This window comes from Exiguobacterium sp. s39, assembly GCF_018618925.1.
Taxonomy (GTDB): Bacteria; Bacillota; Bacilli; order Exiguobacteriales; family Exiguobacteriaceae; genus Exiguobacterium_A; species Exiguobacterium_A abrahamii.
Genome location: NZ_JACSNA010000003.1, coordinates 113,912 through 157,337, shown reverse-complemented (window position 1 = coordinate 157,337; position 43,426 = coordinate 113,912). Strand labels below are relative to the sequence as shown.

The following is a 43,426-nucleotide window of genomic DNA, read 5'->3' as shown; positions in this document are numbered from 1 at the left end:
ACGAAGACCCATCCACACCTGAGACACCTCCAACTGAGAACGAAGACCCATCCACACCTGAGACACCTCCAACTGAGAACGAAGACCCATCCACACCTGAGACACCTCCAACTGAGAACGAAGACCCACCAACATCTGAGACAGTACCAGCCGAGAGCGAAGATCCACCAACACCCGAGATACCTCCAACTGAGAATGAAGATCCATCAACACCAGAGATACCCCCAACTGAAAGTGAAGACCCATCAACACCAGAGACATCTCCAACCGAGAATGACGATCCACTGACACCTGAGACAGCACCTACTGATGAAGAGGAAAACAAAATTCCCGACCAACCTGATTCTGGTAAAGCAGAATCACCGAACGAAATCGAAACTCCTGTCCTAACGTCACCTAAACCAAGACAAGAGAAGCAACAAGCGGTTGTACCGATGCTTGCTGGAGTAGCACTGCTCGGAACATCAAGCTTAGATGCTTCTTATAATGGAACGACTAAAACGATCACATTAGAAAATACTGTTTCTGGATTGTTGGGCTTAAATTTATCAAGTGGATATATTATTTTTCGATTACCACCAGAAGTGATGCAAAGTATTGAAACGAGTTCCGTCAAACTTCAATATCGCTATAATGGATTACTTGGGATTGGATCGCAAACGAGAGATGCGACAGCAATAATCGATCGAACGAATAACCAAATTTATGCTGATGTTAGCTCTTTATTAAAGCTATCTCTTCTAAGTAGCGATCGATTCACCTTATCTTTCAAAGTCGGAAAATTACCAGTCGGAGTCGATAAAGTCTATACATTCCGGAGTGTTTTAGCAGATGGGTTAGTTGATTTGAATGTTTTAAGTAGTGGTACGGCTACAGCAACACTTGGAATCGGACCTACATTCAACTTAAGTGTTCCGGATACGCTAGATTTCGGAAGTCATGAGTTGACAGGACGTGAGAAAATAATCCCTCGCTTGTCCCCAATGACGATTTCTATTTCGCACGAAAATGCAACAGGTTACAGCTGGAAGTTACAAGCAAGTCTCAGTCGTCCTTTGACGAGTACAGACAATGACGTGTTGAGCGATGTTCTTTATTTTAAGACCACTTCGAAAACCCAATTGTTACAAACGACTGCTATTGAAATCGCAACAGGGACGATGTCGGCAAGCTCGAATCAGACACCGTTAACCTACGCAGAAAACGAAGGGATCATTCTCGACTTAACTGGCAAATATCCAAAACCTTCATCGTATAGCGCAGACATTCAATGGAGTTTAATCAATGCACCATGAAAAGGAGAGAACAGAAATGAAGAAACGTTTCGCTGTTTCGACGGTATTGATGAGCACAGCTTTGGTTTTAGGAACAACCACTGCATGGGCGGCGACTTCTACGGGCGAGTCGACGGCAAAAATTACGTTCACGACGAATGAAGCACCGGTCATCGTGGATCCAGATGATCGGGACCCGAACAATCCATATGAACCAGACAAAAACGGCGGAAATACACCTACAGGAAATACAGGAGCATTGACACTCGACTATGCGCCTAACTTTGATTTTGGATCAAACGAATTGCTTTCCAATAAAGCTGAGTTTAAGGCGACTGATCAAAAACCATTTCTCCAAGTAACGGATCGACGGGTTAATCGGACAGAATGGGAAGTAACTGTGAAGTTGGGAGACTTTATAGATGAAGGTGGAAAGCCCTCGTTAATAGGTTCGACGTTATCCATTGATGCCGGTACTGTTCAAACATTAGTGAATGTATCAGGATTCGCGGCACCTACGACAGGAGATATAACATTGACACCAGGAAATGCAGGAGATGCGCAAACGATATTAACATCCCCAGAAGGAACGTTCTCAACTTGGCAAATTTACTGGAAGGGTAATGGAACCGATAACGATTACATCAAACTCAATGTACCAATCAATTCTCAAGTGCAAGGCACACACACCGCAACACTCGACTGGACGCTTACGGATGTCGTGAATTGATTGGAAAGCAGGTGAAGACAAAGATGAAACGATGGGGAGCCAGTTGTCTTGCTATACTACTTTATGTATTGTTATTCTGCGTCATACCTTCGACTAGTTTTGCAGAAGATCGCGTCAATTTTTCGATTGAAGCCGTTCCGAATGCCTACCAAGTGGATTCTGGTGTCTCGTACTTTGACTTACGTATGACGGCAAAACAAAAGACAAACATTCAAGTTCGGATTTTCAATCACGGACCTGATGATCATACGTTTTTGACATCAATCCGGAATGCAACGACGAACGATAATGGTTTGATCGTTTACGATCAAAAGAAACCGGTCCCGTTAGCTCCGACTTCGTTGACGGATCTCATTCAACCGAACGCGACATCGACGTTCATCAAGGGAGGCGAATCAAAAGTCGTTTCTTTACCACTTGAGATCGTGAACGATTTAGACGGTACCTTGTTAGCTGGTGTTCGGGTCGAGAAGAAACCAGAAAAAGAAACAGCTGAAAAAAATACAATCGGTATTCAAAATCGTCACTCTTACATCATCGGTTTGAAAGTCCGATCTTCGATTAAAGACCTGGCGCCCGAGATTACGTACGAAGGGGTAGAGGCAAAGTCGTCTTTTTCTAGACCGACTGTCTTTGTTAAGCTAGCCAATCAGGTACCGACGATCAGTCAGCCTATGAAGTTCGAAGCCGTCGTCACGCAAGGCAAAAAAGTCGTCGTTCGGAAAGCGACGGAAGTTCGATTTGCTCCGTCGATTTATATGAGAACACCGATTGAAACGACAGGAATCTTAGAACCAGGTACGTATCAAATTAATATCCGTGTTGAAGGAAAAGAAAAGACGTGGAAGTGGAAAGACAGCTTTAAAATCACGAAGCGCCAAGCAGACCAGATGAAAGAACAGATGCCTGAGCGAGAGATTGAGGAAAATTCCAACTCCTTCGTCGGTGAATGGTCGAAGGAACTCATGATTGCCTCGACGTTGATTATCTTTTTGCTGATTGGTTACATCTATCGTTTGAAAAAACAACAACGCCAGACATGAAAAAAAGCAGATTCTCAGCGCTGAGAATCTGCTTTTGATTAGCGCGAAGCTTGTTCAAATCCTTGAGCGATGGCAATGATCACTTGTGTTGCTTTGACCATATTATTGACCGAAATGAATTCAAACTTGCCATGGTAGTTCTCGCCACCGGTAAAGATGTTCGGTGTTGGAAGACCCATGTATGAAAGTTGTGATCCATCCGTCCCACCACGAATTGGTTTAATGATCGGTGTGATGTCAAGCGACTCCATCGCTGCATGAGCGATATCGACGATGTGCATATGGGGTTCGATTTTTTCGCGCATGTTGTAGTACTGATCGTGTAAATCGATTTCGACACTGCCGGCGCCATACTTTTTGTTCCACTCATCGACAAGGGCAGATAAGAAGTGTTTCCGTCCTTCGAACGCCTCACGATCAAAATCACGAATGATATAGTCGAGCGTCGTTTTTTCGACAGAACCATCAAACGAAATCAGGTGAAAGAAGCCTTCGAAACCATCCGTGAATTCAGGAGACTCTTCTCCAGGAAGACGATCGTGGAATGCCATCGCATGTTTCTGCGAATTGACCATCTTATCTTTTGCTGTTCCCGGATGGACATTTGTTCCGTGGAAGACGATTTTGGCTGCAGCCGCATTAAAGCTTTCGTATTCGAGTTCACCCAGCGGACCGCCGTCAACCGTATAAGCATACGTGGCATCGAATGCTTCGACATTGAAGTGATGTGGTCCACGACCGATTTCTTCGTCTGGCGTAAAGGCAACACGAATGCGACCATGCTTGATTTCTGGATGTGAAATCAGATGATGCATGGCTGTCATGATTTCTGCGATTCCGGCTTTATTATCGGCACCGAGTAATGTCGTACCATCCGTTGTCATTAAGGTATGACCAACATAGTTGTGTAGTGCCGGAAAATCAGTTGGCGACAGGATGACGGACGGTACTTCACTTAACGTGATCGGATTTCCATCATAGGCTTCCACGAGTTGCGGACGAACATTCGTACCTGTAAAGTCCGTTGCTGTATCCAGGTGAGCAAGAAAACCAATTGTCGGAATGTCTGCATCTGTATTAGCGGGTAACGTCGCCATGACATAACCATTGTCATCGACCGTGACCTCTTCCATGCCAATGGTCTTTAATTCTTCTACGAGCAAACGAGCTAGTGTCCATTGCCCTTCAGTTGTTGGAACAGTCGTACTCTCATAGTTCGACTGTGTATCGACTTTCACGTATGTAGTTAGACGATCAATCAATTCTTGTTTCAAATCAAAAACGTCCCTTCTCGTCATAAGATACCTTCATCATAGCATGAACGCATAATGTGAGAGAATTCTGAATCATGATAGACTAATAATGAAAAAGGGGGAATTTTTCATGAGAGCATTCGTAGTCGATCAGTATGGAAAAGACGCATCACTTACAGAAAAAGACGTCACACCTGAAAAAGCGGGGAAACACGAATTACGGGTTCAAATCGAGGGGTCGAGCATCAATCCACTTGATACGAAGATGTTCTTCGGACATGTGGCGGCGGCTTCGACGACTGGAATTCTCCAGGGGGATGTAACGGGGAAAGTCATTGGGATTGGGGATAGTGTGACGTCTTTTTCTATCGGCGATCGCATCGTCGCATTTGGCGGTGGACTTGGAACACGTGCCGGTGCGCTAGCGGAAGAAATGCTTGTGCCTGAACAGATGGCAGTCTTCCGACCGGAAGGGGTCTCGGCTGAGGTTGCTGGTTGCTTACCGGTGATTGGGTTGACCGCGATGGAAATATTAAAAGAGCGAATCGCGATTACTCCAGGCATTCGTGTATATGTAGCAGGTGGAACGGGTGGAGTAGGACATCTTACCGTGCAACTTGCTCGTCATTATGGATGCGACGTCACAGCGAGCGCCTCTTCTGACGAGAAGGCAGCTTGGCTAGAAGCGAAAGGGATTCGCGTTCATCGGTACAAGAAAGAATCAGCTGAAGCGTTATTAAACCGACTGGATCTGGACGGATTCGACGTCATCATTGATACAGTCGGTGGTGACCATTTACAAGAATCGTTCATACTCGCAAAAGAGCGGGGACGCATCATTTCGATCGCGACACGGACGACACAAGATTTAACGATGATGCATAGTAAAGCCTTGTCCCTTGAAGCTGTGTTCGTCGCGCTTCCGTTACTGAAAGGAAAAGTAGAGGAGATGAAACAACAGCAACGTCACTTATCAGAACTCGTTCATTTAGTGGAAGAGGGTGTCATCGAGATTCGGATTGAAGAGCAGATTCCTTATGAACGCGATGCGTTAAACGATCTCTATCAACGATTTGATCAAACATCACATTTTGGTAAGGTGAGTGTATATCCAACCCCTAAAAAATGATTCTCCATTCATTTTACATTTCCTGTTAAAAGTATAAAAAATCCGCTACTGAAAAATTCGGTAGCGGATTTTTTATATAACAGATCATTTACGGCGAACAAGAATGCTTTTTGGAGCGAGTTGTGGCATGGAAGGAGGAGTCGGGAAATCTTTCTGCTCCGGTTGCTCCCATACGACTTCGAATTTTTGACGCAACTTGTTGAATGCCTGCTCGACAGCTTTTTTCAATTGTGAGGCATCAAGAGCAGGACTATCTGTCGTAATCGCAAGCAGTCCTCCGCGATTCGTCAGATGAATGACTTTTTGGATCCAAAGAGCGAGATCCTGTTCCGTCCGAAACTGACGCGTCCGTGTATTGACTTGTACGGGCGGATGGAACAAGACGACGTCAAAACGAGTCTTCTTATCCGCTTGTTCGATGTAGTCGAACGCATCCTGAACTATAATCTTCTGTTTTTCGGGAGTAAAACTGTTCAACATCAGATTATCTTTTGTCTTATTTCGACTACGTGTCGAGAAATCAACGCTTGTCGTTCGGGCAGCTTCACCATAAAGGGCAGCTACCGTTAACGTTCCTGTATCGGAAAAGAGGTTAAGTACGGTCTTTCGTTCGACGGAATCGAGAAGGATTCGGCGAAGTTCACGTTGGGCAATGTCAAAACCAGTCCGCATGCCAGCATCCAAATCATATTCATACAACACACCATATTCTTGTGCGACTTCAGGAAAATCGCCTCGTTCCCCCTTCAAAAAGTCGTCGCCTTTGACCGGTTGAAGATCGACGAGGAAATCTCGTTTTTCATAAATGCTTCTATAATTCAGTAGTGATTCAAGAGCCTCAAGAATCAGTGGGCGGAATGTATAGATGCCTTCATTTTCGAATGTAATGAGGTAATGATGATCATAACAGTCGATCGTCAAACCACCAATACCATCCCCAGCACCGTTAAAGATACGGAAGGCTTCTGAATACTCTTCAAAAAATTCATTTCGTTTGTCTAACGCTTTTTCAAAAAGTTGTTTGAAGAAGGCGACATCAATCGCTTCTTGCTCGTCCATTGAGAGAGTCCAACCGACACCTTTTTCCTGCTTGCCAAAATAACCGGTCGCGAGGTATTCTTTATGTTCTGTCATCAGATGAAGCAGTCCGCCTGCCTCTTTGACATGGTGCAAAGCTTCGAACATTTCCTTGCGTAACGCGGGATACCCGCTTTGAATCGATTCAATCCATTCTGGTTTGACGACGATCGGATAAAGTTCACGAGACATGTTAGTTTCCTCATTTCTACTTGTGGATAAGTGCCATAATTATACCATAAATGGGGTTATCCACATGTGGATAACTGGTATATAAAAAAGACGATGTCTTTAAAATCAATTATTCTACGATTTAATCAGAACGCTGGCCTTTTAACGGATGCTCGCTTATAATAAAGGTAAGAGGATGTTGCCAGGAGGTAAACCTATGAAATTAAACGAGAGAGGACGAGCAAAATACCGTCCCTTGACTGAATATGAAGAGAACGATGTAAAAAATGTACTATTCGAAAAAATCCAGGAAGAAACAAACCGTATTTTTGAAACAGACGATACCGCTTTTTTTTCTGATATCAAACGCTCAACAAAAGCACATAGTGTAATTAGTCTGTTTTCTGGAGCGGGAGGATTAGATTTAGGATTAGAACTAGCTGGTCTTGTTAGTCTGTACGGAGAAGATGTCATTGAACGAGTCTTTCAATCAAAAGAAGCTTTTGAGAAGTTAATATCAAAAGGAAACGTAACAGAGACGATTTTTTCGAATGACATGTTTCGAGAATCTGCCGTCACATATAAGATGAACTTTTCGACAGAGGTCTTTCAAGACGGTCGAGATATACGGAAAATCAAACACTTTCCTGAATGTGATGTCATACTTGGTGGATTTCCTTGTCCTGGATTCAGTTCAGCGGGTCCACGCTTGATTGATGACGAGCGAAACTTTTTATATATCCATTTCATTCGAGCGATCATGCAAGCACGACCTAAAGTATTCGTCGCTGAAAACGTAAAAGGATTATTAACCTTAGGAAAAGGGGAAGTAGCGCGTCAAATCATTGAAGACTTTGCTGCAGCGGGATATGAAGTGAATTACCAACTGGTCAATGCTCGAGACTATGGGGTGCCACAACTTCGGGAACGTGTCTTTATCATCGGTGTACGAAAAGATGTTTCATTCAGATATACATTTCCAGATCCTACTCATGGTCCTTTAGGAAAATATCCTTACGTGACTTTAGAAGAGACGATTGCAGATTTACCGAAGGAACCAACTGATGTGTATAGTGGTGGTTTTTCTCCGATGTATTTATCTCGTAATCGTAAAAAGAAATGGACGGAGCAAGCCTTTACGATTCAAGCATCTGGTAGACAAGCACAATTGTGGCCAGGTGGAGAGGCAATGCAAAAAATAGGAAAAGATGAATGGAGCTTAGTGGGTTCCAATCGTCGTATGAGTGTTCGGGAATCGGCCCGTATCCAGACGTTTCCGGATTGGTTCGAATTTTACGATGGTGGCAATACGAAAACGCAGCTAAACAACCGGTTAGATAAACAGTATAAGCAAATTGGAAATGCTGTACCTGTACTCTTAGCGTTGCGTATTCTGCAACCCATCATAGACTGGTTGAAATCAGAGGAGTTAGTTGCAGAGCAATCAGAACAACAATTGAAGCTTTTTTAAACGTGAAACGGATCTGCTCTTTGATGAGTAGATCCGTTTTTTTATTATGAGACGGAACGTTCACATGACAATTTTAGGGACGACCATCCATGAGAAACACCAGCACTGAACTTAACTCGAAAGTTCAAGTATTCGTTACCGTTGGACCAAGTCAAGCGTGTCGTAGTCGATGAATGTTGAGATACATGAATATGCCCTCCGACTTCAATCGGTGGATGAATGGAGCACGTTAAACTTTGATAAAAAGAGACAATCGATAAGTTCGTTCCAATCATTTTTTTCAATCCAGAAACAAGAGACGTTTGTGAAGCGATGGAAAGGTGTCTTGTGATTTCGTTCGATACCTCAGAGAGGACTTCCTGACGTGAGATCAATCCGACCAAATACTTTTCTTTTATCCTTGCAATGAACTCCTGCATTTCGTCGAAAACATCAAAATATTGATAAGAAAGAATCGTACCAGCACCTGGATTTTTAATCGTCATGACAGAATTATGAGCTTTTAGTGCTTTTAAGGACAGGGGAAGCTCAATCAAGGTTTGTTCATGTCGAAGAGTTAGTAAGATGTCTGCTGTTTCTAATTTATTCGCGACATAGCTATCTGATACGAGTTGAACTTGTTCAATCTGAGACTTACCATATACATCTTTTAGGTATTGAAGTAATACGGAAGTTGTAACGTGAGCACTATCAATCAGTTGTTGCATTACGTTTGGTTCAAGATACGAATAGTAAGCTGTTAATGTCTGATGGACTTGAGTAGGATCGACTAAATGAATCGTTGGATCGTGTTTGATGAATTGATATAACGTAAGGACTTCATGACAGCGACCGATTGCATTACTTTTATTCGAATGAGTAAGTAATGTATGAGTATGTAGAGAATCTTCAAAAGCATTTAACCACTTTGTATTGAGTTGCTTCGTTTTTTGTTGAAATTGATTCGTTAGTTCACGAGTATGCGATAGTTTTGTCGCTAATTTAATGGAAGACGTCAAAGAAGACTCGAATTTGAATCGAAGTTCGAGCTCATAGTCATCCACTAAGATATGAATCGATGAATTGTTCTTTTTCAATAGATGTACGGATTCGAATGATTGCATTGTCTGTTGTTCTAGTTTGATCTCAGAGGTTTCTTCGATGAATATAATTTTATATTCTTCAATCATCGATAGATGCTTGAAACCTTTGAAAAAATCAAATTGATGCTCATTTAGACTCTTAAGAAGGAGCGAATAACAATGATCCCGAATACCTTCTAAGAATCGTCTACGATAGGCTTTAAGTATGGTCTCATCTAACTGCAATGCATGAATTGATTTTTTTAACGTTGCCTCTGATACATATAAATCGGTGATCCCATGGTGAAACGCAATATCTTGAAAAAGTTTAGAACGCGCCTGATCCAGTAATGCATTAAAGGTGTGTTGGGATTCCGTTAAACCAAAGTACTTATGTAAGAAAGATTTAGCACCAGGATTTTTAGGTTGAATCGTTGTATTTTTCTTAAGGAAAAATAAATGAATCGGATAAATGTGTTCGTCTTGATAAATATATAAATCAGCATGATGATCAGCACGTTTAAAATCGAATTTAGTTTTGACTTCACTCGTTTTTGGAAACTGGGTGAATAGAAATTGAGCAACGATTGTTGCGGGATGTTGTTCTTGTGAAAGAGATGATTGCTCTTGAATCAATTGTTCTAAATACATCGCAACATCTTTAGTATGTTGGTCTCCTGATTTTTTCTGTTTTTTGATCATACATGCAATCCTCCAAATGAAACGAGAGTAGGGATAGATCTTGCAAAAAGATATTGTAGGTGTAATGAAAAAGTTAACAAAAGAGTGGTTAAAATCGTTGTCTGATCAATATAATGTATCATTTAAATCAGAAAAGAATAAGCAAATTTTAGATGGAAAACGTATCGGAATAAGAGGAGCAACGGGTGGAATGTATGGCATCCGAGATACGAAAGTAACCGAATATGATTACCTTATTTTTTGTATTACCAATGAGGAAGAATTAGTCAGAATAAACGATATACAATTTGTATGGCTGAATCAAAATGAAGTAATAAACTTAAAAAAAGATCTTAACGGATCAGATAAATCATTTAAACTGGAAAAATTTCATCCCTTTATGACCTTTGATACTTTCGAAAGTAAATTTAAAGAATACTTTGCTTTTCCAACAGAGTACTATACAGACGAAAGTGAAGTACTTAACTCGCACATTGCTGAAAGTCTATTGGAGGATGAGCGTTATACAGAAGGTGAAAAGCGACTCGCCACGCATTACGTAACAGAACGAAATGCAAAAGTAGTTAAAAAAGCAAAAGAACAGTTTGCAACTAAACACGCCGGACAATTATTCTGTGATATTTGTGAGATGAATTATGAGGAAGTTTATGGAGTTATCGGGAAAGGTTACATTGAAGCGCATCATAAAAATCAATTAAGTATAAGTGGCATAACAGATACTCAGATTGAAGACTTAGCTTTGTTATGTGCAAGTTGCCATCGAATAATTCATAAATTAATGAGACAAGATGAGAATGCCTCTTACGAAATGTTAAAAAGTAAGATACAAGGTTCTTTGAACACGCCTTATCGTTATGGAGTTCAGTAAAAAATACTCCTTTAACTGTGTTTTAGAAAATACATAGTTAAAGGAGTATTTGATTTCTAATTGAAAATTAATTTACACGCGCTCCACAACAGCCTCAAGCGATACTTTAACATTACCAGCTAGCGCCCGCGTAATCATACACGAACCTTCCGCTTTTTCAGCAAGACGTTGCGCCTTCTCCAGATCACGATCCGACAGATCAGATGGTAATAAAAGTTTCGGACGATGAATGATCGCGTCGTACGTAAAGACACCGTTCGTGACATCCACGATGCCTTCAGATTCCATCGTTAACGAAACTTTTGGAATGTGACTACGCTCAAGCATCGCGGCAAGCGTGATGATATAGCACGTAGCAGCAGCCCCAAGTAACATCTCATCTGGATTCGTACCAACCCCTGGACCATCCATGGCGTCCGGAATTGAGATTTTTGTTTTTAGTTCACCCGTCTCGATCTGACCGACATCATTGCGATTGCCCGGCCAGTCTGCAGTTAAATGAAAATGGTGCTTCATGATCAATCGCCTCCATGCCTCCATCATACGAAGTTTAGTATGATTTTTCGCCTATTCTGCTCATGTGCATAGGAAGAGATCGATTAGCTAAAAATTTGGTCGATTTTTTTGATATCCTCTTGCGACAACTGAACGTCTAACGTACGCAACGTATCCGTCACCTGATCTGGTCGTTTGGCACCAGGAATGATGGCATTGATGCCGTCCTGTGCCAAATACCACGCGAGTACGACGTGTGCGACTTCCGCATCGTGTGCTTCTGCGATCGGACGTAGTTGATCGACTTTTGCGAGATTTTGTTCGAAGACATCTTTTTGGAACAAGGGATCATTTTTTCGTAGATCATCAAACGTCGTCTCTTTCGTATATTTCCCTGCCAATAATCCAGCAGCGAGTGGGAAGTACGGGACGAAGGACATACCGTTTTCAACGATATACGGGAGTAATTCTTTTTCCGCATCCCGTTTGAATAGGTTGTATTCCCCTTGATAGACGTCGACATGTCCGTCTTTGTTCGCTTCCTTCAGTTGTTCGAGTGAGAAATTCGAGACACCGATTGCGCGAATCTTTCCTTCTTTTTTCAGTTCAGCGAGTGCTGCGACCGCTTCATCCTTTGGTGTCGATTCATCCGGAAAATGAATGTAATACAAATCGATATAGTCTGTCTGAAGACGTTTTAAACTCTCTTCGACCGATTGACGGAGAAAGTCTGGTGAATTGTTCATGACGACGTTTCCGTCAACGAACTGATGCGCACCTTTCGTCGCGAGGACGACATCTTCTCGAGCGACCGTATCGTTCCAGACCTCACCGACGAGTTCCTCCGAACGTTCTGGTCCGTAGATAAAAGCTGTGTCGAGGAAATTGATTCCTTGCTTCAAAGCGACACGAACGAGATCGCGTCCGGCTTGCTCATCGAGATTCGGATACAAGTTGTGTCCACCGACAGCATTCGTACCGAGACCGATTGGGTGAACGAATAAGTTAGATTGACCGAGTTGAACATGTTTTGTCATGAAAATGACCTCCTTAAACGATATCGAGTGGTTCTTTTTTTGTTGGTGCTGGGAACGCTTGATCAAGTGCAGCGAACTCTTCCTCTGTTAAATTCAGAAGCGCAGCGCGACCATTGGCTTCGACATGATGTGCTTGTCCGGCTTTAGGAATAGCGATGACGTCACCTTCACGAATCGCCCATGCGAGTAGAATTTGTGCCGGATCCACACCGTGTGTCTCAGCGAGTTCTTCGACAGTCGGATGATTCAGAAGTTGATCGCGTAATGAACCACCTTCTGCTAGTGGGCAATACGCCATCACTGGAATACCATGCTCACGTAGTAACGGTAATAGTTCATACTCGATTCCGCGTGATCCAAGGTGATAGAGTACCTGATTGACAGCGCATTGATCACCATTTGGCAGTGCCAACAGTTCTTTCATGTCTGATACGTCAAAGTTAGACACACCCCAACGGCGAATCTTTCCTTCTTGTTTTAAAGCTTCCAGTCCTTCGACGGTTTGTTTCAGTGGAATGTCGCCACGCCAGTGCAGAAGGTACAAATCAAGGTAATCGGTACCAAGACGTTCAAGTGTGTTGGAACAAGCCTGCTTCAATGCTTCCCCACCAGCATGATGCGGATAGACTTTCGAAACGAGAAAGACTTCCTCTCGTCGATCTGCGATCGCGTCGCGAATCAATTCTTCAGAAGCACCTTCTCCGTACATCTCTGCCGTATCGATGAGTTCCATTCCGCTATCAAGACCGACACGGAGTGCTTCGATTTCTGCTTCGTGCTTCTCCGACTCTTCTCCCATCCGCCACGTACCTTGTCCGAGTGCCCGAACATGCGTCTGATCGGGAAACGTCACCGTTTTTTGCTTTAATGCAGCAAGTATCAACGTCTTTTCTGTTGCGTTCATCGTTCTTCCTCCTTTAGTAGAGAGACAATAGTAGGGTTTACCACGCGAACTCCGAACAAAAACGTCTTCTTCAATAGAAGGAGACGTCACCAATGCTCAAACAAGGGACCGTGATCACCGAATACAGGATCTTGAGTTGGGCGCATCACCTGACGAATACGTTGAAGATTTTCCGGGCGTTCACTTGTTTGACCTGTCAGCGTATCGTAATCTTGACCATCCGGATAGGCACCGATTACTCGAAAGTGTCGACTTGTATCAAGTGCTTTATGTCCCGTACCTGCAGGAAGTAAAAGAATATCTCCACTCGTCAAAGTGAAGGTCTTACCGAGCGGACCACCCAGCTGAACGGTTGCATGCCCTTCAAGAATCCCGATCACTTCATGAGCGATACTATGATAATGATGAAAGTCAAAAATCCCATCCACCCAGCTGTTACGCCAGTCATGTGCATGGAAGGTCTGTTCGATGTGTGATGGCTCTGCAAATGCGTGCCGATAAATCAACACCGGGAATGTCGGGTTGTTCGGAATGTGCCCGTCATCCTCAAAATAAAATACCTCAACGCGCATCTTCGTTGCTCCTTTCTCTGGTGTGGCACAAAGTAATAATTACATCTGTAATTACCCGTAATTAAATATCATCAATCGTCCAAGCATCTTTATGGCGTAACGAATTCGGAGGTGCTAAGATGCTTAAGTTAACGAAATTACAAAGGAGGCTTTCCGATGATCGCCATCGAAGCAAAATTAGAAGTACAACCCGCAAAACGAGAAGAGTTTTTAGCAGCAACTAAAACACTAGTTGCAGGATCACGTGCTGAAGCAGGAAACATCAGCTATGACTTATTCCAAAGCACAGAAGACGAAAATGTCTTCATGATGATTGAAAAATGGGAAGACCAAGCTGCAATCGAAGCACACAACACGAGTGCTCATTTCGGACAATTCGTTGCGTTTGCACAAACGGCTCTTGCTAAACCATTAGACGTTCAATCGTTCCAAGCATAAGTGTAAGAGAGTAACGAAATAAAAAAGGAGGATATCCTCGGTTTTATGACCGAGAATATCCTCCTTTTTTCGTTCAATGTGACCGTTTAGAACGTTCATTTTCAATTCAGATTTCATATAAGAGTGTTTCACTTTTCTTTTACAATCATATGACATTTCACTGAAACTGTTAGTTTTTCCCTGATTAGGGCATTATTCTTATAAAGACACAAAAAGGAGGCTTTTATCATGAATGAACGAACGAATGCAGCAGAGTCGAAGCGATCATTCTTCAAGATGCCTCATACATATGCCATCATCATGGCAATTCTCATCATCTCAGTCATCTTGACGTATACACTTCCAGCAGGACAATTCGATCGTGAAAAGCAAGACGGACAGACTGTCGTCATCGATGGTACATATCGCGCGGTAGAGTCTGCGCCTGTCAATCTCTTTGGTTTATTTGAAGCAATTCCGCAAGGCATGGAAGCGGGTGCTGCGATCATTTTTTACATTTTCTTAGTTGGTGGTGTCTTCGGTATCATTCGTCAAACCGGTGCTATTGAAGCGGGAATCAATCAATTAATCCGTCGATTTGGTCAAAAAGGGCACATCATGATTCCGATGACGATGTTCGTCTTTTCAATTGCCGGAGCAACGATTGGTATGGCAGAAGAAACAATCATCTTCGTGCCAATTGGGATCATGTTAGCACGTGCCCTTGGATATGATGCGATGACAGGAGCCGCGATCGTCAGTCTAGGGGCAGCGGTTGGTTTTGCCGGCGGGATGTTGAATCCGTTTACGGTAGGTGTCGCTCAATCAATTGCGGAAGTACCGCTCTTTAGTGGTCTCGGGTATCGAACGGCTGTGTATATCGTATTTTTAGCGGTGACGATTCTTTATGTGATGAACTACGCACGGAAAGTTAAACATGATCCGGCGCGCAGTCTTGTTTATGATCTCGAACAACGTCGTTCGGAAGAAGCAGCGACGACGATTTCAAGCTTTTCGAAACGTCATGCCTTTGTTTTACTGGTTTTAATCGGTGGCATTACGCTCAATGTGATCGGAATCTTTGAGTGGGGCTGGTATTTGACGGAATTAACCGCATCCTTCTTGATCATCGGGATGATTGCGGGAATCGTTACGCTTGGTGTGAACGGTACGTTCGAGAGTTTGATTGACGGCGCAAAAGCCGTGACGTTCGGCGCCTTGATTGTTGGATTTGCTCGAGCAATCGTCGTCATTCTTGAAGAAGGACGTGTTATCGATACGGTCATTTACGGCTTATCGAATGCCGTAGGACATTTGCCAACGTTCTTCGCCGTCATCGGGATGTACGCCGTGCAATTGATTACGAACTTCTTCATTCCATCGGGGAGTGGACAAGCGGCGACGACGATGCCCATCATGGCACCATTGTCGGATTTACTTGGGATCGAGCGTCAAGTGGCTGTCCTAGCATTCCAATATGGAGATGGACTGACGAACATGATTTTCCCGACGAGCGCGCATTTGATGGCATTTCTCGCAATCGCAGGCATTCCGTATGAGCAATGGTTACGCTTCGTCTGGAAACTCTTCGCGATTTGGATTGCCTTGGCATGTGCTGCCTTATTACTTGCCGTAACGCTTGGTATTCAATGAAGTCGACCTTTCGGACATCTGTCCGGAAGGTTTTTCAGTTGCAGGAATCGGGAAGCGTTATCACGAACGGAATAGGTAATGACTAAAGGGGGAACTGAAGTGACATATTCAATCGTTGGGTATTGTGAAAAAGAACAAGCATGGGGCGTTGCCGTTCAGTCGAAGTTTTTAGCGGTCGGGAGTGCTGTACCATTTGCGAAGGCGGGAGTAGGTGCGGTAGCGACACAATCGTTTGCAAACACGACGTATGGCCCTGAAGGATTACGAATGATCGAACAAGGTGCTTCAGCGGACGAAGTGTTGCGTCGATTGACGGAAGCAGATGAAGGACGAGCGGATCGTCAAGTGGGAATCATTGATGCGAATGGCAAGAGTGCGACATTCACGGGAGAGGGATGTAACGACTGGGCAGGCGGTATTGCCGGGAAACACTTTGCAGCGCAAGGGAATATTCTTGTAGACGGTAACACGGTAAAAGAGATGGCACGTGTCTTTGAATCAACACAAGGTCCGCTCGCAGAACGTTTGTTGCGTGCGTTAGCAGCTGGTCAAGCAGCAGGCGGGGATTCACGCGGAATGCAATCAGCGGCACTCCTCGTCGTCAAGGAGGGTGGCGGATACGGTGGATTCAACGACCGATATATTGATTTACGCGTTGACGATCATCCGAGTCCGATTGAAGAGCTCGAACGCATCTATCAACTGCATACACTTTATTTGCAACCGAGTAAGCCAGAAGAAATCAAGCCAATCGATGATGCCTTAGAGTCAGAGTTGATGGATAAATTATTAGCGCTTGGCTACCGCGGTGATTTCGAAGACGCGTTCCGGACGTATCTGCATACGGAAAACTTCGAGATGCGCGAACAAGCGGAGCGTGCGATTGATACACGTGTTCTCGCGTATATTCGAGCACAATGAAAAAATGACAGGATGGACCGCGGTCCATCCTGTCATTTTGTTCATACTTGTGTCGACTGGGCGCGAATCGGTACTTTGAATCCGGTCGCGATGAATCGTTCCATTTCCGGTTCCGATTTAGCGTTTAAGCCAACTGTTCCGTCTCCTTTTAATGCCACGTTCGTTAGCTTGACACGCGTGATGTCTGGACCGATCGTAATCCCGTGTTTGGCAGAATCCTCAATGCGGATATCACGAAGGCGTACGTCTTCAGCCCCATTTTCTCCCCCAAAGATTTGGATGTCCGTTTTCGCTTGTCGGAATCCGCTCATCTTCAACTGACTGATCGTGACGTTCCGTGCCTTATATTGAATCCCGATCATCGGTTGTTCTTGATAGTCATAATAAGGATCACCGAGCACCGTAAAATCATGTATGACGACATTACGATAAGCGGAAACGACGAGCGCACGCGGTTTTGAATTCGCATAGAGTTCTGTATATTTAGGAGTCTGAGCAATCAAACGCGTTGCGATGATATTATAAGCCGTCTGAGACGTCGGATCAGTCGCTTGATGGTGACCGATGTGTCGGAAGTTAAACGCGCGATGATCATCAATCGATAGGTGTCCGACGATTTTGACGGTCGAGGCAGCAGAAGAGGTTGCATGTGCCTTAATCTCAAGTCCACCGAAACAACGACTTGTTGCGTTATTGAACAACCAGACGTCGCGTGATCCATCATCGACTTCGATTCCATTTGAATTGGAAAAGCCTTCTGCATGGGCACGTCCACTTGGATCATGCATGAAACAGTTCGAGATGAAGAGATGATCACTATGATGCGTCGTAATCCCGTCATCGCCGAATCCATAACCGGTCAATCCATCGAACCAGATGAATGAACTACTTAAATTTGCTCGAGCTCCATCTCCGTTGTAATTGTAATATGGTGTCGAGATATCAAAACAGTGAAGTCCCGGGTTGACGGCCTCAACATCAAAGACCCAGCCATAGGTGACATGCGCATACGTAAGACAACTGGAGTGGTTGCCCCATGTGCTACTTTTTTTCGCGTCACCGATGCGTTTAATGTTCCAATCAAGCGTCATTTTTTCGACGAGTAGATGATGATTGCCGAGAAGATAATTTTGGTTCGTCACGAGACGTCGTCCTTTTGGTGCATCATCGTGCATCTTTAAAATTGTCTTCCCTTTACCGGCTCCTGTTAAAATCGTATAACTTGGCAAACGAATTCCCCAAACGACGTACGTACCGGCTGGGACATGGACTTGTCGATGTCCATCACCGAGCGCTTCAATGAATGCTTGTGTATCATCCGTCTGTCCATCACCGACTGCGCCAAAATCAGTGATATCGACAGTTTCGACATCGCTGATCAAACGTTCGAACTCATGATTGAGACGACCGAACCAACTTGGTCGAATCTCATCGCGTGGTGTCACGAAAGCGGGTGTCAGCGGTAGAATATGTTTATCACGGTTCGTCAAAAATAATGGCGAGATCATCGAACGAAGCGTTCGACTGAGGTTAGGATTGCGTCGTGGTGCGACGAATGGACTATCGTGTAGCAGTTGTTCCGCTTGTCGAACTGCTTGTTCGTTGGTTGACGTTTCAACGTATTCCTGAATCAACGCCGCATTTTGATACGGATCATGCGTGTGATCGAGTTTTAACATGAAATGGTTCCCCTCTCTGAATAGGTCTGTCTACCTTTTCCCCTCTCTTTACACAATCATTCCTTGTTTCAAGACATCCATAAAAATACACAAAAATTTTTAATATGGATTATAATGGTATTTAAAAGAGGGGGTCTTCTGATGTCACTTCGAAAACGACTCGTAATTGGTATCGGACTGATTTTGCTAATCTTAGGAATCGGTAAGCCACTGACAGAAGCGGCTGTTCAAGCAATGAAGCCAAAAGCGGTTCAGCCGTCTGGAATCGAAACAAATAGATCGTGTAAACCGAACTGCAAGAAAAAAGGCGAATTGTTAAACATTCGATTTTTTTCATGGTTACCTAAAAAGAAAATGAAGAATGATGAAGATTTACGTGCTTGGGATACCAAGGAAAAGCCGAAGAAGCAGAAAGACCTCAAACCGAAAAAGAAAAAGAATAAGATCTTCACTATAGGAGTTGAAAATGCTAAACGAGGTACGAATGAAAAAGGAGGATCGTCCTCATCGATGTTACTGATGAGTCTGCTTGTTCTCCCGCTAGTCATCATAAGCTATATCGTTTGGCGGAAACGTCGAAAGACCAAGAAACAAGATGAAGACTTGATAAGAACGGATATCCCGTTGCAGCCTATACACAACGATTATGTTTCGATCGAGAAACAAATTGATTTACCAGATGCCTGGATTCGCAAACAGCTCATCCAGTTCAATCAGATCCTACCGGTCCGTTTACAGCGGCATGATACAGAGACGTTTCAGGAGTGGTTCCTGCGGATCGGATTTCAACCTTCCCATCTCTTAATAAAAACCTATCTCTTAGAACGGTACACAGAAAAAGCTACTACGTTATCGGAGAGGGATAAACAAACGATCCAGGGAGAATTCGGAGCCTTCGTCCACCAGTTCAATTGAAACTTTTTGAATTAGGTGACGTAAATGGAACAGGAAAGGGGAGATGATGATGTACCTAGCAGATGCTGTGAAATTAAAGAGTATCCTGAGGAAACAGCTTGATCAGTTGATTGAAGAGATGGAGCGCGTTGCGTTCATTGATTTAGAAAAGGGAGAAGCACTCCCCGCGCAACAAGGTCGAACCTTAACCGATGTCGAAGCCGCCATGGACATCGTACGTCATGACATGCGGGTCTTGGATCGTCTCGTTTATGCAGCGAATTTAAACACCGTAATTGAGACGGATGAAGGAGACATACCACTCGTCGAAGCGATCGAGTGGGCTACCCAATTACGGGCAAAGGCACAAAACTATCAGATGCTCGCAAGTCGACCAAAACGCGAGTTCCAATATGGATTCGAAGGGACGACGATCATTCGTCATGCCTTGTTTGATCCAGATGCCTATCGTTTAAAAGCGGAGGAAGTGGAACGACGAGCACACAAAGTATCGAATGCAATCAATGCGGCAAACTATCAGACGACGATTGACTTTGATGGTGGACGTTATATGTAACTTCCTTGGCGCGGTGAGACTCCCCGTCAAGGATAGGGGACGGACCTCAATTTTCCTTTGTGGAGAAGAAATGGCGATGGCAAACCGATGACCACGAACCGTTGACAGATTGACCTGTTACCTTTGACCACCTATGGAATCCTGATGTTTTTTTCCGTCCCCGCTCCCTGTCGCTTCTTTGAGAAACGGCAGGGATTTTTAGTGTGTCGATGGAAACAACAGGGTATAGAGAAGCACAAGCGAAAGGAGAGAGATCATGGAACACACTTTTTCAGCATTCGTCGTTCGCGAAGTCGATGGATCATACGAGGGGAATATCGAGACAAAGCACGTCGATGATTTACCAGAAGGAGATATCCTGATTCGTGTCACACACTCATGCGTCAACTATAAGGATGCTTTATCGATGTCGGGTAATCGTGGGGTGACGAAATCCTATCCGCATACCCCGGGCGTTGACGCAGCAGGATTCATCGAACAAACGACTGATGAACGATTTCACATCGGTCAAGCCGTCGTCGTCAATGGCTTTGATTTCGGGATGAACACTTCGGGCGGATTTCAAGAATACATACGTGTACCAGCCGATTGGGTGACGCTACTTCCAGAATCCATTCGTCCATTAGAAGCGATGCAATATGGAACGGCCGGATTGACGGCAGCGCAATCGGTTGATGAATTGTTGCGAATCGTCTCGAAGGATGCAGGACCGATCCTCGTGACGGGAGCGACAGGTGGGGTTGGTACGATTGCGATTTCTTTACTGATTCGATTAGGATACACGGTACATGCCGTGACCGGAAAACGAGTAGAACAAGAACGATTGCTCAAAAAGGGAGTGGCTGAGGTACTAGACCGCACGACATTCCTAGAAGAAACCGATCGTCCTCTAAAAAAAGGGCTTTATGCCGGTGTCATTGATACGGTCGGGGGACCATTGCTCGCGTCCGTCATTCGCTTCGTGCAATATGGTGGTGTCGTCACGACGTGTGGGAACGTCGGTGGGGCAGAAATGACGTTGACAGTCTATCCCTTCATCTTACGTGGTGTCCGCTTGATTGGAATCGATGCGGTGCAAACACCGATTGCTTATCGTCAAACGTTATGGCAACGTTTAGCGAGTGACTGGCAGGTCAATCTTTCGTCAGAAGTCGATATCAAAACACTAAACGATTTACCTGAAATCGCAGAAGCCTTGCTGACTTCACGTCATCGTGGTCGAACTGTCATCGAAATTTAAATATTTCGAGTAAACATTGGTGGTATAGTGGGGAAAAACTGTGTCGACTTTTTCAGGAGGAACCATACATGAGTGAACACCAACAAGAACAAGAACGACAGTCTCGACAAGAAAGACGGAAACAAAAACGAAATCGTCGAGGGATTGCCTTTGGTGGTATTCTCGCGACATTATTCATCGTCGGTGGTTGGTTGTATATGTTGACGAACAACGATGCTTCTCAAGCGACATCTACACTTGAAAAACCGAAAACGACCAATCAAGCAACACAAAACGAGGAGTCGAAGAAGGAAACAGCAGCAACGGATGATAAAAAAGAAGCGAAAAAAGAAAAGAAGAAATCAAAGAAAAAAGCAGCAGAGTATGCGCAAGCGGCTTGGGTGACGCGTCCGTTCGCGAACGTTTACGGTGATACGAATCGTAGTAGTGTCATCTACAAAGCAGATTTAGGTGATGTTTATGAGGTACTGGATGCGAAGGACGGCATGGTCCATCTCAAACTCAATGACAGCATCGAAGGATACTTACCGGAAAGTGATGTTCGTTTGGAAGCACCAAAAGGGACGTCAGACGAAGCCGTTCTTGCGGCGCTCTCGCAAGCAGTCGCTAATCAACCGATTGACAAGCCGGAGCAGTATCTCGGAAAACCGATTGCTGAATTCGAAGCGAAGTATGGTGCTGTTGGTAATACACAACAGGATGCCGTCAATACGTATTACTTCTCGAATGCTGGATATCTGCTTGTCGTCTCGGATGGAATCATTGAAGCAATTGACTGGACGAATGCTTCGACTGGTGGATTATCGACACTGGGTGAACCCGTCGTCGATACGAGCTATGGTACGTGGTACGAGGGAGAATCCTTACAACTAAAAGTGTTCCCGGACAACGGAAAGATGCGTCTACGTCTTGCGCGTGATCCTGGACAAGAATGAATGAACGGCGAATTCGCTTGAAGCGAGTTCGTCTTTTTTTTGCACAAAAAACCTCCCGAGTCCGACACTCGGGAGGAAATATGAAAATCCTTTGGGAGGAGATTTTCTTAGTATACGCCTACTGCATCAAATGATTTCGCTGCAGCTGTTGCTTCTGCACTTGTTGAACCGTAAAGGTCTTTCGCCGATTGAACGACTGCTGCACGGAGTGAGCTGAAGTTCGAGTTTGGAGTCAAGTACACGTTGAGGGCACGGTAGTAGATCGCACCGAGTTTCGGTACACCGATTCCTGTGACAGATACGTTGTAGAACGTTCCGCCGTTACCGAGGAGGTAAGCAGCTTTGTTGATGATACCAGAGTTGATGTGGACACCACCGTTATCTTGCGTACCTGTGTAACGTTTAGAGTAGTGATCTGGATCACCGTAAGCAGCTGGGTTCGACATCGAACGGAGTGCGTCACCGCTGACTCCTGGTGTGTAGATGTCTTCTCCTACGAGCCAGTCAAAGTTCGATCCGACTGTATACTCAGCTACTGTACCCATGATATCTGAGACGGCTTCGTTGATCGCACCAGATTCGTTTTGGTACACGAGACCAGCTGTGTATTCTGTGACAGCGTGTGTCAATTCGTGAGCGACGACGTCAAGTGCGCCTGAAAGTGCGACGAATGTCGTGCCATCTCCGTCACCATAGACCATCTTCGTGCCATCCCAGAATGCGTTGTTGTAGTTCGTTGAATAGTGGACCGTTGAGTTCAAGCGTGCACCAGCGTTGTCGTAACTGTTACGACCATATGTGTTTTTATAGAAGTCATATGTTTTTGCAGCGTTGACGTGTGCACTGACAGCAGCGCGGTCATATGTCGCGTTGAAGACGTTATCTGCATCTGCCCAGAGTGTTCCCGGGAGTGATGTCCGGTTTTTCGCGTCGTATGTGTAGACACCTTTTCCACGCGTTGTATCTTGAAGATAGTATTTCCCAGCACTCAACGTCGTGTTGAACGTTGCGCTTGTGCCAAGTACAGTCGTACCTGTTGCATGAGCGAGTTGGTCGAATTTGTTAAGTACTTTACCTGAGTTCGCATCGATGAAGTATGTCCAACGTGATGGCTCTTTGCCAGCGAGGACTGTCGATGTGACTTTGTATGCATAGACAGCATCATCTTTTACTGGATAGATGACGAGTTCTGCTTTTGGAGCGACTTCGAATTTAGAAGCCTTGATTGCTTTTTGATAAAGTTTGATGGCTTTCTTTTCAGAGAGCGTTGCTTTTTTCGCGAGACCTGGTTTTCCTTTGACGTTGATTGCATCGTTTACGACTGCTTTCAAAGTACCGTCTTTCGCGACGTTCCCGACGACGACACTACCAAAGACAGGGACGCCATCCACTTCTTGTTGGAGACGTACGATCTGTGAAGATCCGTCTTTTTCGACGTTCTGAACAGCAAAGTCACCCTTTTTGTTCACGAAATCTTTAACGATCGTTGCAGCTGGTTCTGACGAAGCTTTCGTGAGCTTACCAGACTGAAGACCTTCTGCACCTACTACCGTAGGAACGACAAGTACACTTGCGACAAGCGATGTAGCGAGAAACTTTTTCAAAATAAATCGCCTCCTTGTTTGGGTTGAGTCTAACTATGCCAAAGAATCAGAGAAGCGAGAATAAGTCATTCGAATTAAATAGAATTTTCTGAATATAGTCCGTAGTACCTGGACTGAATTATTAAGTGTAAAAGATATTTCAAGACGAAAAAAAAACCATTCAAGAGAATGGTTCAGCGAATGCGTTGGTAGAGATGGTGGACGTCATCTCGGGTCTCATCAATTTTAAAATCATGTGGGTCAAGCTCAATTCCTTGTTTTGAAGCGAAGCGTTGGATTTTCTCGAACGATTTCCAAATTTCGATATCCGGTCCTTCGTGCTTCCAGAAGACATAACGCGCAGCAGGAATCCGATGCCCTTTCATACCTTTAGGAATCTGTTCAAGCGACGAGACGGGATACCCGACACATTGCGAATATTTGGTTCCGTTTCGTTCGAGCGAGATATCGAGCGGATAGCTGTCCAGCTTTGCAGGGATCTCATGCGAACGTCTTGAAAATTCACGCCAGAGTTCCGGCATCAATGTATGCAACTCGTTCTCTTCACACGTCAGTCCAAGTCCCACAAAATAAAATTCATGGCGTTCAACGATTTTTGGATGCATCAGAAACTCCCTTCCTTCTTATTATGACACGTCCTCGACGGGCGAACGCTTCAAATCTAGAAATAGACGCGTAAAGGTGGCGTCCCATTGTGTACCCATACCTTCTTCTAAAATCGACAAGGCTTTTTCTGCGGACATTCCCTTACGATAAGGACGGTCGGATGTCATCGCATCATAGGCGTCAGCAATCGCCATGATTCGACCGAAGAGTGGAATGTCCTCTCCTACGAGACCTTCCGGATACCCCTTTCCGTCATAGCGTTCGTGATGGTACTTTACCCCAGGAAGAATCGGTTGTAACGTCTTTGGTAGCTGAACTTGCGATAGAATGTGCACACCGATGACTGGATGTTGCTGAATGATCTGAAATTCTTCGTCTGTGAGACGTCCTTCTTTCAATAACACATCGTCTCGAATCCCAATTTTTCCGATGTCATGTAACAGCGCGGATTTACGTAACAGTTCGATTTGTTCGTTCGGTAGATTGGCAGCGGTAGCGATTTCGACTGAATAGGCAGCGACACGAACGGAATGACCGGCTGTGTAAGGATCACGGGCATCTAGTGTCGCAGCAAACAAGGTAAACAAACTATCAAGTAACTGTTCGTTTTCCGCATCACGCTTTTTAATACCTTCCATCATCAAGTTAAAACCAGAAACGAGATGGGAGAACTCGTCTGAATATGGATTCGGTAATGAGACGAGTCGATTGCTTTCGACATCTTGAATCCCTTGTTGCAGGGTAGCGATTGGTTTACGGATGTTTTCATAGAGAAGAAGACTACAAAACGTCGCAACGGATAAGATGACGATTAAAATAAGTGTCGCCCAACTCCAGTAAGAGCGAAGGCTCTCATTTTCCGTTAACTGGACAGCTGAGGCGAGAACGAACAGCATGATCGGGAAAACACCGATGATGAGTATGCTGATGAGCATTTTTTGTCTTAGCGTGACAACTGTCGTTTTTTTAGGAAAATCAAATCCATGTTCAAAAGCATACTTCTCTAACGTCAGAAGCATGTGCTCCGTGACACGATAGGTTAGAAAAAACTCAATCAGCGCATGCAGAATGGCGACGAGGACCGCACCAAAACAAGCAAGACCAATCAAATAGTACGGCATCTGTAACCATCCTTGAGAGATCGCTAGTGCTGTCAGAAGTGAAGCGGGAACAGAAAGTCCTAAAAAATGAGGTCCCATGATGCGCTGGACAGTCAGTACCGGAAAACGATGTACCGTTTGATAAGCCTCCTGAAACGAGACGAGAGACGGAATATCGTTTTGGAAGAAACGACGTAAAGGGTGAATATGTCGCGAATAGACTGTGTATTCGAGTAAAAACATCAGACTGACAGATACGGCCATGAGCCCCATCAACATCAATTGTTCGGTTCTAGTGAAGGTGAGGGTCTCAAAAATAAACAGACATCCGACGCCGAAGACAGCGACGAATGAACCGATTAGATAGTTCCTTAGTAAGTGACGTTCAAAACGTTGTAAAGCGCTCATTGTATCCTCCCTTAAGTGAATTAGAGTGCTTTCAGCGTACCGTTTTCTAAAATAATAAGAACGTATTTTTTTGAAAAAGAGGTGAAAGAATCCTTTGAAAATCTTTTGAAAATAATCCCCAAAAATAGGTATGGTTACAAAGCACTAATTGTCTTAAAAGCAATTGATTAACGAAATAAAATAATCTATGATTTGAATATTCAGAAAAGTATAGTAATCAGATGCTTTTCACTACTACATAGGGGGTCAATTCACGTGGGAAAAAAGAAACAGCTTAGCCTAGCCGTTCTTTCTGGAATTACGGCAGCTGCATTTGCTGTTGGTCCGGTCTTACCTGGTGGGCAGGTAACGTCCGTACAAGCAGCAGAAAAAGTAGCACCTGGTGCACCGATGGATTTGAACACGGTCGATCAGGATCGATTAGCAAAAGTGCTTGAAAAACGTGGGGTCATCTCAAAAGCAGCTTCAGCAGAAGCAAAACAAAAAGCCGTTCAAAAGTATCTGGACAAAAAGGCGAACGGAAAACCGGCCGTCGATCATGACCACGATCATGAATCAAGTAAAGAAGCCGCGTTTGATAAGAAAACAAAAGACTTCTTAACAAAACAAAAGGAACAACTTGCTAAACAATTAAAGAAAAAACACGACAACTACAAAAAAGGTAATCCGAATGGCTTCGTCAAAGTGGATAAAGCAAAACAGGCAGCCTATAACGGTGCGACACGGACGGACAAAGTCCTCGTCCTTCTCGTCGAGTACAGCGACTTCAAGCACAACAACGTCGTTCAAGAGCCTGGATATATGTATTCAGATGACTTCAACCAAAAACATTATCAAGATTTAATGTTTGGTGATCAAGAGTTCGAACTCTTCAACGGAGACAAAGTAAAAACGTTCAAACAGTTCTATGAAGAACAATCAGGTGGTAGTTACTCGGTAGATGGTACGGTGTCCAATTGGTTGACTGTTCCTGGAACAGCAAAAGATTATGGTTCGGATAATCCTGCAGGTGGAAACGATAACTTGCCTGGCGCAAAAGGACCACGTGGTCTCGTCAAGGATTCCTTGAATGCAGCTGTTAAAGCCGGCATTAACTTAGCAGATTACGATAAGTTCGACCAGTACGATATGGACGGCGATGGCGACTTGAATGAGCCAGATGGTCTCGTCGATCACTTGATGATCATTCATGCTGGTACAGGACAAGAAGCAGGCGGCGGTAAGCTCGGTGACGACGCGATCTGGTCACACCGCTGGACACTTGGTAGCGTGTATCCTGTAGCGGATACGACGGCAAGCGTCAATTACTGGGGCGGAAAAATGGCTGCTTATGATTACACAGTTCAACCAGAAGACGGCGCAGTCGGCGTCTTCGCGCACGAATTTGGTCATGATCTTGGACTTCCTGATGAGTACGATACACAGTACACAGGTCAAGGTGAACCAGTTGCATCTTGGTCTATCATGAGTGGTGGTAGCTGGAATGGTAAAGTTGCTGGAACAGAACCAACAAGTTTCTCGCCACAAAACAAAGAGTTCTTCCAAAACGTGATGGGTGGAAACTGGGCGAACATCCAACAGATTGATTTTGATTCACTCACTAAGGCAGGAACGGCATCGTACCTCGACCAGAGTGTAACGAAATCAAAAAATCCAGGAATCATCAAAGTAAATCTACCGAAAAAACCAGTGAAAGGTATCACGCCGGCTTACGGTAAGAAGTATTACTACAGTACGAAAGGTGATGATCTTCATACGTCGATGACTTCACCAGAGTTCGATTTGACGAATGCAAAAGAAGCGAAGTTCGACTTCAAAGCCTTTTACGATGTTGAATTTGATTACGATTACTTGACAGTCACAGCTACTGCTGACGGTCAATCGAAAGTCATCGATAAAATCGGGAATCAAGATACAGATGGTGATCAGCGTGCTGAATCAACAAAAGGAGCATGGGTCGATAAATCATATGACCTGAGCGAATTTGCGGGTAAAAAAGTCACGTTGAAATTTGAATACGTGACAGATGGTGGACTTGCACTAGACGGATTTGCACTTGATAACGCGAAGTTGACAGTTGACGGTAAAGTCGTCTTTGAAGATGATGCAGAGGGTACTCCTAAGTTCACTCTAGATGGTTTCGTTGCTTCAGACGGTTTCTCTTATGCCGATAACGCGTACTACCTCGAATGGCGTAACTATGCAGGCTCGGATAAAGCACTCGAGCATGCACGAGGCGTTAAGTACAACACAGGTCTTGTCGTCTGGTATGGCGATTCAAGCTTCAACGATAACTGGGTTGGCGTACACCCAGGTGAAGGATTCCTCGGAGTCGTCGACTCACATCCTGAAGCAATCGTTGGAACACTCAACGGTAAGCCGGTTACGACAGGAAGCACACGTTACCAGATCGCAGATGCTGCTTTCAGTTATGATAAAGCACCTGCATGGCTCATCGATTCGCCATCACGTGGACTCTATGACTACAAAGGTCTCCCAGGTGTGACGAAGTTTGATGATTCGAAATCGTACATCAACCAGTTGATTCCGGACGCAGGGAAATTGCTTCCGAACAACGGGCTGAAGATTCAAGTCATCGGTGAAGCGAAAGACAACTCTGCTGGAGCAGTCTGGATCCACCGTTAAAAACAGAAGAACAGGTTCAGTTTCGGCTGAACCTGTTTTTTATTTTAGTTATGTAGAAGAAGTGGAATCAATTGGAAAAAACATTGGTCTGACAACTTGACTTTTAAAGCGCATCCATTCTATACTTACGTTAGCTTAATATTGTTATTGTCATTACGGATTCACATCGTGTCACGAACAATCTTTTCGTTGCTCCATGTATTTCGGGACAATAATGAATTCTTTTCATATGCCCAGCATATGTATTAAGTAATTTATTTTTGGAGGTTGTTCCCATGAACACAGGTAAAGTAAAATGGTTTAACGCAGAAAAAGGTTTCGGTTTCATCGAAGTTGAAGGCGGAGAAGACGTATTCGTACATTTCTCAGCAATCACTGGTGAAGGCTTCAAAACTCTTGACGAAGGTCAAGAAGTTGAGTTCGAAATCACTGAAGGCGCACGTGGAGCACAAGCTGCTAACGTCGTAAAACTTTAATTTCAACTATTCAATCGTCCCTTTTCGGAGGGGCGGTTTTTTATTAGACTAATATCTTGAATTCAAGATAAATGTGAGATATACTCCAATTACCAAATCATTGACAAGGAGTGAGGAAGATGGAATTACTCGGAATTCATCATGTATCGATCTTAACAGGCATGGCGGAACGCAATTATCAATTCTACACACAAATACTTGGCATGCGTCTGATCAAAAAGACTGTCAATCAAGATGACACGACATCGTATCATCTGTTTTATGGAGATGCGGAAGGGAATCCAGGAACGGACTTGACGTTTTTTGATATTCCGCATCTTGGAACGGGTGTACCGGGGGCATCGAGTATCTCTTCGACATCGCTTCGTGTCAAAACAACGGCTGCACTTCATTTTTGGAAACGACGTTTTGAAGCGAAAGGTGTGGATCACGATGAAATCGTCGAGCGAGCAGGGCGCCAAACACTAGCCTTTCGTGATCAGGAAGGAACACGCTTGATTCTCGTCGCGGAAGATGGTGAGGCAGGTGTCGCAGGTGGTGTACCATGGCCGCAAGAAGAGATTCCATCGGAGCATGCCATTGTTGGACTGGGAGCTGTCACATTAACGGTCAACGATCCGACGTTGACGATTCGTGTTCTGACGGAAGTCATGGGATTCCGAAAAGTAGGTTCTTATCCATCTTTAGCAGGTGACTTTGAACCGATTGAAGTCTATGCAACTGGAGAAGGTGGTATCGGAGCAGAGGTTCATATTGAGGCACGTCCAGATCTCGACCGAGAACGTCTCGGTCGTGGTGGTGTGCATCACGTCGCGTTCCGAGTGCCGAACAGTGATGAATATGAAAAGTGGGTCGAACGCTTGAATTCTTATCACTTACCGAACTCCGGTAAAGTCGATCGTCACTATTTCCAAGCTCTTTACTTCCGGGAACCGAACCATATCTTGTTTGAGCTTTCAACAGACACACCAGGGTTCGCGACGGATGAGTCCGTTGAAACATTAGGAGAGACGCTTGCGTTACCACCGTTTCTTGAACCAAAGCGAGCTGCCATCGAAGCACGATTACGTCCACTCGAAATCTGACAATCCTGTGACACAGGTCACAGAAGGATCGTCCATCCCGTATACTAAGAACAGGAATCAAGAAAAAGGAGTGACGGGATGTTAAGAACTACGCTTGGGCAATTCCGAATGATTGCGATACTAGAAGGAATCTCGTTTTTAGTTTTACTGTTGATTGCGATGCCGTTAAAGTATATGGCGGATATTCCGCAAGCTGTTTCGGTCGTTGGCGCACTTCATGGTGTCTTGTTCGTCATGTATGCACTCTGGCTCGCGGTCGTGAAATTCAAATACGATTGGTCGATTATTAAGGCTGGGATTGCGTTCATCGCATCATTCATCCCGTTTGGTACATTCGTGCTCGACTGGAAGCTAAAACAGGAAGCAACAAACGCGTAAATTGTGTATACTGAATAGAGCACGGCTGTGGATAACTGTTTTTGTCTATGCGAAGCAGGTTATCCACAGCTTTTTTTCTGTGGATAATTTTTAGGAGGATATATCATGTCAACATTTGAAACATTACACATCAGCGATCTGTGGATAAAAAAATTACAAAAACAAGGCATCAAGGAGCCAACACCGATTCAAGAACAAGCGATTCCGTCATTACTCGACGGACGTGACTTGATTGGGCAGGCGCAAACGGGAACAGGAAAAACGTTAGCGTTTCTCTTACCAATCCTTGAGCAAATCGATGTCGAATCACAAACGGTTCAAGCATTGATTGTTGCACCAACACGTGAACTTGCGCGTCAAATTGCCGATGAGACGCATAAACTGATTCGGAACATGGAACAGTATCGTGCACTCGCTGTATACGGTGGACAAGACGTCTTTAAACAAATTCAACGACTCGGTCGGATGCCACAAATCATCATCGGGACACCAGGACGGATTCTTGACCATGTCGGTCGCGGCACACTTGATTTAAGTGAATTACGGACGCTTGTCTTGGATGAGGCGGACCAAATGCTGCAAATCGGTTTCTTGCCAGAAATCGAAGACATCATTGAAGCAGCACCGGTTGATCGTCAATTCGTCATGTTATCTGCAACGATGCCACCGAAAGTAGAGGAACTGGCGAAAACGTATTTGCGTAATCCAGTCGAAGTACAGGTGGAAGCGGAAAGCATCACTGTTGAAGCGATCGAACAGTTCGTCGTCGAGACGACGGATCGCCGCAAACAAGCGACACTGCGGACGATGCTTGACGAGATGCGTCCGTACGCAGCAATCATTTTCTGCCGTACGCAACGTCGCGTCAGTAAATTGAATGAAGAAATGCAGATGCAAGGGTATCCGACGGATGAATTGCATGGTGGGTTGACGCAAGGGAAACGAGAAAAGGCGATGGCGAAGTTCTATCAAGGAAAAACACAATTCCTGATCGCAACAGACGTCGCTTCGCGTGGACTCGATGTGACAGGTGTGACACACGTCTTCAACTACGATTTACCGGACGATGCGGAAAGTTATGTTCACCGGATCGGTCGGACAGGACGTGCCGGGAACGACGGAATTGCTGTTTCGATCGTGACACCAAAAGATGGTCGGACGTTCCGTGATATGGAGCGGGAATTGAACATCTCGGTCACGCCAATCGTCGTCGAATTATCTGAAGAAGCGATTCGCGCACAGCACGACCAAAGCAAAGGATCACGGAAGACGACAGAAGGACGTGGAAACACACGTCGTTCGAATAACCGTCGCCCGGGACGTGCACATCGTAAATAAACAGAAACAAGATAAAAGAGCCGGTCTACTTCTCTCATAAAAAGAGAAAATAGACCGGCTCTTGTTTTTATTTGGCATAGACCATCTGACCACCGAGATGTCCGGTATAAGCAAGCAACCCGCTACCGACGATCGCAACAACGAAACTAAGTAACAAAAACATTTTTTTGTTTGAGCGGTAACCCAATAACAGAAATAACAGCGAGACACCAAAGGCAAGAAGACTGAACAACGCGAAATGTTCATGATTTTCGATAGCAGCATGAGTAACACTGCTTAAGTTCGCTTCCGCATACTCTTCTGCTCCGTCTCCAGACAAATAGGCGACGACTCCGGAAATCAGACCGACGACTAACGTAAAAAGAACAAACAGTTTGAATTGCGTCCATTTCAGACTGACGAGTAATAAGATCGTCGCAAATAATAAAAGTGCAATCGGTGCATGAACAAGAAGTGGATGAAGCGGTACGTTCCCCAACATATCAAAGACCTCCTTGGATAAGTATGGTAAAGCATAATTTCACTTTACCCTGCTTATCTGACAGTTAACTGACACCGTTTTAAAGAGTGGGGAAATGAATGATGAACCGTGTGCCCTCACCTAATGTGGAATCAATGGAAATCGTTCCGCCATGTTGCTCCACAATGGATTGAGAAATCGATAGCCCAAGACCGGTTCCTGTTCCGTGACGCGAATGGTCCCCCCGGTAAAAACGCTCGAATATTTTAGTTTGTTGATTGGAAGCGATACCGATTCCACGGTCCTGTATCGTCAACTGGCGTTCTGTAGCAGTTTCTTCGAGGGAGACATCAATGGCTTCATCGCTGTAGACAAGAGCATTTTCAAGAAAGACCGTCAATAAGCGGTTCAATTGATGGGCATCCCCTTTCATGCGTAAGTCAGGCATTATCGAGGCGTGAATGACGCGATCCGAGTAGGCATGCTGAAAACGTTCGACGGTCTTTTGAACGAGTGAACTAAGGTCAACTTCCTGTTTCGGTGAAGGTTGTCCTTCTCGCGCAAGCAATAGTAAATCAGAGACTAAATACTGCATCCCTGCCGTTTCTGCTTTGATATCCTCTAGAATCGTGCGTCCTTCATTCGAAAGTAATTCCGCTTCTAGCAATTCAATCCCGCTATAGACGATTGTCAGAGGTGTCCGTAGTTCATGTGAAGCATCGGATGTAAAACGACGTTGGCGATCGAATGCTTGTTGCACCGGAATGACGGCTCGACCAGCAAGGATGTATCCGACTAGCGTCAGAACGATCGTTGCGAGAACGGCAATCCCCGCAAGAACGGCAATCAATCGCTGTAAGGTATCTTCGGTCGGAGAGATGTCCTTCATTAGCAGTAGTCGTCCTTCTTCGGTACTTCGTTGATACAGTAAGAAGTGTCGATCATCCCATTCCACTTGTTTCGTCGTATCATTCGAGCTTAAAAAACGGCGCAGTGTTTTCATCTCGACGCCAGGCGGCAAACTTGCATAGCGTTCATTTCCTGAACCGTCGAGTAACTGGAAATAGATCGGATTTCGGATGAATTGATCTTCCCCGTGCTCGATCCGTTCGAAGATATCTCGATCAGATACTCCCTTCAATTGATTCAATTCCATTCGATTCAGCAATTGGGCGTTCGTGACATACACACCGATCAGGATGAGGACTAGTACAAGAAAGAACGAGCCACTGAATAACAAGGTCAGTCGTTTTCGAATCGATTCAAGCATGCGGATCACCTAAACGATAACCGAACCCGCGAACTGTCCGGATCAAATTAGGAGCGCCGACCGTATCTAATTTTTTCCGAACGAGTCGGACGAGCGCATCGAGCGCGTTATCCGTAATATCCGCACCGATCCCCCACACGACTTCGATGATTAATTCACGACTCATGACCTGTTCAGGTCGTCTTAACAGTAAGGAAAGGAATTCAAATTCACGTCGTGTTAAATCAATCGGATGATGTTCATAGGAAATTGTTTGTGACGATAGATCGAGTACTAGTCCGTTGAAGGAGACCGTCGACACGAATGCCTTTTGTTGACGACGACTGAGCGCGCGCAAACGTGCCAGTAATTCATTCGATTGAAACGGTTTAACGAGATAGTCATCGGCTCCACTATCGAGACCATGAACGAGATCGATTTCCGTATCGCGAGCAGTCAGCATCAAGATGCCGCCTTCAAACTGTTCTTTCCGTAAGGTAGCGGCGACTTCGACTCCGCTCTTGCGAGGCATCATCCAATCGAGAACGAGTAAGTCATAGCGATACGTCTGACATTGGAGGAGCGCTTCCACTCCATCCTGCGCAACATCTACCTGATATCCTGCCCGCTCCAAATGGAGGCGTAACATCTTCGCAAGACGCTGATCATCTTCTGCTACCAAAACGCGCATGCACATCGCTCCTCTTTTTTTCTCATTATCCCATAGTTGCCGTCAGTTAGTTGTCAGTTTTTTTCGATACAGTAAACGTAACAAGAAGGGAGAGGAAACAGATGAAACCCAAACCATTTGCGAAATGGCTTGTCGGGCTTAGTAGTTCCGTCTTCATCGGACTCGCCATTGGTCAGTTGAGTGTCAGTTCGAACGATCCCTCGACGACACCTGTTTCGACAGGCGATACGTATTCGAACGATACGACGCTACCATCTCAAGGGAATCAGTATAGCGATGATGAAGGCGAATACGAAGGGGATGATGGATATTACGAAGATGACGATGATGATCAATGGCAAGGTGATGAATCGTCTGGCTTCAGTCAACCCGGTGGATCAAGTGACGGTCAGTCTAGCCATTCGAGGTAAGGAGGAGGAAGATGGAGCGACAATTGTATGCGATGCATAATCAGGTGCGGTTCGTGACGGATCAGCCGATCGATGAAGCAGAATGGGAGGAACTTGTCCGATTCTTTCATTATGTGGATCGGCAGTGGTCACGCTTTGATAAGCAAAGTGAAGTCAGTCGATTGAATCGCTTACGGATCGGCGACACGTTATCTGTGTCCTTACCGTTAGCCCGCTTACTGGGCCGCGCCACACGATACTTCGAGCAGACCGAACGTTATTTTTCCCCATTCCTGCTGGCGCAACAACAAGCCAATGGCTATCGGCAATCATTTCCCTTCACACAAGCTGTCGCTTATGAAGAGGTTGCTCCACCAGAAATCGCTCCATTCATCATTGAAGGATGTGACGTGACTCGAGTCGGAGGCGGTTTTATCGACCTAGGTGGAATCGGAAAAGGAGCTGCCGCGATGATTGCAGCGCAGCGACTACGAAAAAGCTGGAGTCGTGGATTGATTGAAGCGGGAGGTGACGTCATCGTCTGGTCCGAGGAGGAACCATGGAATATCACGATCACGCATCCCGAGACCGAACAACGCGTCGCTGACATGCAATTACGACAAGGTGCGATTGCGACATCGAACCGTGTCTATCGATCGTGGAAGACGGACGGACAGACGCATCATCATTTGTTAGATGGACGAACAGGACGTCCGACGAGAAGTCCGATTCTTCAAGTGACGGCATCTGCGCCACAACTCTATGAAGCCGAAGTCATGACGAAGCTTGCCTTTCAGATGACAGAGGCAGAACGTCAAGAAAAGCTGTTTCGTTGGTTTCCAAAAGGACGATTATTGATCTTGGATACTGCTGGGGAATGGCGAAGTGAACAGAAGGGAGTGAGTGAGATATGGACTGGATGAAATGGTTGTTCTCGACATGGACGATGATTCGATTGAGTGGATTAAGTGGGCACTTCTTCATGACGATTTCTGTCTTAGCGGGATTGCTCGGTTCCTACCCGGCACTCAAAAAACAAAAAGCACGACTGCATCACGTGCACTTATATAGTGGCTGGGCAGGTTTGCTCGCAATCGTCCTTCATGCGACGCTCATCATCGTCGATTCATACGCACCACTGACAATCTTTGAGGTCCTGATTCCGGGCCAAGCTTCTTATGAACCACTCTGGAATGCGCTAGGAACAATCAGTCTCTACTTATTCGGGTTCGTTCTCGTGACTTCGGATTTCTTGAAGGAGACGCTAGGCAAGACGCTTTGGAAATTGACACACTGGCTCGTCTTACCTGCTTGGCTATTAATGACGGCACACGGTCTATTCATCGGTACGGATACCGGAACCCTGTTTACGACGATCTGGTACGCTGTCTCAACACTGACGATGTTTACGCTCGTCCTATACCGGATGCGGATCCGTCCTGTGCAACGGACTCGAACTTCAGCAAAAGAGCGCTCAGTCGTACGCTGAGCGCTCTTTTCATTGTCGTGCGAGCCAAGCTGTCCATTCGTTAAAGGCAGCGTCCCGATTCTCGATATAGTTGTGATCACTATCGACAATCGCTTCCTCGAACGGACTGTCGGGTAGCAATAAGTCATGATGAAGCGCTTTGATTGATGTTTCGTCCCGTTCTGACGTCATAAGCAACATCGAGCGATCGGCTAGACGTTCTTTTAGCGTCAGTAAGTTCCAAGTCGTATGATGATGCTTCAACTCGTCGAGTAACGCGTCAGCAGCGGCACCATTCAGGAACGAAGCTCCTCGTTCGAGTACACCGTGTAGCGCAGCTTCGTATTCCGGGTGTTCGAGGACGAGCTGACCGACGAGACCAAAATTAAACGGAGAGATCCCGACATAATGTGCAGCCTCCGGTGTCTCAGCAAAAGCATGTAGACCGGCGAATCCACCCATGCTATGACCAACGACGGTAATCTGATCCGCCTTGATGCCATGTTCGGCAGTGAAAGGCTCTGAGCAGACGTGCTGTAGTGTCGCGGTCGCATCTTCCAAAACATGTTGGAATCGAAAGGTTCCAGGACTACCGATCGTTCCACGATACGACGTGACGAGTACATGGTACCCTGCACTTTGAAGTTGAACTGCCCAGTCCATGTTCAACTGTTTCCCGGGAAATCCGTGGAAGAGTACAATCAGTGGAGCATCCGCTGTATGTTCAGGTGAATAGAGACGGGCAATCAACTGTTCTGAACCACCGCTTGGAACATGGAGATAGGATAGTGTTGCCTTTTTCGTGATCGTTTCCAAAAAAACACGCTCCTTCATAATCATTTTCTAAGTCTTAGTGTGCGTGAAGATGCACGATCATGCAATGATTAAGTGTATGAACTAAAAAGATGGGATACCCTTCTGGGCATCCCATCTTTTGTATGATGTAGCTTAGAATACTTTTGTCGTCCATGATTCACAGTTCCATAAGTCTGTCGCAACAGCTTCATAGAATTCTGGTTCGTGTGAGATCAACAGGACTGTTCCTTTGTACTCTTGTAACGCACGTTTTAATTCTTCTTTGGCTTCGACGTCCAAGTGGTTCGTCGGCTCATCGAGTACGAGGATGTTCGATTCCGTATTCATCAATTTACAAAGACGGACTTTCGCTTTTTCCCCACCGCTGAGCACTTCGATTTTTGATTCGATGTGTTTCGTCATCAAACCACACTTCGCGAGCATAGCACGGACTTGTTGTTGTGTCAGAGACGGGAACGTATTCCAAATCTCTTCGATACACGTATTCGAGTTCTTCTCTTTAACTTCTTGTTCGAAGTACCCGATATGCAAGTTCTCGCCTCGCTCAACGACACCCGAGACAGCTGGAATTTCACCGAGCAAACTCTTGAGCAACGTCGATTTCCCGATTCCGTTCGCACCGTGCAACGCAATCTTCTGCCCACGTTCGATCGTCAGATCAAGAGGGCGCGAAAGTGGCTCATCGTATCCGATGACGAGACCTTTTGCTTCGAACATCAATTTACTTGGTGTCCGTGCTTGGAGGAAGTGGAACTCTGGTTTTGGACGCTCTTGCGCAAGTTCGATGACATCCATCTTATCGAGCTTCTTCTGACGTGACATCGCCATGTTCCGTGTCGAGACACGTGCCTTGTTCCGGGCAACGAAGTCCTTCAACTCAGAGATTTCCTGCTGTTGACGCTTGAACGCAGACTCGAGTTGCTTTTTCTTCGCTTCATGGATCGTAACGAAGTTGTCGTAATCACCGACATAACGATTCAATTCTTGATTTTCCATATGATAAATCAAGTTGATGACGCTATTGAGGAATGGAATGTCGTGCGAAATCAAGATGAACGCATTCTCATATTCATTCAAGTAGCGTTTCAACCATTCGATATGCTGGACATCGAGATAGTTGGTCGGCTCATCAAGTAAGAGAATGTCCGGTTTTTCAAGAAGGAGTTTGGCGAGCAGGATTTTCGTCCGCTGTCCACCACTGAGCTCTTGTACATCCCGGTCGAGTCCGATCTCATCGAGCCCAAGACCGCGCGCGATTTCTTCGACTTTTGCATCGATCGTATAGAAGTCGTTATTCGTCAGAATGTCCTGCAAGACGCCGACTTCTTCGAGCATTTTTTCCAGTTCCTCTGGCTCGACTTCGCCCATTTTACCGTACAAATCATTGATTTCCTGTTCGATGTCGAACATGTACTGGAATGCACCTTTAAGTGCATCGCGGATGGTTAATCCTTTTTCAAGGACAGCGTGCTGATCCAAATAACCAACGCGTACATGCTTCGCCCATTCGACTTTTCCTTCATCCGGCTCAAGTTGCGACGTAATGATGTTCATGAACGTCGATTTTCCTTCACCGTTCGCACCGACGAGACCGATGTGCTCGCCTTTTAACAGGCGGAAGGAGACATTTTCGAAAATGGCGCGGTCACCGAATCCGTGACTTAAGTTAGATACCGTTAAAATACTCATAATTACTCCTTATTTCATGAATTCCTGTGACTTAGACGCCTGTCCGTTTTTTCTGGTTGTTTGCTTTTTTCGTCTGTTGGCTCGTCAATTGTTTCGTTTGTGTTCCTTGTAAGCCAGTCGGACGTTTTGTTTGCGCTTGTTTTTTTGCTTTCAAGCGTTCAATCATTGCCTCTTGCAATGATAGTTTTTTTGGTTGTTCACTCATGTTCGTTCACCTCGATTGATTCGTTCTTACTTTCTAGTATGCCAAAAAAAACGTCTCTTGGAAATGAAGAGACCTGATTTTACATCTCAAAGTGTATCGGCAAGATAGACGACGTAACAATTCCGGTCGATATCGATTTCACAGCTGTCACGCTCAAACACACCGTGGCCTTCGACTTCGATCTTGTCCTTGATCAAAAAACGCATCGCTTGGACGTGATTCGGAACCGTTGATGTCTTTAAGAGCGGTTGCGCGCTGTCAGATAAATACTGTCTGAACTCTATATGAATTTGATGCGGTGGATAAACGCGTTCTTCTGTCGCACGTGGTGATGCTTTAATGTGGTCGACGATCAATTGATCATATTCACCTGCCATCTCATTGGAACGAAGCTCGTATTGATGTCCTTCGATGATATGGAATTCGCAGAGTTGGTGGGCAATGATCTCTTCCGGTTCGATCGCATAACGATCATATTGATAGATCGGATGGAATTCACCATTTTCTTCAACGTAGTAGGCAAGTGACATGCGTAAATCCTCCTTTTCGTTCTATAGATACTATTACCACATTGAAGGAAAAAAAGTTCCGACAGAACAAAGAAACTTTTCTCTCCAAAAAAGCGTATACTATCCATAACGAGAGTAAAAGGAAAGGGGACTGAGACGGTGAATTGGATGAAACAAGCGACACTAGCTGCAACACTGTTGATCGGAACGACACTGAGTGGGTGTGGATCGGATGATGCACGAGCGGAACGACCAGATGATCCGGATTGTGATGACTATGAGTATGATAATGATGAAGGCGTTTGGTACTGTGATGATAGTTCATCAACCCATTCAGGATACTATTACTGGGGCGGTAGTTATTTCGCATCACGTGCCTTGATGCATAGTGCGATGCGAACAAAAGGGTATACGCCGAAATCAAAAGAAGTAAAGAGTTATAACACGAAGACAAAGGGATTCGGAACAGGCTCATCTTCCGGCTTTTTCGGCGGATGAATAGACGACAAACCTTTTACGGAGACATCGATCGTTTTTGGGATGTGCTAGACGGGGAACCGTACGCTGTGACGGAAATCATGCCCATCTCGGACGAACGAATCGACCAACTGCATATCGCGGCGCAAGAAGTTTACAAGATATTTGAAAAAGTACTTCCGATTCTTCGATCGATGGATGATGAGGCACTGCTCGAGCTGGGCTTTCCAGTTGAAAGTCTCGCTTTTTTGCGACTCGAGACGATGCGACCGTTGACCGTCATCGGACGCTTTGATTTCATTGCGACGGCAGATCGTATCTCACTCATGGAATGGAACGCGGATACGCCGACTTTCATTAAAGAAGTATTTGAAGTCAATGATGTCGTAGCGGAAAAACAAGGTTTTGAACGGGTCAACGATGGGGAAAACAAATGGCTGAAGGCAACTGTCCGTCGTGCGATCGAAGCCGCGATACATCGGACGAAACAGCATCCGCATGTCGTCTTCACCTCACATGGTGACCACATCGAGGATCGATTGACGGCTGAGTATTTGCAGTCGTTTTGGAGTGATGCGACCTATTGTCCACTTCATGCATTAGAGATTCGTCCGGAAGAAGGTCTGTACGATGAGGCTGGTAAAAGAATCGATATCTTATATCGTCAAACCTTTCCGATCGAGATGGCCTTACTTGACCGGGATGAGGACGGAAGAAATTTAGGACAATTACTCCTGCAACTCGTCGAGACGGGTCGACTCGAAATCATCAACCCGCCGTCTGCCTTTTTAATGCAAGCTAAGTCGGTTCTTGCATTGATCTGGATGTTGCATGAAGCCAATCATCCGTACTTGAGCGAAACGGACCATATGACGATTACGCGTTACTTTTTACCGACGTACTTATCCGCTGATCCATTCATTTCAAGCCAGCGATTATTCGTTAAAAAACCAATCTTCGGGCGTGAAGGAGATACCGTGACGGTCCATGATGGACAAGGACATATCATGCTAAAGAATGAACAGCATACGTTTCGTGATCAACCGGCTGTTTATCAAGCGTATCAAGAATTACCGACGTACTCACTTCAGGAAGAGGGAGAAGTCGCGTATATGTATGGTGTCTTTATTTTAGGAGGAAGACCAAGTGCGATTGGTGTACGTGCCGGAGAACGGATTACTGGAAACCGTTCCTATTTCGTACCAATTGGTCGACAGCATGAAGGAGGGAGAAACGTATGAGAGCAGCAATTTTAGGAGCATCTGGTCTAGTCGGACAAGAACTCGTCGATCGTTTGTTGGCAGAAGATACGTATAGCGAGGTACATGTTCTCGTTCGCCGCCCGATGCGCCGTTTTCATCCGAAATTGGAAGAATGGGTGATTGATTTTGATCGTGTGACAGAAATTGAACTACCTGTCGTCGACCATGTCTATTGTGCACTGGGCACGACGATCAAACAAGCAGGATCACAAGAGGCATTTCGTCAGGTTGACTACACATATCCGATTGAACTTGGCCGTGAATTGTTAGACCTCGGGGCGACACGATTTGCCTTAATTTCGGCGCTCGGTGCCCATCCGAATGCCAAAACCTTCTACAATCGCGTAAAAGGGGACACGGAAAACGGATTACGTGTACTCGGATATGACGCGTTATTGATTTTTAGACCATCCTTGTTATTAGGGGATCGAGATGAATTCCGCTTAGGCGAACAAGCGGCTGCGAAAATTTCGACGGTCTTACGCCCCTTGTTGAAGCGGAGCGCCATTGCTCCGATCGAAGCTGGTCAAGTCGCTGCGGCGATGATCCGTGAAACGTTACATGCACCGCCTGGAATTACAATCATCGAATCGAAACAGATGCAATCCTGAGCAGTCGAGTAGTCGACTGCTCTTTTTGTTATTCTTGTAACGTAAATAATATTTGACTCGTCAAATGATTTGCGGTTGAATGGTAAAGTGCTGTCTCATATATAAAAAAAGAAGTGAGACAATTCAGGCAAAACAGTGTATTCGTATCCTATCTGTTTCGTCACGCTTATCGTTTGGGGAAAGCGGGAAAAGATGATGGATTATGCACTTATTTAGGATTGATGAAAGGAGCCGATCATATGGCAGAGTTTGATCGCGATCAGGTCTATAAGACCGTTCCGCAAAAAGGATTCTTCGGGAATCCGAAAGGGTTGTTCACCCTCTTCTTCACTGAGTTTTGGGAGCGTTTCTCCTACTATGGCATGCGTGCCATCCTTATCTTCTATATGTACGATTCAGTTGCCAACGGTGGTCTAGGTATCGATAAGACGACAGCTGCGTCAATCATGGCCGTTTATGGTTCGCTCGTCTACATGTCAGGGATCATTGGGGGATGGGTAGCTGACCGTTTACTCGGTACGTCACGCACCGTCTTCTATGGCGGTATCTTGATCATGCTAGGGCATATCGTCCTTGCTTTACCAGCAGGCATTACAGCCCTCTTCATCTCGATGGGACTTATCGTTATCGGTACTGGTTTCTTGAAACCGAACGTATCGAATATCGTCGGTGATTTGTACAGCAAGACGGATAACCGCCGCGATGCTGGTTTTAGTATCTTCTATATGGGGATCAACGCTGGGGCATTCCTCTCACCACTCGTCGTCGGTGAAGTGGCTGACCGCGGTGGATATCACGCTGGTTTCGCACTCGCTGCCATCGGGATGTTCGCAGGACTTGTCGTCTTCGTCTTGACGAAAAAGAAAAACCTTGGTCAAGCGGGTACGTATGTCTTGAACCCATTAAAAGGGGACGAGAAAAAACGCTTCATCACGATCGCATCAATCGTTGTCGTCGTCGTTGCGGTACTCGGTGTCGTTGCATCGATGACAGGACTGTTGACGATTTCTCGTTTTACTTTAATGGTCACGATTCTCGGGATCTTGATTCCGATCGCTTACTTCACAGTCATGCTTCGTAGTCCAAAGATCACGGATGATGAGCGCTCACGTTTGATTGCGTATATTCCGCTCTTCATCGCAGCAGCGATTTTCTGGGCAATCCAAGAACAAGGTTCATACGTCCTCTCCATCTTCGCAAGTGAACGGACGAACCTTTCATTCTTAGGATTCGAGATTCAGCCGGCATTCTTCCAATCGTTGAATCCGCTCTTCATCATCGTATTAGCACCTGTTTTTGCGAGCTTCTGGGTCAAACTCGGTGACCGTCAACCAACGACGATGCAAAAGTTCTCGTTTGGTCTTCTGTTCGCCGGACTTTCGTTCATCGTCATGACACTACCAGGTATCCTGTTCGGTGTGGAGACGTCAGTTAGTCCACTCTGGCTTGCACTGAGCTTCTTCCTCGTCGTCATCGGTGAGCTCTTCTTGTCACCAGTCGGTCTATCGGCAACAACAAAACTGGCGCCGGCAGCCTTCTCAGCGCAAACGATGAGTCTGTGGTTCTTGACGAACGCAACAGGTCAAGCGGTCAACGCACAAATCGTTAAATACTACACGAATGACACGGAGATTTTGTACTTCGGTATCACAGGTATCGTTGCCGTCATCTTCGGATTACTCTTGTTCGCTTTCGCACCAAAACTTCAAAAATACATGCGCGGTATTCGCTGATGCATGAAAAAAGACGCTTTCTCAATCGAGAAAGCGTCTTTTTATTAATCATTCGTCCGGATATGGCGTAACCCTTCTGCGAGCAAGGCGACCAATGTTCCGAGGACGAGACCGTTTGACATC

The 43,426-nt window shown here is 45.3% G+C and carries 43 protein-coding genes and 1 pseudogene (1 of these 44 only partly in view); 25 read left to right on the top strand and 19 right to left on the bottom strand.

What is annotated here, in order from left to right; genetic code table 11:
• The 3 genes and pseudogenes from KNQ11_RS13985 to KNQ11_RS13975 form a co-directional block, all read left to right on the top strand.
• Positions 1–1,295: pseudogene (locus KNQ11_RS13985) on the top strand (hypothetical protein); the annotation flags it as partial.
• A 16-nt stretch (positions 1,296–1,311) separates the two neighbouring features.
• The gene (locus tag KNQ11_RS13980; protein ID WP_167507595.1) at positions 1,312–2,004 is read left to right on the top strand and encodes a WxL domain-containing protein; all 693 of its coding nucleotides are present in this window, start codon (positions 1,312–1,314) and stop codon (positions 2,002–2,004) included.
• A gap of 23 nt (positions 2,005–2,027) precedes the next feature.
• On the top strand, positions 2,028–3,047 hold the full coding sequence (locus tag KNQ11_RS13975; protein ID WP_149428041.1) for a WxLIP family cell surface protein: 1,020 nt from the start codon (positions 2,028–2,030) through the stop codon (positions 3,045–3,047).
• A gap of 38 nt (positions 3,048–3,085) precedes the next feature.
• Here the strand turns inward: KNQ11_RS13975 and pepT are convergent, their stop codons facing one another.
• Positions 3,086–4,321 carry a peptidase T gene (gene pepT, locus KNQ11_RS13970; RefSeq protein WP_214772307.1) on the bottom strand — a complete coding sequence of 412 codons (1,236 nt, stop codon included), beginning with the start codon at positions 4,319–4,321 and terminating at the stop codon, positions 3,086–3,088.
• Between the two features lie 109 nt (positions 4,322–4,430).
• On the opposite strand from pepT, the gene KNQ11_RS13965 reads away from it, so the two are divergent.
• The gene (locus KNQ11_RS13965) at positions 4,431–5,429 is read left to right on the top strand and encodes a zinc-binding dehydrogenase (RefSeq protein WP_149428039.1); all 999 of its coding nucleotides are present in this window, start codon (positions 4,431–4,433) and stop codon (positions 5,427–5,429) included.
• An 84-nt stretch (positions 5,430–5,513) separates the two neighbouring features.
• On the opposite strand, the gene KNQ11_RS13960 is transcribed toward KNQ11_RS13965, so the two are convergent.
• Positions 5,514–6,698 carry a class I SAM-dependent rRNA methyltransferase gene (locus KNQ11_RS13960; protein WP_214772305.1) on the bottom strand — a complete coding sequence of 395 codons (1,185 nt, stop codon included), beginning with the start codon at positions 6,696–6,698 and terminating at the stop codon, positions 5,514–5,516.
• 196 nt (positions 6,699–6,894) lie between these two features.
• Between KNQ11_RS13960 and KNQ11_RS13955 the strand changes: the two genes are divergently transcribed.
• Entirely contained in the window at positions 6,895–8,148 is a 1,254-nt protein-coding gene (locus KNQ11_RS13955; RefSeq protein ID WP_214772303.1) for a DNA cytosine methyltransferase, read from the top strand.
• A 44-nt stretch (positions 8,149–8,192) separates the two neighbouring features.
• Here KNQ11_RS13955 and KNQ11_RS13950 read toward each other — a convergent pair whose 3' ends face one another.
• The gene (locus KNQ11_RS13950; RefSeq protein ID WP_214772301.1) at positions 8,193–9,911 is read right to left on the bottom strand and encodes a hypothetical protein; all 1,719 of its coding nucleotides are present in this window, start codon (positions 9,909–9,911) and stop codon (positions 8,193–8,195) included.
• A 40-nt stretch (positions 9,912–9,951) separates the two neighbouring features.
• On the opposite strand from KNQ11_RS13950, the gene KNQ11_RS13945 reads away from it, so the two are divergent.
• Entirely contained in the window at positions 9,952–10,779 is an 828-nt protein-coding gene (locus tag KNQ11_RS13945; protein ID WP_214772299.1) for an HNH endonuclease, read from the top strand.
• Between the two features lie 72 nt (positions 10,780–10,851).
• On the opposite strand, the gene KNQ11_RS13940 is transcribed toward KNQ11_RS13945, so the two are convergent.
• The 4 genes from KNQ11_RS13940 to KNQ11_RS13925 form a co-directional block, all read right to left on the bottom strand.
• Positions 10,852–11,298 carry an OsmC family protein gene (locus KNQ11_RS13940; protein WP_119182619.1) on the bottom strand — a complete coding sequence of 149 codons (447 nt, stop codon included), beginning with the start codon at positions 11,296–11,298 and terminating at the stop codon, positions 10,852–10,854.
• Positions 11,299–11,378: 80 nt separating this feature from the next.
• On the bottom strand, positions 11,379–12,311 hold the full coding sequence (locus tag KNQ11_RS13935) for an aldo/keto reductase (protein ID WP_214772291.1): 933 nt from the start codon (positions 12,309–12,311) through the stop codon (positions 11,379–11,381).
• A gap of 13 nt (positions 12,312–12,324) precedes the next feature.
• The gene (locus KNQ11_RS13930; protein WP_214772290.1) at positions 12,325–13,215 is read right to left on the bottom strand and encodes an aldo/keto reductase; all 891 of its coding nucleotides are present in this window, start codon (positions 13,213–13,215) and stop codon (positions 12,325–12,327) included.
• 86 nt (positions 13,216–13,301) lie between these two features.
• Positions 13,302–13,787: a cupin domain-containing protein gene (locus KNQ11_RS13925; protein WP_023469764.1), complete on the bottom strand. Its 486-nt coding sequence runs from the start codon at positions 13,785–13,787 to the stop codon at positions 13,302–13,304.
• Positions 13,788–13,943: 156 nt separating this feature from the next.
• Here KNQ11_RS13925 and KNQ11_RS13920 point away from each other — a divergent pair, with 156 nt between their 5' ends.
• The 3 genes from KNQ11_RS13920 (at position 13,944) to KNQ11_RS13910 (ending at position 16,778) form a co-directional block, all read left to right on the top strand.
• Complete coding sequence (locus KNQ11_RS13920) at positions 13,944–14,225, top strand: putative quinol monooxygenase (protein WP_023469763.1); 282 nt, start codon at positions 13,944–13,946, stop codon at positions 14,223–14,225.
• Between the two features lie 228 nt (positions 14,226–14,453).
• Positions 14,454–15,857 (top strand): YfcC family protein, encoded by a 1,404-nt coding sequence (locus KNQ11_RS13915; RefSeq protein ID WP_149428035.1) that lies wholly within the window; start codon positions 14,454–14,456, stop codon positions 15,855–15,857.
• 99 nt (positions 15,858–15,956) lie between these two features.
• The gene (locus tag KNQ11_RS13910; RefSeq protein ID WP_050677198.1) at positions 15,957–16,778 is read left to right on the top strand and encodes a DUF1028 domain-containing protein; all 822 of its coding nucleotides are present in this window, start codon (positions 15,957–15,959) and stop codon (positions 16,776–16,778) included.
• 41 nt (positions 16,779–16,819) lie between these two features.
• On the opposite strand, the gene KNQ11_RS13905 is transcribed toward KNQ11_RS13910, so the two are convergent.
• The gene (locus tag KNQ11_RS13905; protein ID WP_214772288.1) at positions 16,820–18,457 is read right to left on the bottom strand and encodes a glycoside hydrolase family 55 protein; all 1,638 of its coding nucleotides are present in this window, start codon (positions 18,455–18,457) and stop codon (positions 16,820–16,822) included.
• A 141-nt stretch (positions 18,458–18,598) separates the two neighbouring features.
• Between KNQ11_RS13905 and KNQ11_RS13900 the strand changes: the two genes are divergently transcribed.
• The 4 genes from KNQ11_RS13900 to KNQ11_RS13885 all read left to right on the top strand — a co-directional run bounded on the left by KNQ11_RS13900 (position 18,599) and on the right by KNQ11_RS13885 (position 22,103).
• On the top strand, positions 18,599–19,372 hold the full coding sequence (locus tag KNQ11_RS13900; RefSeq protein WP_214772286.1) for a hypothetical protein: 774 nt from the start codon (positions 18,599–18,601) through the stop codon (positions 19,370–19,372).
• 49 nt (positions 19,373–19,421) lie between these two features.
• On the top strand, positions 19,422–19,928 hold the full coding sequence (locus KNQ11_RS13895; RefSeq protein WP_149428168.1) for a hypothetical protein: 507 nt from the start codon (positions 19,422–19,424) through the stop codon (positions 19,926–19,928).
• A 256-nt stretch (positions 19,929–20,184) separates the two neighbouring features.
• Positions 20,185–21,168 carry a YhdH/YhfP family quinone oxidoreductase gene (locus KNQ11_RS13890; protein WP_214772284.1) on the top strand — a complete coding sequence of 328 codons (984 nt, stop codon included), beginning with the start codon at positions 20,185–20,187 and terminating at the stop codon, positions 21,166–21,168.
• Between the two features lie 68 nt (positions 21,169–21,236).
• Positions 21,237–22,103, top strand: coding sequence for a hypothetical protein (locus KNQ11_RS13885; RefSeq protein ID WP_214772281.1), 867 nt, complete (start codon positions 21,237–21,239; stop codon positions 22,101–22,103).
• 107 nt (positions 22,104–22,210) lie between these two features.
• On the opposite strand, the gene KNQ11_RS13880 is transcribed toward KNQ11_RS13885, so the two are convergent.
• The 3 genes from KNQ11_RS13880 to KNQ11_RS13870 form a co-directional block, all read right to left on the bottom strand.
• On the bottom strand, positions 22,211–23,707 hold the full coding sequence (locus KNQ11_RS13880; RefSeq protein WP_149428030.1) for a M4 family metallopeptidase: 1,497 nt from the start codon (positions 23,705–23,707) through the stop codon (positions 22,211–22,213).
• A gap of 173 nt (positions 23,708–23,880) precedes the next feature.
• A complete protein-coding gene (locus tag KNQ11_RS13875; protein WP_050677192.1) occupies positions 23,881–24,312 on the bottom strand; it encodes a GyrI-like domain-containing protein in 432 nt (143 codons plus the stop codon).
• 21 nt (positions 24,313–24,333) lie between these two features.
• Positions 24,334–25,821 carry an HD domain-containing phosphohydrolase gene (locus KNQ11_RS13870; RefSeq protein ID WP_149428029.1) on the bottom strand — a complete coding sequence of 496 codons (1,488 nt, stop codon included), beginning with the start codon at positions 25,819–25,821 and terminating at the stop codon, positions 24,334–24,336.
• A 255-nt stretch (positions 25,822–26,076) separates the two neighbouring features.
• On the opposite strand from KNQ11_RS13870, the gene KNQ11_RS13865 reads away from it, so the two are divergent.
• The 5 genes from KNQ11_RS13865 (at position 26,077) to KNQ11_RS13845 (ending at position 31,744) form a co-directional block, all read left to right on the top strand.
• Positions 26,077–28,467, top strand: coding sequence for an immune inhibitor A domain-containing protein (locus KNQ11_RS13865; RefSeq protein WP_214772279.1), 2,391 nt, complete (start codon positions 26,077–26,079; stop codon positions 28,465–28,467).
• A 275-nt stretch (positions 28,468–28,742) separates the two neighbouring features.
• Positions 28,743–28,943, top strand: a complete 201-nt coding sequence (locus tag KNQ11_RS13860) for a cold-shock protein (protein WP_023469752.1) — start codon at positions 28,743–28,745, stop codon at positions 28,941–28,943.
• A 119-nt stretch (positions 28,944–29,062) separates the two neighbouring features.
• Positions 29,063–30,028 (top strand): ring-cleaving dioxygenase, encoded by a 966-nt coding sequence (locus KNQ11_RS13855; protein WP_050677189.1) that lies wholly within the window; start codon positions 29,063–29,065, stop codon positions 30,026–30,028.
• Positions 30,029–30,106: 78 nt separating this feature from the next.
• Positions 30,107–30,406 carry a DUF3817 domain-containing protein gene (locus tag KNQ11_RS13850; RefSeq protein WP_050677188.1) on the top strand — a complete coding sequence of 100 codons (300 nt, stop codon included), beginning with the start codon at positions 30,107–30,109 and terminating at the stop codon, positions 30,404–30,406.
• 105 nt (positions 30,407–30,511) lie between these two features.
• The gene (locus tag KNQ11_RS13845; protein WP_050677187.1) at positions 30,512–31,744 is read left to right on the top strand and encodes a DEAD/DEAH box helicase; all 1,233 of its coding nucleotides are present in this window, start codon (positions 30,512–30,514) and stop codon (positions 31,742–31,744) included.
• A gap of 67 nt (positions 31,745–31,811) precedes the next feature.
• Here the strand turns inward: KNQ11_RS13845 and KNQ11_RS13840 are convergent, their stop codons facing one another.
• The 3 genes from KNQ11_RS13840 to KNQ11_RS13830 all read right to left on the bottom strand — a co-directional run bounded on the left by KNQ11_RS13840 (position 31,812) and on the right by KNQ11_RS13830 (position 34,144).
• The gene (locus tag KNQ11_RS13840; RefSeq protein ID WP_214772277.1) at positions 31,812–32,225 is read right to left on the bottom strand and encodes a DUF2231 domain-containing protein; all 414 of its coding nucleotides are present in this window, start codon (positions 32,223–32,225) and stop codon (positions 31,812–31,814) included.
• Positions 32,226–32,304: 79 nt separating this feature from the next.
• Positions 32,305–33,474: a sensor histidine kinase gene (locus KNQ11_RS13835; protein WP_214772276.1), complete on the bottom strand. Its 1,170-nt coding sequence runs from the start codon at positions 33,472–33,474 to the stop codon at positions 32,305–32,307.
• Entirely contained in the window at positions 33,467–34,144 is a 678-nt protein-coding gene (locus KNQ11_RS13830; protein WP_214772274.1) for a response regulator transcription factor, read from the bottom strand. Before KNQ11_RS13830 ends, KNQ11_RS13835 begins: the two co-directional genes overlap by 8 nt.
• Before the next feature lie 101 nt (positions 34,145–34,245).
• On the opposite strand from KNQ11_RS13830, the gene KNQ11_RS13825 reads away from it, so the two are divergent.
• From KNQ11_RS13825 to KNQ11_RS13815, 3 genes are read left to right on the top strand one after another with little or no spacing between them, the layout of a single operon-like run.
• Complete coding sequence (locus KNQ11_RS13825) at positions 34,246–34,554, top strand: hypothetical protein (protein ID WP_214772272.1); 309 nt, start codon at positions 34,246–34,248, stop codon at positions 34,552–34,554.
• 11 nt (positions 34,555–34,565) lie between these two features.
• Positions 34,566–35,456 carry an FAD:protein FMN transferase gene (locus tag KNQ11_RS13820; protein WP_214772270.1) on the top strand — a complete coding sequence of 297 codons (891 nt, stop codon included), beginning with the start codon at positions 34,566–34,568 and terminating at the stop codon, positions 35,454–35,456.
• A complete protein-coding gene (locus tag KNQ11_RS13815) occupies positions 35,444–36,022 on the top strand; it encodes a ferric reductase-like transmembrane domain-containing protein (protein WP_133208422.1) in 579 nt (192 codons plus the stop codon). Before KNQ11_RS13820 ends, KNQ11_RS13815 begins: the two co-directional genes overlap by 13 nt.
• 9 nt (positions 36,023–36,031) lie before the next feature.
• Here KNQ11_RS13815 and KNQ11_RS13810 read toward each other — a convergent pair whose 3' ends face one another.
• The 4 genes from KNQ11_RS13810 to KNQ11_RS13795 form a co-directional block, all read right to left on the bottom strand.
• Entirely contained in the window at positions 36,032–36,817 is a 786-nt protein-coding gene (locus KNQ11_RS13810; RefSeq protein ID WP_214772268.1) for an alpha/beta hydrolase family protein, read from the bottom strand.
• 132 nt (positions 36,818–36,949) lie between these two features.
• Entirely contained in the window at positions 36,950–38,506 is a 1,557-nt protein-coding gene (locus KNQ11_RS13805; protein WP_023469741.1) for an ABC-F family ATP-binding cassette domain-containing protein, read from the bottom strand.
• Positions 38,507–38,537: 31 nt separating this feature from the next.
• A complete protein-coding gene (locus KNQ11_RS13800; RefSeq protein WP_023469740.1) occupies positions 38,538–38,711 on the bottom strand; it encodes a hypothetical protein in 174 nt (57 codons plus the stop codon).
• Between the two features lie 86 nt (positions 38,712–38,797).
• Positions 38,798–39,241, bottom strand: coding sequence for a hypothetical protein (locus KNQ11_RS13795; RefSeq protein ID WP_058704372.1), 444 nt, complete (start codon positions 39,239–39,241; stop codon positions 38,798–38,800).
• A gap of 147 nt (positions 39,242–39,388) precedes the next feature.
• Between KNQ11_RS13795 and KNQ11_RS13790 the strand changes: the two genes are divergently transcribed.
• The 4 genes from KNQ11_RS13790 to KNQ11_RS13775 all read left to right on the top strand — a co-directional run bounded on the left by KNQ11_RS13790 (position 39,389) and on the right by KNQ11_RS13775 (position 43,303).
• Positions 39,389–39,718 carry a hypothetical protein gene (locus tag KNQ11_RS13790; protein ID WP_035395686.1) on the top strand — a complete coding sequence of 110 codons (330 nt, stop codon included), beginning with the start codon at positions 39,389–39,391 and terminating at the stop codon, positions 39,716–39,718.
• On the top strand, positions 39,715–40,938 hold the full coding sequence (locus KNQ11_RS13785; protein WP_149428021.1) for a glutathionylspermidine synthase family protein: 1,224 nt from the start codon (positions 39,715–39,717) through the stop codon (positions 40,936–40,938). Before KNQ11_RS13790 ends, KNQ11_RS13785 begins: the two co-directional genes overlap by 4 nt.
• Complete coding sequence (locus KNQ11_RS13780; RefSeq protein ID WP_149428020.1) at positions 40,935–41,570, top strand: Rossmann-fold NAD(P)-binding domain-containing protein; 636 nt, start codon at positions 40,935–40,937, stop codon at positions 41,568–41,570. Before KNQ11_RS13785 ends, KNQ11_RS13780 begins: the two co-directional genes overlap by 4 nt.
• A 239-nt stretch (positions 41,571–41,809) precedes the next feature.
• Positions 41,810–43,303 carry a peptide MFS transporter gene (locus tag KNQ11_RS13775; protein ID WP_023469735.1) on the top strand — a complete coding sequence of 498 codons (1,494 nt, stop codon included), beginning with the start codon at positions 41,810–41,812 and terminating at the stop codon, positions 43,301–43,303.
• Between the two features lie 44 nt (positions 43,304–43,347).
• On the opposite strand, the gene KNQ11_RS13770 is transcribed toward KNQ11_RS13775, so the two are convergent.
• Positions 43,348–43,426, bottom strand: partial view of a purine/pyrimidine permease gene (locus KNQ11_RS13770; protein ID WP_023469734.1) — the 3' portion only. 1,193 nt of this gene lie beyond the right edge of the window; only the last 79 of its 1,272 coding nucleotides appear in the window; its start codon lies beyond the right edge, outside the window; its stop codon occupies positions 43,348–43,350.

Bases quoted from the DNA above. Each gene is read 5' to 3' on its own strand.
- KNQ11_RS13870 (WP_149428029.1), bottom strand. From the start codon at position 25,821: ATGAGCGCTTTACAACGTTTTGAACGTCACTTACTAAGGAACTATCTA.
- KNQ11_RS13780 (WP_149428020.1), top strand. From the start codon at position 40,935: ATGAGAGCAGCAATTTTAGGAGCATCTGGTCTAGTCGGACAAGAACTC.
- KNQ11_RS13800 (WP_023469740.1), bottom strand. From the start codon at position 38,711: ATGAGTGAACAACCAAAAAAACTATCATTGCAAGAGGCAATGATTGAA.
- KNQ11_RS13815 (WP_133208422.1), top strand. From the start codon at position 35,444: ATGGACTGGATGAAATGGTTGTTCTCGACATGGACGATGATTCGATTG.
- KNQ11_RS13955 (WP_214772303.1), top strand. From the start codon at position 6,895: ATGAAATTAAACGAGAGAGGACGAGCAAAATACCGTCCCTTGACTGAA.
- KNQ11_RS13905 (WP_214772288.1), bottom strand. From the start codon at position 18,457: ATGTTAAAACTCGATCACACGCATGATCCGTATCAAAATGCGGCGTTG.
- KNQ11_RS13885 (WP_214772281.1), top strand. From the start codon at position 21,237: ATGAGTGAACACCAACAAGAACAAGAACGACAGTCTCGACAAGAAAGA.
- KNQ11_RS13900 (WP_214772286.1), top strand. From the start codon at position 18,599: ATGTCACTTCGAAAACGACTCGTAATTGGTATCGGACTGATTTTGCTA.
- KNQ11_RS13835 (WP_214772276.1), bottom strand. From the start codon at position 33,474: ATGCTTGAATCGATTCGAAAACGACTGACCTTGTTATTCAGTGGCTCG.
- KNQ11_RS13840 (WP_214772277.1), bottom strand. From the start codon at position 32,225: ATGTTGGGGAACGTACCGCTTCATCCACTTCTTGTTCATGCACCGATT.
- KNQ11_RS13895 (WP_149428168.1), top strand. From the start codon at position 19,422: ATGTACCTAGCAGATGCTGTGAAATTAAAGAGTATCCTGAGGAAACAG.
- KNQ11_RS13855 (WP_050677189.1), top strand. From the start codon at position 29,063: ATGGAATTACTCGGAATTCATCATGTATCGATCTTAACAGGCATGGCG.
- KNQ11_RS13975 (WP_149428041.1), top strand. From the start codon at position 2,028: ATGAAACGATGGGGAGCCAGTTGTCTTGCTATACTACTTTATGTATTG.
- KNQ11_RS13825 (WP_214772272.1), top strand. From the start codon at position 34,246: ATGAAACCCAAACCATTTGCGAAATGGCTTGTCGGGCTTAGTAGTTCC.
- KNQ11_RS13930 (WP_214772290.1), bottom strand. From the start codon at position 13,215: ATGAACGCAACAGAAAAGACGTTGATACTTGCTGCATTAAAGCAAAAA.
- KNQ11_RS13830 (WP_214772274.1), bottom strand. From the start codon at position 34,144: ATGCGCGTTTTGGTAGCAGAAGATGATCAGCGTCTTGCGAAGATGTTA.
- KNQ11_RS13860 (WP_023469752.1), top strand. From the start codon at position 28,743: ATGAACACAGGTAAAGTAAAATGGTTTAACGCAGAAAAAGGTTTCGGT.
- KNQ11_RS13890 (WP_214772284.1), top strand. From the start codon at position 20,185: ATGGAACACACTTTTTCAGCATTCGTCGTTCGCGAAGTCGATGGATCA.
- KNQ11_RS13785 (WP_149428021.1), top strand. From the start codon at position 39,715: ATGAATAGACGACAAACCTTTTACGGAGACATCGATCGTTTTTGGGAT.
- KNQ11_RS13960 (WP_214772305.1), bottom strand. From the start codon at position 6,698: ATGTCTCGTGAACTTTATCCGATCGTCGTCAAACCAGAATGGATTGAA.
- KNQ11_RS13935 (WP_214772291.1), bottom strand. From the start codon at position 12,311: ATGACAAAACATGTTCAACTCGGTCAATCTAACTTATTCGTTCACCCA.
- KNQ11_RS13980 (WP_167507595.1), top strand. From the start codon at position 1,312: ATGAAGAAACGTTTCGCTGTTTCGACGGTATTGATGAGCACAGCTTTG.
- KNQ11_RS13820 (WP_214772270.1), top strand. From the start codon at position 34,566: ATGGAGCGACAATTGTATGCGATGCATAATCAGGTGCGGTTCGTGACG.
- KNQ11_RS13775 (WP_023469735.1), top strand. From the start codon at position 41,810: ATGGCAGAGTTTGATCGCGATCAGGTCTATAAGACCGTTCCGCAAAAA.
- KNQ11_RS13875 (WP_050677192.1), bottom strand. From the start codon at position 24,312: ATGCATCCAAAAATCGTTGAACGCCATGAATTTTATTTTGTGGGACTT.
- KNQ11_RS13790 (WP_035395686.1), top strand. From the start codon at position 39,389: ATGAAACAAGCGACACTAGCTGCAACACTGTTGATCGGAACGACACTG.
- KNQ11_RS13950 (WP_214772301.1), bottom strand. From the start codon at position 9,911: ATGATCAAAAAACAGAAAAAATCAGGAGACCAACATACTAAAGATGTT.
- KNQ11_RS13795 (WP_058704372.1), bottom strand. From the start codon at position 39,241: ATGTCACTTGCCTACTACGTTGAAGAAAATGGTGAATTCCATCCGATC.
- KNQ11_RS13805 (WP_023469741.1), bottom strand. From the start codon at position 38,506: ATGAGTATTTTAACGGTATCTAACTTAAGTCACGGATTCGGTGACCGC.
- KNQ11_RS13850 (WP_050677188.1), top strand. From the start codon at position 30,107: ATGTTAAGAACTACGCTTGGGCAATTCCGAATGATTGCGATACTAGAA.
- KNQ11_RS13845 (WP_050677187.1), top strand. From the start codon at position 30,512: ATGTCAACATTTGAAACATTACACATCAGCGATCTGTGGATAAAAAAA.
- KNQ11_RS13965 (WP_149428039.1), top strand. From the start codon at position 4,431: ATGAGAGCATTCGTAGTCGATCAGTATGGAAAAGACGCATCACTTACA.
- KNQ11_RS13915 (WP_149428035.1), top strand. From the start codon at position 14,454: ATGAATGAACGAACGAATGCAGCAGAGTCGAAGCGATCATTCTTCAAG.
- KNQ11_RS13920 (WP_023469763.1), top strand. From the start codon at position 13,944: ATGATCGCCATCGAAGCAAAATTAGAAGTACAACCCGCAAAACGAGAA.
- KNQ11_RS13925 (WP_023469764.1), bottom strand. From the start codon at position 13,787: ATGCGCGTTGAGGTATTTTATTTTGAGGATGACGGGCACATTCCGAAC.